The sequence below is a fragment of the Pantoea sp. ICBG 828 genome (assembly GCF_002928355.1).
GTDB lineage: Bacteria > Pseudomonadota > Gammaproteobacteria > Enterobacterales > Enterobacteriaceae > Pantoea > Pantoea dispersa.
Genome location: NZ_POWN01000002.1, coordinates 1 through 56376, shown reverse-complemented (window position 1 = coordinate 56376; position 56376 = coordinate 1). Strand labels below are relative to the sequence as shown.

At 56.3% G+C, this 56376-nt stretch carries 57 protein-coding genes and 1 pseudogene (1 of these 58 only partly in view); 33 read left to right on the top strand and 25 right to left on the bottom strand.

Annotated elements, in window-relative coordinates; all coding sequences use genetic code 11:
• Both C1Y43_RS04785 and C1Y43_RS04780 read left to right on the top strand, forming a co-directional pair.
• Positions 1 to 16, top strand: the end of a protein-coding gene (locus C1Y43_RS04785; RefSeq protein WP_021509546.1) for an SDR family oxidoreductase. 878 nt of this gene lie to the left of the window's left edge; the window shows 16 of its 894 coding nt (coding positions 879-894); its start codon lies beyond the left edge, outside the window; it ends in the stop codon at positions 14 to 16.
• A gap of 74 nt (positions 17 to 90) precedes the next feature.
• The gene (locus tag C1Y43_RS04780) at positions 91 to 1905 is read left to right on the top strand and encodes a glycoside hydrolase family 15 protein (RefSeq protein WP_104187196.1); all 1815 of its coding nucleotides are present in this window, start codon (positions 91 to 93) and stop codon (positions 1903 to 1905) included.
• A gap of 29 nt (positions 1906 to 1934) precedes the next feature.
• On the opposite strand, the gene C1Y43_RS04775 is transcribed toward C1Y43_RS04780, so the two are convergent.
• Both C1Y43_RS04775 and C1Y43_RS04770 read right to left on the bottom strand, forming a co-directional pair.
• Positions 1935 to 2798, bottom strand: coding sequence for a DMT family transporter (locus C1Y43_RS04775; protein WP_021509548.1), 864 nt, complete (start codon positions 2796 to 2798; stop codon positions 1935 to 1937).
• A gap of 213 nt (positions 2799 to 3011) precedes the next feature.
• Complete coding sequence (locus C1Y43_RS04770) at positions 3012 to 3917, bottom strand: LysR family transcriptional regulator (protein WP_104187195.1); 906 nt, start codon at positions 3915 to 3917, stop codon at positions 3012 to 3014.
• Between the two features lie 144 nt (positions 3918 to 4061).
• On the opposite strand from C1Y43_RS04770, the gene C1Y43_RS04765 reads away from it, so the two are divergent.
• A complete protein-coding gene (locus C1Y43_RS04765; protein ID WP_104187193.1) occupies positions 4062 to 4811 on the top strand; it encodes an SDR family oxidoreductase in 750 nt (249 codons plus the stop codon).
• A gap of 61 nt (positions 4812 to 4872) precedes the next feature.
• On the opposite strand, the gene C1Y43_RS04760 is transcribed toward C1Y43_RS04765, so the two are convergent.
• Together C1Y43_RS04760 and C1Y43_RS04755 are read right to left on the bottom strand one after the other, a co-directional pair.
• Positions 4873 to 6309, bottom strand: a complete 1437-nt coding sequence (locus C1Y43_RS04760) for a sugar porter family MFS transporter (RefSeq protein WP_104187192.1) — start codon at positions 6307 to 6309, stop codon at positions 4873 to 4875.
• A gap of 102 nt (positions 6310 to 6411) precedes the next feature.
• Positions 6412 to 7584, bottom strand: coding sequence for an ROK family protein (locus C1Y43_RS04755; RefSeq protein ID WP_104187756.1), 1173 nt, complete (start codon positions 7582 to 7584; stop codon positions 6412 to 6414).
• A gap of 207 nt (positions 7585 to 7791) precedes the next feature.
• On the opposite strand from C1Y43_RS04755, the gene C1Y43_RS04750 reads away from it, so the two are divergent.
• The 4 genes from C1Y43_RS04750 to C1Y43_RS04735 are packed head-to-tail and all read left to right on the top strand — an operon-like array spanning position 7792 to position 12627.
• Entirely contained in the window at positions 7792 to 9111 is a 1320-nt protein-coding gene (locus tag C1Y43_RS04750) for an MFS transporter (RefSeq protein WP_059011891.1), read from the top strand.
• Between the two features lie 10 nt (positions 9112 to 9121).
• A complete protein-coding gene (locus C1Y43_RS04745) occupies positions 9122 to 10765 on the top strand; it encodes a GMC family oxidoreductase (protein ID WP_104187190.1) in 1644 nt (547 codons plus the stop codon).
• Positions 10758 to 11837, top strand: a complete 1080-nt coding sequence (locus C1Y43_RS04740; RefSeq protein ID WP_104187189.1) for a Xaa-Pro peptidase family protein — start codon at positions 10758 to 10760, stop codon at positions 11835 to 11837. The genes C1Y43_RS04745 and C1Y43_RS04740 overlap by 8 nt, the downstream gene beginning before the upstream one ends.
• A gap of 10 nt (positions 11838 to 11847) precedes the next feature.
• Positions 11848 to 12627 carry an SDR family oxidoreductase gene (locus tag C1Y43_RS04735; RefSeq protein ID WP_104187187.1) on the top strand — a complete coding sequence of 260 codons (780 nt, stop codon included), beginning with the start codon at positions 11848 to 11850 and terminating at the stop codon, positions 12625 to 12627.
• A gap of 14 nt (positions 12628 to 12641) precedes the next feature.
• Here the strand turns inward: C1Y43_RS04735 and C1Y43_RS04730 are convergent, their stop codons facing one another.
• Complete coding sequence (locus tag C1Y43_RS04730) at positions 12642 to 13343, bottom strand: OBAP family protein (protein WP_104187186.1); 702 nt, start codon at positions 13341 to 13343, stop codon at positions 12642 to 12644.
• A gap of 272 nt (positions 13344 to 13615) precedes the next feature.
• Here C1Y43_RS04730 and gcvA point away from each other — a divergent pair, with 272 nt between their 5' ends.
• From gcvA to C1Y43_RS04710, 4 genes are all read left to right on the top strand, one after another.
• Positions 13616 to 14521, top strand: a complete 906-nt coding sequence (gene gcvA / locus C1Y43_RS04725; RefSeq protein ID WP_104187184.1) for a transcriptional regulator GcvA — start codon at positions 13616 to 13618, stop codon at positions 14519 to 14521.
• A gap of 75 nt (positions 14522 to 14596) precedes the next feature.
• Complete coding sequence (locus tag C1Y43_RS04720) at positions 14597 to 15424, top strand: DMT family transporter (protein WP_104093550.1); 828 nt, start codon at positions 14597 to 14599, stop codon at positions 15422 to 15424.
• Between the two features lie 19 nt (positions 15425 to 15443).
• Complete coding sequence (locus tag C1Y43_RS04715; protein WP_058758851.1) at positions 15444 to 16334, top strand: oxidoreductase; 891 nt, start codon at positions 15444 to 15446, stop codon at positions 16332 to 16334.
• Positions 16335 to 16494: 160 nt separating this feature from the next.
• Complete coding sequence (locus C1Y43_RS04710; protein WP_058775103.1) at positions 16495 to 16740, top strand: hypothetical protein; 246 nt, start codon at positions 16495 to 16497, stop codon at positions 16738 to 16740.
• Between the two features lie 2 nt (positions 16741 to 16742).
• Here the strand turns inward: C1Y43_RS04710 and bdcA are convergent, their stop codons facing one another.
• Complete coding sequence (gene bdcA / locus C1Y43_RS04705; protein WP_104187182.1) at positions 16743 to 17456, bottom strand: SDR family oxidoreductase; 714 nt, start codon at positions 17454 to 17456, stop codon at positions 16743 to 16745.
• Positions 17457 to 17544: 88 nt separating this feature from the next.
• Between bdcA and C1Y43_RS04700 the strand changes: the two genes are divergently transcribed.
• Positions 17545 to 18120: a TetR/AcrR family transcriptional regulator gene (locus tag C1Y43_RS04700; protein ID WP_104187180.1), complete on the top strand. Its 576-nt coding sequence runs from the start codon at positions 17545 to 17547 to the stop codon at positions 18118 to 18120.
• Between the two features lie 39 nt (positions 18121 to 18159).
• Here the strand turns inward: C1Y43_RS04700 and C1Y43_RS04695 are convergent, their stop codons facing one another.
• The 4 genes from C1Y43_RS04695 to C1Y43_RS04680 form a co-directional block, all read right to left on the bottom strand.
• Positions 18160 to 18858 carry a GntR family transcriptional regulator gene (locus tag C1Y43_RS04695; protein ID WP_104187178.1) on the bottom strand — a complete coding sequence of 233 codons (699 nt, stop codon included), beginning with the start codon at positions 18856 to 18858 and terminating at the stop codon, positions 18160 to 18162.
• 126 nt (positions 18859 to 18984) lie between these two features.
• Positions 18985 to 20178 (bottom strand): enolase C-terminal domain-like protein, encoded by a 1194-nt coding sequence (locus C1Y43_RS04690; protein WP_158252658.1) that lies wholly within the window; start codon positions 20176 to 20178, stop codon positions 18985 to 18987.
• Position 20179: 1 nt separating this feature from the next.
• On the bottom strand, positions 20180 to 21499 hold the full coding sequence (locus C1Y43_RS04685; protein WP_058775106.1) for an MFS transporter: 1320 nt from the start codon (positions 21497 to 21499) through the stop codon (positions 20180 to 20182).
• A gap of 230 nt (positions 21500 to 21729) precedes the next feature.
• Positions 21730 to 22623, bottom strand: coding sequence for a LysR family transcriptional regulator (locus tag C1Y43_RS04680; RefSeq protein WP_104187175.1), 894 nt, complete (start codon positions 22621 to 22623; stop codon positions 21730 to 21732).
• Positions 22624 to 22743: 120 nt separating this feature from the next.
• Between C1Y43_RS04680 and C1Y43_RS04675 the strand changes: the two genes are divergently transcribed.
• The 4 genes from C1Y43_RS04675 (at position 22744) to C1Y43_RS04660 (ending at position 27713) form a co-directional block, all read left to right on the top strand.
• On the top strand, positions 22744 to 23283 hold the full coding sequence (locus tag C1Y43_RS04675; RefSeq protein WP_104187173.1) for a nuclear transport factor 2 family protein: 540 nt from the start codon (positions 22744 to 22746) through the stop codon (positions 23281 to 23283).
• Between the two features lie 484 nt (positions 23284 to 23767).
• Positions 23768 to 25201: a glycine betaine/L-proline transporter ProP gene (proP, locus tag C1Y43_RS04670; protein WP_031280122.1), complete on the top strand. Its 1434-nt coding sequence runs from the start codon at positions 23768 to 23770 to the stop codon at positions 25199 to 25201.
• 138 nt (positions 25202 to 25339) lie between these two features.
• Positions 25340 to 26620 carry an MFS transporter gene (locus C1Y43_RS04665; RefSeq protein ID WP_369974300.1) on the top strand — a complete coding sequence of 427 codons (1281 nt, stop codon included), beginning with the start codon at positions 25340 to 25342 and terminating at the stop codon, positions 26618 to 26620.
• A 154-nt stretch (positions 26621 to 26774) separates the two neighbouring features.
• Positions 26775 to 27713: a bifunctional helix-turn-helix transcriptional regulator/GNAT family N-acetyltransferase gene (locus C1Y43_RS04660; protein WP_104187170.1), complete on the top strand. Its 939-nt coding sequence runs from the start codon at positions 26775 to 26777 to the stop codon at positions 27711 to 27713.
• Between the two features lie 227 nt (positions 27714 to 27940).
• On the opposite strand, the gene C1Y43_RS04655 is transcribed toward C1Y43_RS04660, so the two are convergent.
• On the bottom strand, positions 27941 to 28150 hold the full coding sequence (locus C1Y43_RS04655; RefSeq protein ID WP_021509571.1) for a CsbD family protein: 210 nt from the start codon (positions 28148 to 28150) through the stop codon (positions 27941 to 27943).
• A 328-nt stretch (positions 28151 to 28478) separates the two neighbouring features.
• On the opposite strand from C1Y43_RS04655, the gene treZ reads away from it, so the two are divergent.
• The 5 genes from treZ (at position 28479) to C1Y43_RS04630 (ending at position 38273) form a co-directional block, all read left to right on the top strand.
• Positions 28479 to 30263, top strand: a complete 1785-nt coding sequence (gene treZ / locus C1Y43_RS04650) for a malto-oligosyltrehalose trehalohydrolase (protein ID WP_104187169.1) — start codon at positions 28479 to 28481, stop codon at positions 30261 to 30263.
• A complete protein-coding gene (gene treY / locus C1Y43_RS04645) occupies positions 30260 to 32755 on the top strand; it encodes a malto-oligosyltrehalose synthase (protein ID WP_104187167.1) in 2496 nt (831 codons plus the stop codon). Before treZ ends, treY begins: the two co-directional genes overlap by 4 nt.
• A gap of 59 nt (positions 32756 to 32814) precedes the next feature.
• Positions 32815 to 34890, top strand: a complete 2076-nt coding sequence (gene glgX, locus C1Y43_RS04640; RefSeq protein ID WP_058770500.1) for a glycogen debranching protein GlgX — start codon at positions 32815 to 32817, stop codon at positions 34888 to 34890.
• A 354-nt stretch (positions 34891 to 35244) separates the two neighbouring features.
• Entirely contained in the window at positions 35245 to 36888 is a 1644-nt protein-coding gene (locus tag C1Y43_RS04635; protein ID WP_059012786.1) for a methyl-accepting chemotaxis protein, read from the top strand.
• A 188-nt stretch (positions 36889 to 37076) separates the two neighbouring features.
• Complete coding sequence (locus tag C1Y43_RS04630) at positions 37077 to 38273, top strand: MFS transporter (protein ID WP_104187165.1); 1197 nt, start codon at positions 37077 to 37079, stop codon at positions 38271 to 38273.
• Between the two features lie 3 nt (positions 38274 to 38276).
• On the opposite strand, the gene C1Y43_RS04625 is transcribed toward C1Y43_RS04630, so the two are convergent.
• Positions 38277 to 38849 (bottom strand): pyridoxamine 5'-phosphate oxidase family protein, encoded by a 573-nt coding sequence (locus tag C1Y43_RS04625; RefSeq protein ID WP_104187163.1) that lies wholly within the window; start codon positions 38847 to 38849, stop codon positions 38277 to 38279.
• Positions 38850 to 38860: 11 nt separating this feature from the next.
• Entirely contained in the window at positions 38861 to 39589 is a 729-nt protein-coding gene (locus C1Y43_RS04620; protein WP_104187161.1) for a YoaK family protein, read from the bottom strand.
• 188 nt (positions 39590 to 39777) lie between these two features.
• Here C1Y43_RS04620 and C1Y43_RS04615 point away from each other — a divergent pair, with 188 nt between their 5' ends.
• The 5 genes from C1Y43_RS04615 to C1Y43_RS04595 all read left to right on the top strand — a co-directional run bounded on the left by C1Y43_RS04615 (position 39778) and on the right by C1Y43_RS04595 (position 41680).
• Positions 39778 to 40395, top strand: coding sequence for a TetR/AcrR family transcriptional regulator (locus tag C1Y43_RS04615; RefSeq protein WP_058758865.1), 618 nt, complete (start codon positions 39778 to 39780; stop codon positions 40393 to 40395).
• A gap of 143 nt (positions 40396 to 40538) precedes the next feature.
• Positions 40539 to 40742: a hypothetical protein gene (locus C1Y43_RS04610; RefSeq protein WP_021508701.1), complete on the top strand. Its 204-nt coding sequence runs from the start codon at positions 40539 to 40541 to the stop codon at positions 40740 to 40742.
• An 18-nt stretch (positions 40743 to 40760) separates the two neighbouring features.
• Complete coding sequence (locus C1Y43_RS04605) at positions 40761 to 41015, top strand: biofilm development regulator YmgB/AriR family protein (RefSeq protein WP_132463585.1); 255 nt, start codon at positions 40761 to 40763, stop codon at positions 41013 to 41015.
• A gap of 187 nt (positions 41016 to 41202) precedes the next feature.
• Complete coding sequence (locus C1Y43_RS04600; RefSeq protein ID WP_021508703.1) at positions 41203 to 41430, top strand: YgdI/YgdR family lipoprotein; 228 nt, start codon at positions 41203 to 41205, stop codon at positions 41428 to 41430.
• A 22-nt stretch (positions 41431 to 41452) separates the two neighbouring features.
• A complete protein-coding gene (locus C1Y43_RS04595) occupies positions 41453 to 41680 on the top strand; it encodes a YgdI/YgdR family lipoprotein (RefSeq protein ID WP_021508704.1) in 228 nt (75 codons plus the stop codon).
• 111 nt (positions 41681 to 41791) lie between these two features.
• On the opposite strand, the gene C1Y43_RS04590 is transcribed toward C1Y43_RS04595, so the two are convergent.
• Positions 41792 to 42871, bottom strand: coding sequence for a zinc-binding dehydrogenase (locus C1Y43_RS04590; RefSeq protein ID WP_104187755.1), 1080 nt, complete (start codon positions 42869 to 42871; stop codon positions 41792 to 41794).
• Positions 42872 to 42982: 111 nt separating this feature from the next.
• Between C1Y43_RS04590 and C1Y43_RS24050 the strand changes: the two genes are divergently transcribed.
• On the top strand, positions 42983 to 43318 hold the full coding sequence (locus C1Y43_RS24050; protein WP_233209795.1) for a helix-turn-helix transcriptional regulator: 336 nt from the start codon (positions 42983 to 42985) through the stop codon (positions 43316 to 43318).
• Positions 43225 to 43776, top strand: a complete 552-nt coding sequence (locus tag C1Y43_RS24045) for a hypothetical protein (protein ID WP_369974299.1) — start codon at positions 43225 to 43227, stop codon at positions 43774 to 43776. Before C1Y43_RS24050 ends, C1Y43_RS24045 begins: the two co-directional genes overlap by 94 nt.
• A 249-nt stretch (positions 43777 to 44025) precedes the next feature.
• Here C1Y43_RS24045 and C1Y43_RS04580 read toward each other — a convergent pair whose 3' ends face one another.
• Positions 44026 to 44928, bottom strand: coding sequence for a LysR family transcriptional regulator (locus C1Y43_RS04580; protein ID WP_104187158.1), 903 nt, complete (start codon positions 44926 to 44928; stop codon positions 44026 to 44028).
• A 94-nt stretch (positions 44929 to 45022) separates the two neighbouring features.
• Between C1Y43_RS04580 and C1Y43_RS04575 the strand changes: the two genes are divergently transcribed.
• Both C1Y43_RS04575 and C1Y43_RS04570 read left to right on the top strand, forming a co-directional pair.
• The gene (locus C1Y43_RS04575) at positions 45023 to 46030 is read left to right on the top strand and encodes an NAD(P)-dependent alcohol dehydrogenase (protein ID WP_104187753.1); all 1008 of its coding nucleotides are present in this window, start codon (positions 45023 to 45025) and stop codon (positions 46028 to 46030) included.
• A gap of 229 nt (positions 46031 to 46259) precedes the next feature.
• Positions 46260 to 46727 carry a GNAT family N-acetyltransferase gene (locus C1Y43_RS04570; RefSeq protein WP_104187156.1) on the top strand — a complete coding sequence of 156 codons (468 nt, stop codon included), beginning with the start codon at positions 46260 to 46262 and terminating at the stop codon, positions 46725 to 46727.
• A 151-nt stretch (positions 46728 to 46878) separates the two neighbouring features.
• On the opposite strand, the gene C1Y43_RS04565 is transcribed toward C1Y43_RS04570, so the two are convergent.
• The 4 genes and pseudogenes from C1Y43_RS04565 to C1Y43_RS04550 form a co-directional block, all read right to left on the bottom strand.
• Positions 46879 to 47412, bottom strand: a complete 534-nt coding sequence (locus C1Y43_RS04565) for a GNAT family N-acetyltransferase (RefSeq protein ID WP_104187154.1) — start codon at positions 47410 to 47412, stop codon at positions 46879 to 46881.
• A 127-nt stretch (positions 47413 to 47539) separates the two neighbouring features.
• Positions 47540 to 47710: pseudogene (locus C1Y43_RS04560) on the bottom strand (integrase); the annotation flags it as partial.
• 72 nt (positions 47711 to 47782) lie between these two features.
• Positions 47783 to 48955, bottom strand: coding sequence for a DUF2235 domain-containing protein (locus tag C1Y43_RS04555; protein WP_104187153.1), 1173 nt, complete (start codon positions 48953 to 48955; stop codon positions 47783 to 47785).
• A 562-nt stretch (positions 48956 to 49517) separates the two neighbouring features.
• Complete coding sequence (locus C1Y43_RS04550) at positions 49518 to 50021, bottom strand: MarR family winged helix-turn-helix transcriptional regulator (protein ID WP_058775134.1); 504 nt, start codon at positions 50019 to 50021, stop codon at positions 49518 to 49520.
• A gap of 70 nt (positions 50022 to 50091) precedes the next feature.
• Between C1Y43_RS04550 and C1Y43_RS04545 the strand changes: the two genes are divergently transcribed.
• Positions 50092 to 50382, top strand: a complete 291-nt coding sequence (locus tag C1Y43_RS04545; protein ID WP_104187151.1) for a DUF1330 domain-containing protein — start codon at positions 50092 to 50094, stop codon at positions 50380 to 50382.
• 371 nt (positions 50383 to 50753) lie between these two features.
• Here the strand turns inward: C1Y43_RS04545 and C1Y43_RS24040 are convergent, their stop codons facing one another.
• The 5 genes from C1Y43_RS24040 to C1Y43_RS04525 form a co-directional block, all read right to left on the bottom strand.
• Positions 50754 to 50999: a transposase gene (locus C1Y43_RS24040; protein ID WP_233209794.1), complete on the bottom strand. Its 246-nt coding sequence runs from the start codon at positions 50997 to 50999 to the stop codon at positions 50754 to 50756.
• Between the two features lie 329 nt (positions 51000 to 51328).
• Positions 51329 to 51520 (bottom strand): hypothetical protein, encoded by a 192-nt coding sequence (locus tag C1Y43_RS24285; RefSeq protein WP_369974298.1) that lies wholly within the window; start codon positions 51518 to 51520, stop codon positions 51329 to 51331.
• A 22-nt stretch (positions 51521 to 51542) separates the two neighbouring features.
• Entirely contained in the window at positions 51543 to 52466 is a 924-nt protein-coding gene (locus C1Y43_RS04535) for an alkene reductase (RefSeq protein WP_199189137.1), read from the bottom strand.
• Between the two features lie 96 nt (positions 52467 to 52562).
• On the bottom strand, positions 52563 to 53372 hold the full coding sequence (locus C1Y43_RS04530; RefSeq protein ID WP_233209793.1) for an enoyl-CoA hydratase/isomerase family protein: 810 nt from the start codon (positions 53370 to 53372) through the stop codon (positions 52563 to 52565).
• Positions 53373 to 53446: 74 nt separating this feature from the next.
• Positions 53447 to 54334, bottom strand: coding sequence for a LysR family transcriptional regulator (locus C1Y43_RS04525; RefSeq protein WP_104187149.1), 888 nt, complete (start codon positions 54332 to 54334; stop codon positions 53447 to 53449).
• A gap of 122 nt (positions 54335 to 54456) precedes the next feature.
• Between C1Y43_RS04525 and C1Y43_RS04520 the strand changes: the two genes are divergently transcribed.
• Complete coding sequence (locus C1Y43_RS04520; protein ID WP_104187752.1) at positions 54457 to 55089, top strand: glutathione S-transferase family protein; 633 nt, start codon at positions 54457 to 54459, stop codon at positions 55087 to 55089.
• Positions 55090 to 55445: 356 nt separating this feature from the next.
• Positions 55446 to 55706 carry a hypothetical protein gene (locus tag C1Y43_RS04510; protein WP_058775123.1) on the top strand — a complete coding sequence of 87 codons (261 nt, stop codon included), beginning with the start codon at positions 55446 to 55448 and terminating at the stop codon, positions 55704 to 55706.
• Between the two features lie 561 nt (positions 55707 to 56267).
• Here C1Y43_RS04510 and C1Y43_RS23575 read toward each other — a convergent pair.
• The coding region (locus tag C1Y43_RS23575; protein WP_146068640.1) for an IS3 family transposase at positions 56268 to 56376 on the bottom strand (109 nt) is incomplete at its 5' end.

Genomic DNA, 56376 nt, shown 5'->3' with positions numbered 1-56376 from the left:
TACCGGTACCGTCTGACCGGGGAATTCCACCCGCATTACGTGGCTGCCAGCAGGCGGCCACGCTGCCGTTTCTGCTGACAGGGAAGATCCATGAATAATCAAACGTTCCAGTCGCCGGTGCGCGAACGGGGCTTCGCGCGTCTCGGTGACTACGCGGCCATCGGCGAGGGCCGGTCAGTGGCGCTGATCGCGCCCGACGGCGCGATTGACTGGTGGTGCGCGCCCAACCTTGACTCCGCCCCGCTGTTTGATCGCCTGCTCGATCCCGAGATCGGCGGTTTTTTCCAGATCGAACCTGATGCCCCTTATCGTACCGAACGCGCCTACCGTGCTGACAGCAACGTACTGGAAACCCGCTTTTTTACCGATAACGGCAGCGTGCTGCTGACCGAATCGCTAAACAGCACGCTGGCTGGTCGTCTGCCGTGGAGTGAGCTGGCGCGGCGCGTGGAAGGCGTTGACGGCGAAGTGACGCTGCGCCTGACGCTGCGCTTTGGCACCGTTGCCGAAACCCGCTCGCCGTGGCAGGACAGCACCGAACAGGGCGACGTCTACCACGTTGGCGATCTGCTGGCGATGCTGCGCACCAGCGAGGACTGGCAGATCGAACAGCGTGACGATGAGCAAATCTGCGCCACGCTACGCTCCGCAGAGGGCAGTCGATCGCTGGTGGCGTTGCTGGTCACCGAGCGCGAACCGCTGGCGGTGCCGCCGCTGGAGGCGATCGATACCCGGATTGAAACCAGCCATACCGCCTGGTGCGACTGGACCCGCAGCCTGAGCTATCAGGGGCGCTTTGCTGAGCACGTGCGCCGCTCGGCGCTGTCGCTGAAATTTTTATGGTATTCCCCCACCGGCGCGCTGGCGGCGGCAGCCACTACCTCGCTGCCGGAAGGCATTGGCGGGGAAAAGAATTATGACTACCGCTATGCATGGGTACGCGATGCCTGTCTGATCATCAAAGCCTTTGTTTTTCTCGGTGCGCTGGAAGATTGTAAAGCGGCGTTCTCCTGGCTGTCGAAAACCATTATCCGCCACGGTACCGCGCTGCGCACCTGCTACACGCTGGAGGGTAACGAAGTGCCTGCCGAACGCTTTGTGCCGCTGCGTGGCTATCATCATTCCCAGCCGGTACGCGTGGGCAACAACGCCCGCGACCAGCTGCAGCTGAGCATGTACGGCGATATGCTGGCGACCGCCGAGTTGTTTATACGCGCCGGGCACGTACTGGATTTAGCCACCTCGCGCATGCTGGGTGCGCTGGCCAATCACTGTGCCGATCGGTGGCGGCTGAAAGACAGCGGTATCTGGGAACTGCCGGAGCAGCAGCACTATACGCATTCAAAGATGGCCTGCTGGCTGGCGCTGGATCGTGCCGTGGCGCTGGCCGAAGCGCGCCACATTGAACCGACCTGGCTGAAACGCTGGCAGCGCGAGCGCGACCGCATCAGCAGCTGGATTGAAGCGCACTGCTGGAACGAAGAGAAACAGGCGTATGTGTTTTATCCCGATAGCAACGGCAGGCTGGACGCTGCGCTGGCGCTGGTGCATCCCTATGGCAGCCGCGTCAACCCGGCACGTATGCAGGCCACCTACCGTGCCATTGAGCAGGAACTGGGCCACGGCAGCGCCATGCTGTATCGCTACAGCGGCACGGAACAGGAAGAGAGCACTTTTATCGCCTGCTCGTTCTGGCTGGTGGAAGCCTGGGCGGCGCTGGGCGAGACAACGCGTGCCGAAAGCGCCATGCAGCAGATCCTCGACAAGCTGTGCCAGCGCGGCAACGTGGAAACCTTCAATGAAATGTTCGACGTGCGCAGCGATGAGTGGCGCGGCAATATGCCGCAGGGCCTCAGTCATCTGGCGTTGATTTGCGCCGCACAGGCGTTGACCGATCATGGCTGAAATGCCCCGCCGGCTGGCGGGGCATGATGTTAACGCGAAGGCTGTGGCGCACGAAACACCAGCAGGATACCCGCCAGAATCGCCGCCATGCCCAGCAGGCTCAGCCACGGCAGTCGGTTACCCAGCAGCAGATAGTCGAGCAGCGCGGTAATCACCGGCACCAGATAAAACAGGCTGGTGACGTTAACGATACTGCCCGCGCTCAGTAAGCGATACAGCAGCAGCTGGGCCACCACGGAGATCATCACGCCGAGGAACAGCGCGGCCAGCCAGAAATGTAGCGTGAAGCTGACATGAAAAGGTTTAACCGGCAGCAACAGCAGGCACAGCAGTAAACTCACGCCGTACTGCAGCGGCAGCACCTGCGCCGGATGCTGCGTCACCCGCTGCTGCATGATGGCACCGAAGGTCATGCACAGCAGCGCGGCCAGCGCAAACAGCACGCCGCTGAGCGGCAGCTGCGACGCCGCCAGACTGCGCCACACCAGTAGTATCAGCCCCGCCAGCGCGACCGTTAAGCCCAGCAACCGCCTGCCCGGCAGACGCCGCTCCACCAGGCACAGCGTCAGAATTGGCTGGATGCCCATGATGGTGGCGATCAGCCCTGGCGTCACGCCCTCCGCCATCGCCTGGAAATAACACAGCGAATAAGCGCCGATCAACACCAGGCCGGTCAGCATTACGCGCGGGCGCGTACCGGGCTGCGGCAGCCAGCGGCGGCGAAACAGTCCCACCAGCAACAGCGCAACCAGCGCGATGCTAAAACGCACCACCAGCAGTGCCAGCGGTGAGGCATTATCCAGCCCGAGACGCGAGAAAATGGCTGCGCTGCCCCACAGCAGCACAAAGCCTGACGTCGCTGCCTGCGAAGTCAGCGAAGAAGAAGAACGCATAGCATTGCTCCTGAAACAAACGTTGTTAGCGCGCTCGCTTAGCGAGGCGCAGGAAGTTCGATACTTAGCGAATCACAACGCGTGCCGGAGGTGGCGGGCAGCAAGGCGCATACAGGCGAAAGTCAGATGACGATGCGGAATCAGCAGAGAGTGTCATAAACGCGCCTGTATCATGGGGTTGAGGCCAAACGTTAACAGATTGTTTACACCCTGTCATCCATTCAGCCGTTGCGGAAACACCTCACGCAGCCAGTCGATCAGCACCCGCAGGCGCTGGGTGAGATGGCGGCTCTGCGGATAAACCACGTGGAACGGATAGTCTGACGGACGCCAGTCGGCGAGGATCTCCACCAGCCGTCCGGCCTGCAAATCCGCGGCCGCAGCGTAACGGAACGTCTGAATGATGCCCAGCCCCGCCACCGCCGCGGCAAGGTGCGCGTTGCTCTCATTGACGCCAACGCGGTGCGCGGTCTTTACCTCGATTCGCTCTTCGCCGTGGCGGAAGCGCAGCGGAAAGGCGCGCCCGCTCTGCGGCGACAGATAGCTGATGATGCGATGGCCGTTGTCCAGCTCCTGCGGATACGCCGGAATGCCGTAGGTCCGCAGATAGCCGGGCGTGGCACAGGTGATCATTTGCGCATTGCCTAAGTGCCGTGCCACCAGTGACGAATCGCTCAGCGGACCGCCGCGCACTACGCAGTCCACGTTATCACTGATGAGATCCACGGTGCGATCGGACACGCCAAGGTCCAGGGTGATGTCGGGAAACCTGGCGACAAAATCGGGCAGCGCCGGCAGCAGCACATCGCGCGCCGTTGAGCCGCCGATATCGATACGCAGCTGACCGTGCGGTTTCGTCGTGACGCTATTGAACGCACAATCGATATCTTCCAGATCGCGCACGATGCGCAGCGCCCGCTCGTAGTAATCGCGCCCTTCTGCCGTCACCGTGACCCGGCGCGTGGTGCGCTGCAACAGACGCACGCCGAGATGCGCTTCCAGCTCCTGCACCAGCTTACTCAGGGTGGCGTTAGGCATATCCAGTGAATTGGCGGCACGGGTAAAGTTGCCTGCCTCGACCACGCGGGAGAACGCCCGGATTGCCAGCAATTGATCCATTGTCGCCCCTTACCTGATTATCCACCCAGAGAAATAGTCCTTTCGATTTTACACCATTTATCCGTAAAAGCGGCAGCGCTACAGTGCACTTCAGCGACGGCAAGGCCGTCACCACTTAACCTAATCAACTGTGGAGTACATACTATGAACCTGATTCTGCAAGACAAAATCGCTTTAGTGACCGGCGGCACCTCCGGTATTGGCCTCGCCACCGCCCAGGAACTGGCGGCACAAGGCGCACGCGTGTTTATCACCGGTCGTCGTCAGGCTGAGCTGGATGCGGCCGTCGCCAGCATCGGCGCCACCGCCACCGGCATTCGCGCCGATGCGGCACAGTTAAGCGATCTGGATGCCGTCTATGCGCAGATTGCGCGCCAGGCCGGCCGGCTGGATATTCTGTTTGCCAACGCCGGTGGCGGCGACATGCTGCCGCTGGGGGCCATCACAGAAGAACATTTTGATCGTATCTTTAGCACCAACGTCCGCGGCGTGATGTTCACCGTGCAGAAAGCGCTGCCGCTGCTGAGCGATAAGGCATCGGTGATTCTCACCGGCTCCACCGCCGCAATTCAGGGTACGGCGGGCTTCAGCGTTTACAGCGCCAGTAAAGCGGCGGTGCGTAACTTTGCCCGCTCGTGGGCGCTGGACGTGAAAGATCGCGGCATCCGCATTAACGTGGTGAGCCCTGGCCCGGTACAGACGCCAGGCTTAGGCGGCCTGGTGCCGGAAGATCAGCGCCAGGGGCTGTTCGATGCGCTGGCCGCGCAGGTACCGCTCGGTCGTCTGGGTGAGCCGGGAGAGATTGGCAAGGTGGTGGCGTTTCTCGCCTCCGAGGCCGCCAGCTTTATTAATGCAGCCGAACTGTTTGTCGATGGCGGTATGGCGCAGGTGTAAGCGGGTATTGTACCGGTGCGCCGCCCGGCGCACCGGCTTTCTGCCTGAAGCATGGCTGCGGTTACCGCAGCGAATGCTCACCTGCTACCGCAGCCGGCTCGCCAGCGGTGAGCTGCTGCTCCAGCTGCTCCAGCGAAATGCCTTTGGTCTCCGGCACGCGACGCAGCACAAAGACAAAGCCCGCCGCACAAATCACGCCATACAGCATAAAGCTGCCCGCTGCACCAAGTCCGGCATTGAGGATGGGAAAGGTATAAGTCAACACAAAACAGGCAATCCACAGCGCCAGCGTGGCGACCGACATCGCCAGACCGCGAATCCGGTTGGGGAAAATTTCCGCCAGCAGCACCCAGGTGACCGGCGCCAGCGTCAGCGCGTAAACCGCAATCGCCGCCAGTACCAGAATCAGCACCGGCCAACCGGTGATGCCCAGCGTGTAGGCACCGGCAATCAGTGCATAACACAGCGTCAGTCCACCGGCACCGATCAGCATCAGTTTGCGGCGACCGAGCCGGTCCACCAGCGGCAGCGCCAGCACCGTTGCCAGCAAATTGATCAGGCCGGTGGCCACGATCGACTTCAGCGTACCGTTGATATCGAAACCAGCCGAAGCAAAAATCTCCTGCGCAAAGTTGAAAATCACGTTGATACCGCACCACTGCTGGAAAATCGCCAGCACGATGCCGGTGATGACAATCGGCAGCGTGCGCGGCGCCAGCAACGAGCCGGCGCGGGCGCGCGTTTGCTGGCGATCCTGTTCCAGCGCGCGGGCAATCTCGCGCTGCGTCTGCTGCGCATAAGCAGGCGAACCAATTTTATTCAGCATCGCCAGCGCGCGCTGCGGCTGGCCCGCCAGCATCAGCCAGCGCGGTGATTCCGGCACCCACATCATCAGCAGCAGAAACGCCAGCGACGGCACGGCGGCCGAGGCGAACATCCAGCGCCAGCCAACCTGACCGTTCCAGGTTTCACGCAGCGCCGCATGGGTTGATGCGCCGACGACCGGATCGGCAATCATCAGGTTGATCAGCTGCGCCGCCAGCACGCCAATAACGATTGTCAGCTGGTTAACCGCGACAAACTTGCCGCGCTTGTCTGCCGGGCTGATCTCCGCGATGTACATCGGGCTGAGCGCCGAGGCGATACCAATGCCGACGCCGCCGATAATGCGCCACCAGACAAACAGCGTAAAGCTGCTGGCCAGCGCGGTGCCGATCGCCGACACCACAAACAGTAGTGCGGCGACGATCAACGGCAGCCGCCGCCCCAGCTTGTCCGCTGACCAGCCGGACACCAGCGCGCCAAATACGCAGCCCACCAGCGCCGAGCTCATCGCCCAGCCGGATGCCGCCGGATCGGTGACGTTGAACCAGGCCTCATAGAAGGGTTTGGCCCCGCCAATCACCACCCAGTCATAGCCAAACAGCAAACCGCCGCAGGCTGCCACCAGACAGATGCTCCACACGTAACGCATATTCAGATGTTGATGATTGTTCACGGCCACTCTCCGCACCAGGGTCAAAGTGCGGCTATCTCACCACCGATACCGCAGGGTGAAAGTTCAGGCCCTCACAGATTTTAGTAACAGGAGTTTAGTAAACTACGCCGTACCGGGATCGGCCTCGACATAGAGATAACCGATGCCGAGGACCTGACGGGCGCGATCCAGCTGACCAAAATGCACGTTGGTGGCTTTGCTTTTTAGCGCATCGCGCGGATCAAAAGGATTGAAATCAATCTGGTGCACGATGGTCTGCAACCAGCTCTCACCAAAAGTACAGCTGCGACCGTACAGCCAGATTTGATTGATATTCAGCGTATTAAGGAAATTGTACAGACTCATGCCGATGGCTTCCGCGCTGCGCTGCGCCCACTCGATGATCCACGGCTCGCCGGCCTGCCAGGCAGCCAGCAGCTGACGGCTGGTGGGCTGCACCGCCTGCGGCGCGCGCTGATGCGCCAGCCGCTTAAGCGTGCTGAGCGAGGCGACCGTCTCCAGACAGCCCTGCCGTCCGCAGTTACAGCGCTCCCCGTGCGGATCAATAATGGTGTGGCCAATCTGCCCGCTGCCGTACAGGTTGCCGCGAAAGATCTCACCGTTGATGACAAATGATGAGCCGATGCCGTAATCGACATTGATGACGCAGAATTCGGCCAGCGCATTGCGGTTCAGCCACTTTTCCGCCAGCGCCAGCATCACGCAGTCGTTATCGACACGGACGTCAACTGCCAGCTTCTCCTCAAGCAGAAACTTCAGCTGCAGCGGGCTGCGCCACGCCGCCTGCGGCATATGCTGCGAGACGCCGGTTACCGGATCGACCTGCCCGTGCACCGCCAGCGCCAGATTAATCTGCCGCTTCGGCCAGCGTTTACAGGTCGCGCGCCACACCGTTTCAATCTCCGCCAGCAGCTGCTCTGGCGTCTGCGCGTTGATGCTGATTTGCTGATAGTCGCCCTGCGCCACCAGCTGCGCATCAGCCAGCTGCAGTTCAATGCTGGTCGGCTTGACGCACAGGCACAGCGTCCACGCGCCTTGCGCTGGCAGCTGAAAACTGCCGTTACTGTTGCCGCGCGTGCTCAGCGTGGCGCTGGAGTGCTGCACGTGGCCCTGCTCCAGCAGCTCCTGCAAAATCTTGCTGGCCGCCGGAATGGTCAGGCCGCTGAGCTGTGCCAGCTGCGATTTGCTCAGACGTTTATGACGCCACATCAGCTGCATAAACAGCGCTTTGTTGTGCTTACGCACCTGGAAATTATTCAGTCCGACGGTTTTCACGCGGCCTCCTTTCGCTTCATCCGCGCTCATCTTACTAAACAGTGTTTACTGACTTCTGTGATGGTTGCGCCATCCTGCGCGCCTGCCGTGCTTTAGAGTCCCTGCTCATAACAACCTGTTCGGGCTATCCCGGTAAAAAACGTTCTGATAATGCCGGGCGAACGCTTTATCTGGCTGTGCTGACACCAACCCTACAGAGAAAACATAATGACAACATCACCTGCAACCCATCCGTGGCTGATCCGCCTCGGCATTCCGCCCGCGCTGGCCTGGGGCTATCTGGCGGTCCTGCTGTTTATGATTGGCGACGGCGTCGAGTCCAACTATCTCGCGCCCTATCTGCACGAAAACGGCTTCTCCCTGAATATCGCTGCCTGGGTAATCGCCTTTTACGGCGTCACCGTCACGCTGGGCTCATGGCTGGCCGGTTCGCTGTCAACGCTGATCGGCCCGCGTAAAGTGATGCTGGCGGGCGGCCTGATCTGGATTGTGTTTGAAGTGCTGTTCCTGGCCGTGGCGCTGCCGTCGCACAGCGTGCTGCTGCTGGCGCTAACTTATGGCCTGCGCGGCGTGGCTTATCCGATGTTTGCCTACGCCTTTCTGGTGTGGATTCAGTCGGCGGCCCCGGCGGAGATGCGCGGCTCCGCCACCGGCTGGTTCTGGCTGGCGTTTACCGGCGGGCTGCCGACGCTCGGTTCACTGGTAGCGATCTTCTCTATCCGCCTGGTGGGCGAATACGCCACCTTCTGGCTGTCGCTGGGTCTGGTGGCGATCGGTCTGCTGGTGATGCTGCTGGCGCTGAAAGAGCGCAGCGGTTATCAGTCGCTGCTGGATGCCGAACATCGTCAGCAGGGCACGCTGCGCACGCTAATGGGCGGCATCGATATTCTGTGGCGTGAGCCGCGCATCGCTGCCGCGGCAGTGGTGCGCATCATCAACACCACGCCCTATTTCGGCTTCTTTATTTTTCTGCCGGGCTTTTTCACCGAACAGATTGGCTTTTCCCAGACCGAATACCTCAGCCTGATCACCATCATGGGACTGGTGGGCATGAGCTTTAATCCGATCGTCGGCAAGCTGAGCGACCGCATCGGCTGGCGCAAAGTGCTGACGGTGTTCGGCGGCCTCGGTTCCGGCGTCTCGATGCTGCTGATGTACTTTGTGCCGCAGTGGAGCCACGGCAGCTTTGTGCTCAGCGTGATCTGCGCCTGCCTGTACGGCATCACGCTGTGCGGCTACGTGCCCGCCGCCGCGCTGTTCTCATCGCTGTGCCAGCCGAAGGACAAAGGTAACGCCATGGCGATTTACTGCTTCGCCGCCGGTTTGTCCACCTTCTTCGGTCCGGCGCTGTACGGCGCAATCAATGCACTGCTCGGCACGCTTGGGGTGATTTGGGGCTACGCCTTCCTGTATCTGGTGAGTGCGTTTATCTCGTGGCGTTATCTGCTCAGTCCGCTCGATCCGGGCGAGCAGCACAACCCGGCGGCGCAGCGCCTGCGCCGGTTAGATTCCATCGCATCGGAGTAAACAGAGCGTTATGAAAGAGTACGATTACATTGTGGTGGGCGGCGGGAGCGCGGGCTGTATCGTTGCCGCGCGCCTGGTCAGCGAAGGAAATGCGCGCGTGCTGCTGCTGGAGGCCGGGCGCGACGAATACCATCCGGTGCTGAAAATGCCCGCCGGCTATATGAAGTTTCTCGTCAGCGACCGGTTTCTGACGATGCATCAAACCGAAGCGCAGCCGCAGCTCAACGGACGCGGCGTGATCGTGCCGCAGGCCAAAGTGCTGGGCGGCGGTTCGACTGTCAACGCCATGGTCTACATGCGCGGTCATAAACAGGATTACGCCGACTGGAACCAGGCGCTGGGCCATCAGGGCATCGACTGGTCGTGGGAGGCGCTGCTGCCGCACTTTACCGCCATCGAAGATAACGATCACCTCGGCGCACCCAATCACGGCGTTGGCGGTCCGATGAAGGTGTCGCATCTCGGCCACTTCAGCCCGTTGAGCCGCGCCTATGTCAAAACCCTGCAGGGGCTGGGTATTCCCTACACGCCGGATTTTAACAGCGGCAATCCGTCTGGCGTCGGCTTCATGCAGCACACCATCGACGGTCAGACGCGGCAGCGCTGCAGCGTGGTCGATGCGTTTATCAACCCGCTGCGCCATGACGCACGGCTGACGCTGGTCACCGGTGCACAGGTGGAAGAGGTGCTGTTTGACGGCACCTGCGCCAGCGGCGTGCGCTATCGTCAGGATGGCCAGCCGCAACAGGCGCGCGCCAGCCGCGAAGTGATTCTGGCCGCCGGTGCCTACCAGACGCCAAAACTGCTGATGCTCTCCGGCATCGGTCCGCAGGAGCAGCTGAAACAGCATGGCATAGCCGTGCGCCATGCCTTGCCGGGCGTGGGTAAAAACCTGCAGGACCATTACGAAGTACCGGTGGTTGCCAGCACGCGCGGTGCGTTTGGCTACTACGGCCAGGATCGCGGCTGGCCGATGGTCAAAGCCGGACTGCAATATCTGCTGTTCAAAAGCGGCCCGGTGACTACCACCGGCGTGGAAACCTGCGCCTTTTTCGATCCGCTCGATTTCACGGCGACGCCCACCATTCAGATGTTCTGCGTGCCAACGGTATATCTCGATCGCGATGTAATGGGTGCCGATCCCGGTGACGGTGTCACGGTGAATTCCCTGCTGCTGCGCCCGAAAGCCACCGGTGAAGTCACGCTGCGCGATAACAACGCCAGCAGCCTGCCGGTGATCGATACGCAGATTTTCGGCCATCCGGACGATTTAGCGCGCACCCTCGCCGGCTTTCGCTTTGCGCGTCAGGTGCTGGCCGCCGCGCCCATCCGCGAGATGGTCGATGAAGAGATTTTCCCTGGTGCGGAAGTCACCAGTGATGACGCGATTGGCGCCCACTGCCGACGCATGGTGAAAACCGGCTATCACCCGGTCGGCACCTGCCGCATGGGCCACGATGACGATCCGCTGGCGGTGTTGCACGACGACCTGCGCGTGCGCGGCGTACAGCGGTTGCGCGTGGTGGATGCCTCGATGATGCCGAATATTATCAGCGGCAACACCAATGCGGTGGTGATGGCCGTGGCGCATCGCGCTGCGGAGCTGGTTCTGCAGTCGCAGATCGTTGAGCACAAGGAGGTCGTGTATGAGTGACAAACTGGCGCGCCTGCAACAGGCGCTGGCGCACTGGCAGCTGGATGCGGTATTGCTGACGCGCCGCGATAACATCGCCTGGCTGACCGACGGGGCCAGCTATTATGTGGTAGAGCGTGCCGAGACCGGCGTTGCCAGCCTGCTGATCGGCCGCGACAGCGTGCTGCTGCTGGCACCGGACAATGAGCTACCGCGCATTCTGGCCGAAGAGCCGCTGCCGTTCAGCTGTGCGACCCGGCACTATCCGTGGTACCAGTCGCTGAGCAGCGTGCTGCCGGCGGGCCATATCGGCAGCGATACGCCCATGGCAGGATTGAGCGATATCCAGCCGCAGATGATCACGCTGCGCCAGGGGCTGAGCGCACCGGAACAGCAGCGCTTTCGCACGCTGGGACAGGAGACGGCGCAGATTGTCGAAACGGTGGCGCGCCAGCTGCGCGCGGGCGTCAGCGAATGGCAGGTCGAAGCCGACATTGCCGCCGGCTGTCTGGCGCGCGGCATTCGCCCGATGTGCACGCTGGTGGCCGCCGATGAGCGCATCGCCGCATTTAAACATCCGGTGCCGACGCACAAAACGCTGCAGCGCATGATGCTGATCACCCTCGGTGCCGAACGGCACGGTTTGCATGTCAGCCTGACGCGCCTGGTGCATCTCGGTGAACCCGACCCGGCGCTGCGCCAGCGCATTCTGACGCTGGCGGAGATCCACGCCGATATGCTGTATGCCACCCAGGCGCAGCGCAGCTGGTCAGCGGTTTTTGCGGACATCACTCAGGCTTATCAACGCCACGGCCACGCTGAGGCATGGCGCGATCATCATCAGGGCGGTCCGGCCGGATACGGCTGCCGCGACTGGATTATCACCCCGGAGAGTCGCGGCGAGGTACAGCCCGACACCGCCGTGGCGTGGAACCCGACGCTGAGCGGCGTGAAAAGCGAAGACACTTTTTTGCTCAGCCGCAGCGGGCTGGTGCCGCTCACGCGCAGCGACAGCTGGCCGCTGATTCGCCTGCAGCGCGGTGATAATACCTTAGAGCTGGCCGACTGGCTGATTCTCCCGACATCCTCATAAGGAAGCGACTATGTCCCCACGTTTAGCCAATAAAACCGCCATCATTACCGGTGCCGGCAGCGGCATCGGCAGCGCCATCGCCACCCTGTTTGCGCGCGAAGGCGCCCGCCTGGCGCTGTTTGATCGCGACGCACACAGCAGCGAAGCGCTGGCGGCGCAGCTACAGCAGCAGTCCGGCCAGCGCTGTCTGGCCTGCGCAGCCGATGTCACGCAGCCGCAGCAGGTTAGCCGCGCGGTACAGCAGGCGCAGCAGGCGCTGGGAGATATTGATATCCTGATCAACTGCGCTGGCGTAAACGTTTTTCGCGATCCGCTGACGCTGGACGAGGATGACTGGCAGCGCTGCATGAACACCAATCTGAAAGGGCCGTACAACCTGATACGCAGCGTCCTGCCGGCGATGCTGGCCCGTCAGTATGGCAACATCGTTAACGTTGCCTCGGTGCACGGGCACAAAATCATTCCCGGCGCCTTCCCTTATCCGGTGGCTAAACACGGGCTGATCGGCCTGACGCGTTCGCTGGGCGTGGAGTACGCCGCGCAGGGCATCCGCGTAAACAGTATTTCGCCCGGTTTGATCATGACGCCAGCCGCTGAAGCCTGGCTGGCGAGCTGTCCGGATCCGCAGGCCGAGCGCGCGCGTCAGGCGGCGCTGCTGCCGTGTAAACGCATCGGCGAGCCGGATGAAGTGGCTTACACAGCGCTGTTTCTCGCCAGCGACGAGGCGCGCTTCATCAATGCCACCGATATCCTGATCGACGGTGGGCGCAGCCAGATGTATCACGAGTAAAGCGGAATCGCCGGTTACGGATGCACGCGCCGGCAACGATCGGCCCCCTCTGCCACCGGATGGGCGGCGATATCAGCGCGGTCAGTGCGGATTGTCGCAGTATCGACGTCAAAGCGCTTGTCGCGGTCAGCCAGCAGCGCCGGATTGAGCTGACCGTCGGCGGTAAAGCCCATCATCAGCGTCGGCGCGCCCAGCGGCAGCGTTTTATCGCGGTCGGTATGCCAGGTGTGCCAGGTTTTTCCGTAGGTGTTGACGATTTTGCTCATCAGCGCGTGCTCCGCGGCCGGCGGCAGGCCGGGCGCAATCAGCGTACCGGATTTCACTTCATAGCGATGGCTGTGCCAGTACTGCTTTTCCTGCGCCGGCAGTTGCTTAAATAAACGTTCGCTGATGATATATTCCACGCCCATTAATTTGGCGTCTTTTTTGTTACCGTCATAAATAACCGCCTGCATCACATCGTCATTAAGAATGGTTACGTAGTGATGGGCCTCCATCTGCCCCTGCTGATTCCCGCAGTAATAATGAAAACCATCCAGATACGTATTGATCGCCTCAATCGGCGGCCGCGACTGCAACGCCGCCGCCCCGCTCTCCAGCAGCGCGGTTTTCCCCGCTTCCGGCGCACCAGGTGCCGTAACCGGCGAGGCGCTGTTATTCGCGCCACAGCCGGATAATAACAATAACGCCAGCGCGCTAAATACACGGTTTCGCATTTCATCACCCCATTCTTATATTGAGTGATAAACATAGTTAATCAGCGTCAGGACGCGAGCGCAGCGGGAACCCTATCCGGCGGCGGATTAAAACCGCCACGCGGTAAATAACCAACCATTCAGCTGGCCGCCGATTCAGTGATGAATGTGTCGGCCACTGTCAGCAAAGTGACAGGCTGTGAGGCTAAACTGGAGGGTGGGTGAATAAGTTTCGTGAGCGAACAGACGATTCCGCTATCATGAGTGAACGCTCATAAAACAAGGCTGCACCGATGAGAGAGTTACCGCCTACCGCCATGCTGCGCGCGTTTGAAGTGGCAACGCGCCATCCGACCTTTACCGCCGCCGCGGAAGAGCTGTTTATCACCCAAAGCGCCGTCAGCCATCAGCTCAAAAACCTGGAAGAGATCTGGGGCGTACAGCTGTTTCAGCGCGGCAAAACGCTGAGTCTGACGCCGGCCGGTGCGGCGCTGGCACCGATCGTGCGCGAGTTTTTCAGTAATCTGGAAACCACCTTAGCCGACTTACGCGAGCAGAAAGGCCGCGTGCGGCTGCGCGTGAATACCACCTACTCGTTTGCGCTGAAGTGGCTGTTGCCGCGCCTGCCGGGCCTGACGCGCCAGCACCCGGAAATTCTGGTAACGCTGGAAAGCACCGATGATGCGATTACCTTCTCGCGCCAGGATTCTGACGTGGCGATCCGCTTTGGCCATGGCAATTATCCGGCGCTGCACAGCGAATTTATGTTTCGTGAACAGTTGTTTCCGGTCGCCAGCCCGGCGCTGCTGCAGCGCTTCGGCACACCGCAGGAACCGGCAGAGCTGCTGCGTTACCCGCTGCTGATGCGTGATGGCGCCGATCTGGTGCCAAAGTGGGAGATCTGGTTTAAACAGGTCGGCCTGACGCTGGATGCCTTACAGGAGAGCGTACGTTTTGCCGACACCAATATGACGCTGGAAGCCGCGCTGCTGGGGCAAGGCGTGGCGCTGGCGCGCAGCGGTCATGTTGAAAAAGAGCTGCGCGACGGCAGCCTGGTACGGCTGTTCAACGTCGCGTTTTCCTCGCCCGCCGCCTACTATTTCGTCTGTCCGCAGGGCATTGAAAGCCAGCCGCACATCGTTAATTTTCGACGCTGGCTGCTCGCAGAATCACGTCAGGCGCAGCAGGATTATCAGTGAAGTATGAGTATTTACTCATAGCGCAATGATAAATCTTCGCTTTTCAATCCATTTGCGGCTGCATAGCATCAGCCTATGCCTGATTACATTATTGTCTTAACGCTGTGCGCCGCACTGCTGCACGCCAGCTGGAACACCTTACTGCGCGGCGGATCCGATCGCCTGTGGTCAATGACCATTATGTGCGTGGCGATCGCGCTGGTGTGTGCGCTCAGTACGCTGTTTCTGCCGCTGCCGGCGCGCGCCAGCTGGAAATATGCGCTGCTGTCGGCGCTGCTGCACGTCGGCTATAACCTGTGCCTGGTGCGCAGCTACCAGAGCGGCGATCTCGGCCAGACCTATCCGATTGCGCGCGGATCGTCGCCGCTGCTGGTGACCTGCGCCGCCGCGCTGTTTGCCGGCGAGCACATCGCCTTTACTACGCTGTGCGGCATCGTGCTGGTGTCCGCTGGCATTGTGTCGCTGGCGCTGCGCGGCGGCAAACTGGCGCTGCCGGGCCTGCGCTACACGCTGGCGACCGGTGCCTTTATCGCCGCGTACAGCGTGGTGGACGGCATGGGCGTGCGCGTTGCCGGCAATGCATTTGCGTATACCGCGTGGATGTGCAGCTTGTGGGGCATATTAATGCCGGCGGTCTACATCGCGCTGCGCGACAGCAAAAGCCTGCTGCAGTGGCGACCGGGCGTGCTGAGCGCCGCGGCGGGTGGCCTGGTTTCGCTGCTGGCCTACGGCATCATCATTTACGCCATGACGGCAGCGCCGATGGGCGCGGTGTCGGCGCTGCGTGAAACCAGCGTGCTGTTTGCCGCAGTGCTGGGCGCGCTGTTTCTCGGTGAAGCATTAACGGTAAGAAAAATGCTGGCGTGTGCGGTGATTGCACTCGGCACGCTGATGATCGGTTAAGCGATGAGGAGATGGCAGCATGTCTGAACGTTGTAAAATCGCCCTGCTGGGCCCCGGTGCAATTGGCACCACCGTCGCGGCGGTGCTGCATGAAGCCGGGCGCACCCCGCTGCTGTGCGGCCGCACGGCCCATGCACAGTTAACGCTGCGCCACGATGCGGGCGAAATCAGCGTGCCCGGTCCGGTATTGCATGATGCCTCGCACGTGACACAACGCTGCGATTTGCTGTTCGTGGCGGTTAAAACCACCCAGGTCGCGGACAGCGCCGCGTGGCTGGCCACTCTGTGCGATGAAAAAACCGTGGTGTGCGCGCTGCAAAATGGCGTCGAGCAGCAGAGCCAGCTGGCGCCTTATGTCAACGGCGCCACAGTATTACCTTCGGTGGTGTGGTTCCCGGCGCAGCGCGAGCCGGATGCGTCAGTCTGGCTGCGCGCCCAGCCTCGCCTGACCCTGCCGGATGTGCCGCAGGCCGCGCGCGTAGTGGATGCGCTGCGCGATACGCGCTGCGAGGTGGCACTGGCCGCGGACTTCCTCTCCATCGCCTGGCGCAAACTGTTACAAAATGCCGCCGCCGGTTTGATGGTGCTGGCCAACCGTCGCGCCGGCATGTTTAGCCGCGGCGATATCACGCAGCTGGGATTAGCCTATTTACAGGAGTGCCTGACGGTGGCGCGCGCGGCCGGTGCGGTGCTGGACGACAGCGTGCCGCAGGAAATTATTGATGGCTTTCACCGCGCGCCGCCCGATCTGAGCACCTCGATCCTCGCCGATCGCCAGGCCAACCGCCCGCTGGAGTGGGATACCCGCAATGGTGTGGTACAGCGCTATGGGCGTCAGCATGCTATTGCTACGCCGATTAGCGATGTCGTGGTGCCGCTGCTGGCAGCGGGCAGCGAAGGGCCGGGCTGATAAATAGGTTGCCGGACGCGCGGGGAGAAACAGCTATGCTGCGAATTGTTTATACAACGGCCAGGTTTTGATTGCGCCGCTACCAAGAGGGTGCGATGTTCAGCTGATTTAAACCATCGCCTCCGCGGCATAATCATGATAACGGCAACAGGACGCACATATGACAGATTACGTTTTTTATCGCAAACAACAGGTTATCGCCACGCTGGAACGATCGGATTCGGAACGTGCCCGGCTGCTGATGGCGGACGGTTACAGCAAGATGGACGAAGAAATTAATGCAGCCAGCGCGCAGGCGGCGCTGCGGCGGCTGGCTGATATTCGCCATGAAGAGCACATGACCGAACACGCTTTTGCCACCGGTTCGGTATTCAGCGCGGTGGTCAGCGCCCTGTTCAGACACTGACGTTATGCGCCAAACGCTCCATCAATAGTGTGCATGGCGCCGGTGACGAAACCGGCTTCGGGTCCTGCCAGCCACGCCACCATGCCTGCCACCTCTTCAGAACGGCCATGGCGTTTGATGGCCATGAAGCTGTGCATCAGATCTTTCATCGGACCATTTTCCGGATTGGCATCGGTATCAATCGGGCCCGGTTGCACCACGTTAATGGTGATGCCGCGCGGGCCGAAATCCCGCGCCAGGCCGCGCGCCAGACCCTGTAAAGCGGATTTACTTAGCGCATAAGACGCCATACCGGGAATCGGCATACGGTCGCCATTGACCGAACCGATAATGATGATGCGGCCGCCGGCTGGCATCTGTCGGGCGGCTTCAACCGCAGCATGATACGGCGCGTGAATGTTAATGCGGAACAGGCGATCGACCGCGTCCGGATCCTGTTCCAGCGCATCGCCGAACAGGGCGATACCAGCATTAACCACCAGCACATCCAGCGGTCCACTGTCGCGCACGGTAGCAATCACCGCATCGCGCTCTGAGCTGTCGGTATGAACAGCAGCCGAACCGGTTTCGTGCGCCAGTTTTTCGGCGGCCTCAGGCGAACCTGAGAAGGTGAAGGTCACGCTGGCACCCTCATCAGCAAAGCGACGCACGATAGCCGCACCAATACCGCGACTGCCGCCCAGAACCAGAACCTGCTTATCTTTAAATATGCTCATTTGCATCTCCACGTGTGATTTCTTAGTATGCATTACAAAATGAGCCCGATTTAATGTCAATGCAATTTTGTAGCGAGCACTATAAAACATGAAATCACCTGGTCGTCCCCGCAACTTTGACCCCGAACACGCCGTAGCAGTCGCGCAGGGGTTATTCCATGCCAAAGGTTATGACGCCGTCAGCGTCGCCGATGTCACTGACGCGCTGGGCATCAACCCGCCGAGCTTTTACAGCGCGTTCGGTAATAAGGCCGGATTGTATGCCCGCGTTCTCGATCGCTACGCCACTACCGGCTCGATTCCCCTGGCTGAGATACTGCGCGACGACCGCCCGGTGGCCGAAGCCCTCGATGCATTACTGAAAGCGGCGGCGCTGCATTATGCCCGGGATGAGGTGTGTGCGGGTTGTCTGGTGCTGGAAGGAATTCGCTGTCAGGATCAGCAGGCACGCGAGGCGGCCAGAGTGTTTCATCGCGCCGCTGAGGACACCATCCGGTGCTATATTGCGGCCCGCTACCCACAGGACGCGCAGCGCCTGACCGACTTTGTCAGCACCGTGATGTCCGGACTTTCTGCCAGAGCGCGTCAGGGCCACAGCGTTGAGCAACTGCTGGCCAGCGCGCAGCTGGCGGGTCTGGCGGTGGCTGCTGCGCTTGAGGCGTGATCGCTTTTCAGCGATGTTCTGACTGCGAAGTGATGCCGATCAACTGGCTGAGTCGGTGTCCGCCACCGACCGCTGGAACATGCGCATAATGCCGCCAAGATGCCAGTGCAGAAGTTCCAGCGCCTGTTCATCCTCGTAATTAGTTAACCGCGCCACGATCGCCTCATGATCGTTTTGCGAACCCTGGAACTCATCCGGCGTGCGCGTCAGGTGATTGAGAAAGGCGCGAATGCGGTTGATGCTGGTTTTGTAAAAACCGACCAGCTCGCTGTTCTGGCTGCTTTCAATCAGTGCCATATGAAACGCCGCATCGGTTTCGCGGTAGGTCTCCGGCGCGTTTTGTAATGCATCGCGTCCACGCGCCAGCTGTTCGTTCAGGCGCGCGATCAGCGCCTGACGATCGTGTTGCAGTGCCAGCTTTAATGCGCCTGATTCCAGAATCTGCCGCATCTCACAGGTTTCGCGCATCTCCCGCTCATTGAACGAAAACACAAAAGTGCCGCGCTGCGGGATAATTTGCACCAGACGCTCCATCTCCAGCTTTTGCAGCGCCGCTCTTACCGGCGTCCGGCTCACGTTAAGCTGGGTGGCAATATCGTTCTCGGAAATTAATGCACCGGGTGCAATCTGGCAGTTCACGATCAGGTCACGAATATGATCGGCCAGAATGCTGCTCAGTGACTGCGGGCGGAGGATGTTTTTCGATGACCAGTCAATGATGAGTTTATCGGCGGGCATAGCGTGGCGAGCGTCCTTTAAACAGCGAGCATTTAGGGGGTCAGAATGACGGTGGGCACTGTGTTTTGTAGTATACAAGAGACAGATCCCCCAAACAATAACGGGCCTGTTTGAGGGAGCGTTGGGTTATGAGGTGAACAAGTATGTCTGCTGCTGAATATGCGCTGGATTAAGTGCCATGCCCATGCCGGGTCCCTGCGGTACCGGGATTAACCCGTTTTGCGGCACCAGCGGATCGCGCAGGAAGTACTGATGAATATCGTTCCATTTCACCAGATACTCCTGATAAGGCGTGTGGATTGGCGATTGCGTGGTGCTGAAATGGGCCGTTGCGATGCTGGAATGACCGTGCGGGATTACCTGCAAATCGTACAGGGTGGCGATAGCAGCAATTTTTAACGTTTCTGAAAGCCCACCGCACCAGTAGATATCGGGCTGAATCACATCCAGCGCCCCGGATTCAAAGAAGCGTTTGAAACCCCAGCGCGTGTACTCATGTTCGCCTCCCGCCATCGGGATGGACAGTTTGTCTTTGAGTCGTTGCATACTGCCGATTCTGTCGGCCATCACGCACTCTTCCAGCCAGCGCGGGCGATACGGCTCAATGCCCTTTGCCAGTTCAAGCAGATACGTCACATCCATCGACTGCCAGCAATCAAACATCAGATCGTAATCATCCCCTACGGCTTCGCGCAGCGTTTTTGCCAGTTCGATGTTTTTCTTCAGCCCTTCCCTGCCGCTCATCGGGCCGTGGCGGAAAAACCATTTTTGTCCGCGATATCCCAGCGCCTTATACTCCAGCGCCCGCTCGTGCACCTGCGCCATATCCTGCACCGCAAAGCCCAGCATCGATGCGTATGCCGGTATTTCTTCCTGTAACGAACCGCCCAGCAGGCGAAACACCGGTTGCTGCATCCATTTGGCACGCAAATCCCACAAGGCACAATCCACCGCGCTGATCGCCAGCATGCCATCGCCCTGACGCCCATGAATCTGCGCCCGGTACATCTGATCCCACAAACGCTCGGTGTCGCGCGAATCCTGACCCAGCAACAACGGCCGCAGCTGGCCATGAATGATTGATGCAACGGCATGCGGCACCGGCCCTGCCAGCCCGTCCACGCCCTCATCAGAAACGATCTCAAGAAACACGGTGGTAATGGCAAAACCATCTTCCAGCTGAACGCCACCGTCATGATTATTCACAGTACGAAACTGCGCATAGACATCGGTGGGACGCGCGAGACGCTCCTCCCAGAAATCGCCCTCTCCCGGCATCACGCCTTTCACCTGAAGTAACCGGACATCAATAATCTTCATACTACTGCCCCTCACGTTGTTCATTGCTGGCCTGATAAGCCGGTAAACGCTGGCGACGAAAGATGATGCTCAGAGTAATGATCGAGAGCATCGCCATCGCCGCCAGCCAGTAAAATCCGCCGTTATAACTGCCGCTGCGGTCGCGTATCACGCCGATGACCCACGGATTCACCACACTGGCAATACTGCCCAGCGCATTGATCAGGGCGAGGCCACCCGCCACCACGGACGCCGGGATAAACTGCGCGGGCAATCCCCAAAACACCGGCATCGCGCCGAAAAAGCCAAATGCCGAACAGCACAAAAACATCATTTTCACCAGCGAGTTATCGAACCACGCGACGCATAACAGCCCGACAAAGGAGAAGATCAGCGCCAGATAGTTGGCCAGCAGCCGTGACCCGGGACGATCGGCTATACGTCCCAGCACCAGCATGCCGGCCAGACCAAATACGTAAGGGATGATGGTGATGAACCCGGTCTGAACATGACTTAAGCCGGTTTCGCTGATGATCAGCGGCAGGAAGGTGCTCACTGCGCCGTTGAGGTTCGCCAGTCCGTAATAGGTGAGGCTGAACAACAACACCAGCGGGCTGAAAAGCGCTTTCAGCAGACCGCCGTGGCCGCGCGAAGGCAGTTTTTGCCGCTCAGCAGCCAGTGTTGTCACCAGCCAGTGCTGCTCATCTGCGCTGAGGAAGCGGGCATCTTTCGGCCGATCGGGCAACGCAAAGGGGACGATCAATCCCAGCACAATCGCCGGAATGGCCTCCAGCAGAAACATCAGCTGCCAGCCGCGCAGCCCCAGCCATCCGTGCAGTTCTAACAACAGGCTGGAAACCGGTGTGCCGATAATCAGCGCAATCGGAATGCCGGTCATAAACGAGGCGATAATGCGTCCGCGCCACGCCACCGGAAACCACAGGGTGAGATAAAACACGATGCCGGGGAAGAAACCGGCTTCAGCGGCACCCAGCAGCGCGCGCATCACATAGAGGCTGTTTTCACTCCACACAAACATATGCGCACCGGAGATGATGCCCCAGGTCACCATAATGCGGGCGATCCACCAGCGCGCGCCCACCCTTTCCATCAGCAGATTGGAGGGCAGTTCGAGGATGGCGTAAGGCAGGAAAAACAGACCGGCGGCGAGGCCAAAACTGGCGGCGCTGATGCCGAGATCGGCATTCATGGTGAGGGCGGCCACGCCGATATTGGCGCGATCGATCACCGCAATCACGTAGCAGCCAATCAGGAGCGGAATCAGTCGCCACGACAGTTTACGGATCACCCGCTTTTCAATTTCAGTATCTGTACTTTGCATGGTCTTTCCCGGTGTTGGTGACATGGATAAAAAATGCACTTGTATACAAGTTCTGTTGTATACATCCGCTGAACACTCTTCAATGGGCTGAGTACGGAAATGAGATATGAAACGTTTCAGCGTGAAGCCGCTGGTAAACGTTTATAAGAGGGGCGAGCCGGGCGAAGATGAGCTAAAAACGTGGTGATTAATCGAAGTGAACAGAGTGCGCTGGCACACTCCGGGCAGGGTTATTTTATGCGAAGCCATTGTATAAACGCGCGCATGGCAGGTGACATGGCTTTACCCGCTATCCAGCAAAGTGAATAACCCGGGAATTCCATCTCCCAGGGTTGCAGAAGGCGACAAAGCTTGCCGGAGGCCAGCAATGCACTGACCCGTTCCGCCGTTAACTGGGCAATACCTGCGCCAGCAATAGCGGCCTGCCGCTGCCTTTCGCGATCGTCTACCACCAGATTTCCGTGCACGGGAATATCAAAAATTTTCCCCTCATTTAAGAACTGCCAGGGCTCTACCCTGCTACTTCCCGGCCAGCGCCAGCCGATGCAATTGTGATTGATCAGATCTTCCGGGACTTCAACCGCACCATGCTTTGCCAGATATGCTGGCGCAGCGACCACAATCTGATGGAGCGGCTTGCCTAATGGAATAGCAACAAATCCCGGTTCCAGCACCTCGCCTAAGCGCAGTGATAAATCATAGCCGCCGCGGCTCAGATCGACCGACGCATCGCTGGTTGTGATATCCAGCTGCACGTTGGGATAATCAGTAAGAAACCCGGCAATATTGTGATCAAGAAACATTTCAGCACCCGATCGAAAAGCATGAACGCGAATCAGCCCCTTAATATCCTGGCTTCTGGCGTGTGCCTGCTGCAGGGTCTCATGCAGATTAGTCATAATGGGTGCAGTCTGAAGAAACAAGGACTTGCCATCATCGGTAAGATATACCGCCCGGGTGGTCCGGTTCAGCAAACGTTGCCCGAGTTGTGCTTCCAGCGCGGTGATTTGCTGACTGACGGCTGACGCAGATACCCCTAATATTTCCGCAGCGGCTCTGAAATTCAGTTGCTGAGCAACCACGACGAAAGCCCGTAAAGCCAGATACTCCGCGCTGTTAATCATTATTGATGTCCTTTATTAATTGCCACTTAACACACCATTAAGATACAGGAACTTCACGCCTGTAAGTATCTCGTTATAATCACTCAAATCATAATTAATAAATAATATCAGGAGCACTTTATGCTGCAGGAAAACCTTGAATTAGCGCAGAGATTACAAATTATCGAAGACAAACTGGCGATTTATGAATTGATTGCGTCACATCCTCCCAGCGCAGATACTGCAATGGCGGAATATACATTATCGGTTTATCTGGAAAAGAGTGAATTCAATCGCGGTCCTCATCTTGATGGCGCGGAGGGTGCAGAGGCGATAGCCGCCTTTATTTTGCGGCCTGAGCATGAGGAAGCACTGGCTAACGGATTAGCGCATTTTACCGGATTACCCTTGATTGATCTGCGCGGAGACAGCGCGGTAGTCACCTCTTATTTACAGTTAATTTATCTGGATGATAAAGGCGAATCACGCATGCTGGCCAATCACGGCAGCTCTCCTGGGTATCGCATACACCGCGTTGTAGTGAATCGCTGGGAGTTAAAACGCATTGCGGGCCAATGGAAAATTCATCGCAGGACGTTGATTCCGGTGGACGGTAGCGGTTTATCACGCGCATTGCTTTCCCAGGGGCTGAAAGATGTATTCAGCCGACAATCACGATAATTAACGCGACAAGACAGTCATTGAGCCAGACCACGATATGCAGCGACGTCATCAATGACAATCCGCTACGAGACTGGCTGCGCAGGTTGGTGTCCAGCATGGCAACAGTCTGGCTATTCCTTTCAGCCAAATCCTTTGGTGATGTACTTGCCAGTAACGTATGAAATTTATCAAAGTCGACATTCTTATCCTGTAGCAATGCAGCATATTTCCCTATAAATCATCGCCTCACCAAAGAATATCATGTGCAGAATGCTATCAGCTTTAAGCATCAGCATAATGGGTTATTTCAGCCGCTGCGCCTTTTGACAGTCTCATACTCTAACGCTACGCTTAATTGCAAGGATATATGTCGCAAACTTGCGTAAAGATAAAATATTTCCTAAGGTGACCGCCTTTCAGCCTCTTATAGCTTTCATTTCCCTTTGTGAAGTGCCGGCTGCGAAAGCTATAAGATCGCTCCAATTTTACTCATGGGGAGTTTATGAGCACCGGAACGATGACCAATAAACCTGATTTGACCGTTGACGATATTACCGTCATTGACAACAAATTATTGAAACGCGCCGTCAGCGCCGCAGCGCTGGGTAATACCATGGAGTGGTTTGATTTCGGCGTTTATAGTTACCTTGCCGTGATTATCGGCCAGGTATTTTTCCCGGACGCCAGTAATACCGCGCAGCTTATTGCGTCGTTTGGTACTTTTGCGGCCGCGTTTTTAGTGCGCCCGATTGGCGGCATGGTATTTGGTCCACTCGGCGATCGCTTTGGCCGGCAGAAAGTGCTGGCCTTTACAATGATTATGATGTCGATTGGTACCTTCTGTATTGGCCTTATTCCCAGCTATGCCAGTATCGGTATTGCCGCGCCGATCCTGCTGTTGCTGGCGCGTCTGGTGCAGGGCTTTTCCACCGGCGGTGAATATGGCGGTGCCGCCACCTTTATTGCGGAATACTCCACCGACAAACGCCGCGGCTTTATGGGCAGCTTCCTGGAGTTTGGTACGCTGGCCGGTTATCTGCTGGGCGCCAGCCTGGTGACCGGTATGATTGCGCTGCTGCCGCATCAGGCGATGATGGACTGGGGCTGGCGCATACCGTTCTTCCTGGCCGCGCCGCTGGGGCTGTTTGGCCTGTATATCCGCCTGAAGCTGGAAGAGACACCCGCGTTTAAAGAGCACATGGATAAGCGTGAAGAGGCCGAACATAACAAGCCGCAGCTCACGCTGTGGCAAATGCTGCGCACGCAGAGTAAGCCGCTATTGAAGTGTATTGGTCTGGTGCTGCTGTTTAACGTGTCTAATTATATGCTGACCGCCTATATGCCGAGTTATTTAACCGGCATTCTGGGGCTGAGCGAAATATCCGGTCTGCTGCTGGTGATGGTGGTGATGTTTATCATGATGCCGCTGACCTTAATGTGGGGCCATTTCACCGACCGCATCGGCCGTAAACCGGTGATTGGTTTCGGCGCGCTGGGATTATTAGTGCTGGCGATCCCGGCGTTTATGCTGATTGGTTCTGGCAACATGCTATGGGTATTTGCCGGTCTGGCCGTGCTGGGCTTACTGCATACCTGCTTTAGCGGCACCATGCCAGCGACATTACCGGCACTGTTTGTCACCGATATTCGTTACAGCGCGCTGGCTATCGGCTTTAATTTGTCAGTCTCGCTGTTCGGTGGCACCACACCGTTAATTACCGCATGGCTGGTCGACACTACGCACAATACCATGATGCCGGCGTATTACATGATGGGTGCCGGCGTGATTGGTTTGTTAACGGTATTGACACTGAGTGAGACAGCACGTAAGCCACTGAAAGGTTCATCCCCTGCGGTGGCGACTAAAGCCGAGGCGCATAAACTGATTGATAAACTGCGTAAACAGCGCAGCCGTAAAAAACAGCAGCCAGCATAATCCCCGCTGATATTCACATCAGGTGCGCTCAATGCGCACCTTTTTTGTGCCCTGCGTCAGACTTATAGCTCAGATAATCGCCCCGGGCTGCGGTAGAATGACATTCTCTGACTGTTTTTTACTCATTAAGGGTTAATGATGTCATCTGCCGTGTCTCCCGCCGTTAATCAAAAGCGCGTACTGATTGCCGGATCCGTCGGCAATTTTATCGAGTGGTATGAATTCGCCGTGTACGGTTTCATGGCCACGCTGATCGCTAAACATTTCTTTCAGCTGGAAGGAGAAAGCGCCCTCACCAGCCTGATCCTCACCTATGCGGCCTTCGCGGTGGCGTTCTTTTTTCGCCCGTTAGGGGCAGTACTGTTTGGCCGCCTGGGCGATCGCTATGGCCGTAAACCGGTGCTGATCGCGGTGCTGGTATTGATGACGCTGGCCACCGTCGCCATCGGTCTGGTCCCGGTTTATGCCAGCATTGGCGTGGCTGCGCCGCTGCTGATTACACTGCTACGCATTTTGCAGGGACTGTTTGCCGGCGGAGAATACGGTGGTGCGGTCTCGCTGATGACCGAATCGGCGCCGCCCGGCAAGCGCGGATTTTATGGCGCGTGGCAGTCGCTGACGGTGGCGCTCGGACTGCTGGCGGGCGCGGGCGTGGTGGCAGTACTGCCGCTGCTGCTGGGAGACGCCGCCATGAACGCCTGGGGCTGGCGTATTCCCTTCCTGCTGGCGCTGCCGCTCGGCGCAGTGGCGCTGTGGCTGCGTAGCGGACTCGACGAATCACCGCAGTTCAGCCAGACACCGGCGGCACCACAACAGCAGGCGTTGCTGGGTGTCACGCTGCGCGCTATCGGGCTGGGCATTGGCCGGTTAATGGTGTGGTCGGCCGCCGGTTATACCTACCTGGTGATCATGCCTACCTATCTGCAGGCCGCGCTGCATACCGGCTTTAACCAGGCGCTGCTGATTGCGGTGATCTCTAACCTCGGCTTTGCCGCCACCATCCTGCCGGCCGGCATACTCAGCGATCGCTATGGCCGCCGCACATTAATGCTGCTGGCGACGTTTTTGCTGCTGGTGCTGGCTTTCCCGCTGCTGAAAGTGTTGCAGCATCCGGAGAGCGGTATGGCGATCAAAGCGCTGGTGGTGTTTATCGCCGGTGCGCTGGTGGGCATGCTGGCCGGACCGGGACCGGCGATGCTGGCCGAGATGTTCCCGACCCGCGTGCGTTACACCGGGCTGGGGCTGGCCTATTCGCTCTCCAACGCGCTGTTTTCCGGCTGCGCAGGTCTGATCATTACCGGCCTGATGAAGCAAACCGGCAACGCCGACATTCCCGCCTGGTATGTGATGGCCACCGCTGTAGTGAGTTTTGTCGCGCTGCTTTCGCTCAATAAGGACGATCACCGCAGGCCCCTTTAACATCATGCTGCTTCATTCCTGCCCCTCATGCGATGCAGCCTTGCCAGGGTGAGCGCTCGCCCTCACCCGTATTGGCGCCGCCGGTTAGTCTGTTGACAATCAGCCCGATTAATAGTTGTATTATACAACCTTATAACCACTGGGCGTTTGTACCATGACCACTGAATCGTTAGTTAATCAGATACGTTCCGCCTCCCGACTGATGGTACGTGAACTCGGGTTTATGCGCCCGACGCTGGCGGCAACGGACTATTCGCCTTCTGCTGTCCACACGCTGCTGGAGATGGAAACCCAGGGCACAGTGACGGCTGCACAGTTAGTGGACTTGCTCGGTCTGGAAAAATCGAGCGTCAGCCGCATGCTGGCCAGACTGGTGGCGGCTGGTGAAGTGCAGGAAATCGCTGACGGCAGTGATGCCAGGATTAAAAGGCTGAAACTGACTGCGCAGGGGATGGCTACCGTTGCCAGAGTCAATCAGTACGCGGCACAACGGGTGCTGGCCGCGCTGGCCGGGCTTGAACCGGCACAGCAGCGCACGGTAGCGCAGGGACTGAGCGCTTATGCTGACTCCCTGCGCCGCTGTCGGACCGGCACGCAGCCCCTTCCCTCAGGTGCCATCGACATCGTCAGCGGTTACCGGCCCGGGATGATCGGCCGCATCGCCGAAATGCACGGCCGTTACTATGCCCGGCATCATCAGTTTGGTCACTATTTTGAAGGCAAAGTCGCCAGCGGGCTGGCAGAGTTTGCCGGACGGCTGGGAAGTGAGCGCAATCAAATCTGGCTGGCAGTGCATAACGATAATATTGTCGGTTCAGTGGCGATTGACGGAGAGGATCTTGGCAATAATCAGGCCCATCTGCGCTGGTTTATTCTTGACGAGACGTGTCGCGGTAGCGGCATCGGGCGACGCTTGCTTCATGAGGCTGTGGCGTTCTGCGATCGTCAGCGCTTTAGCGCAACGCAACTGTGGACCTTCAGTGGGCTGGATGCGGCCAGACGACTCTACGAGCAGGCAGGCTTCACCCTGACGCGCGAGTGGCAGGGCGATCAGTGGGGCAAAATCATGACTGAACAGCACTTCACGCGATGATGGCCGGGAAAGATTATCAACGGCTGATGCACTGCCGTTTCACCACCGCGTCAGGCCAGAGAAATAGCCGGATTAATGCGGAAAAACAGGTTTGAATATGAATTTCGGGTTAAGTAATAAATGGCATTAAATAAACGCAAGCTGGATTTTAAAATTATCCGGCAAAAAACCTCAGCAGTCTGCAATAACAAAACCCCGGCACATCAGTGTACCGGGGATAACCAACACTACCAGTTAAATTTATTACTATCTTCCCACTCTTTGACTTCTTTCTCTGCTTGATCTTTACCGTAGCCGTAGCGCTCCTGAATGCGGCCGACTAATTGATCGCGTTTCCCTTCGGCTACGTCTAAATCGTCATCTGTAAGCTGGCCCCATTTCTCTTTCACTTTTCCTTTGAACTGCTTCCAGTTTCCGCTGATACGATCTTCGTTCATCAGTGTTCTCCTCATTTAGGTGACAGTGCCGCCTGGCATTATTTCGCGCATCGGTTAACTGCGCAGAGATAAGCGTAGCCTATGACTGAGATTAAAAGGTGCTTAAGCGAACAAAACGGAAAATTTACGTAACGGTACTGTTTAAAGCGCAGCGGGAATTAAATCTGAAAATATAGGCTATGATTTTTCAGGGTACTCAGTGATTTATCTGCGTACCCGTTTGCTACCAGGGCATTTAGTCTTTTGTATTCAGAGAGTAAATGGTTTTAAGGAACGCGAATCGCTTGATGTCGTCCATTCCCCGTGCGGGGCTTAACGAGGCAATAGAATGGAATCCACAACGTTGGAAAAATCCTGGGGTGCTGAAATCCTTGCTGACGGCAGCGTGCGGTTTCGCCTTTGGGCACCCGGTCAGCAGCAAATTACCCTTCACGCCGATGGTCAGCAGCATGCCATGCAGCCGCAGCAGGATGGCTGGTTCAGCCTGACGCTGCGCGGACCTGGTCACGGCAGCGCATATCACTACGAGCTGGCCGATGGCAGCACGGTACCCGATCCGGCCGCGCGGGCACAACGCGCCGATGTCAACGGCCCTTCTCTGGTTATCGACCCACAGCATTACGCCTGGCAGCAGCGTGACTGGCAGGGACGGCCCTGGCACGAAACGGTGGTCTACGAGCTGCACATCGGCACCTTTACCGCCGAAGGCACCTTCCGCGCGGCTATCGCAAAACTCCCCGCGCTGGCCGACCTCGGTATCACCATGATCGAAGTGCTGCCGGTATCGCAGTTTGGCGGCACGCGCGGCTGGGGCTATGACGGCGTTCTGCTGTATGCGCCGCACTCGGCGTATGGCTCACCGGATGATTTCAAAGCCTTTGTCGATGCCGCGCACGCATTGGGACTGTCGGTGGTGCTGGATATTGTGCTCAACCACTTTGGTCCGGAAGGCAATTACCTGCCGCTACTGGCACCGGCCTTTTTCCACGAAGAGCGCATGACGCCGTGGGGCGCCGGGATTGCGTACGATGTCGACGCCGCGCGGCGTTATATCGTCGAAGCGCCGCTCTACTGGCTGAAGGAGTTTAACCTCGACGGCCTGCGCTTCGATGCCATCGACCAGATTGAGGATACGTCCAGCAAGCATGTGCTGATTGAGATTGCCGAACGCATTCGCAGCGAAATCCACTCCCGCCCGATCCATCTCACCACTGAAGACAGCCGCAACGTGATCTTCCTGCATCCGCGCGATGCGGACGGTAACGCGCCACTGTTCAGCGGTGAATGGAACGACGATTTTCATAATGCCATTCATGTCTTTGCCACCGGCGAGACGCATGCGTATTACCAGGATTTCGCCGACGTACCGGAGAAATTAATCGCGCGCATTCTCACGGAGGGCTTTGCTTATCAGGGCGAGCTGTCGCCACAGAGTGGCCAGCGGCGCGGCGTACCCAGCGCAGGCCAGCCGCCGGTCGCGTTTGTCGATTTCATCCAGAACCACGATCAGGTGGGCAATCGCGCCCAGGGCGAACGCCTGATTAGCCTGGCCGGTGTCGATCGCACCAAAGTGCTGCTCGCCACCCTGCTACTGTCACCGCATATTCCGCTGCTGTTTATGGGCGAAGAGTACGGTGAAACCAACCCGTTCCTGTTCTTTACCGATTTCCACGGCGATCTGGCGAAAGCGGTGCGTGAAGGACGGGCGCGCGAATTTACCGGTCACGCCGGTCATGACGATACGGTACCGGATCCCAATGCTGAAGAGACCTTCACGCGTTCGAAACTGGACTGGAGCAAAGTGGAAAATCCCGCAGGCCAGGCGTGGCTGACGCTCACGCGCCAGCTACTGGCGTTGCGCCAGCAGCACATCGTGCCGCTGCTGCCGGATGCACGCCAGCACAACGGCCAGATGCTGCGCACCGCACCGGGCTTTGTCGCCGTTAGCTGGCAGTTCCCGCAGGGACAGCTGTCACTGGCGCTGAATATTGGACAGCAGAGCCAGCCGCTGCCCGCTATGCCCGGCGAGACGCTCTTTGCGTGGCCACAGGAAAGCGGCGAACTGCCGCAGCACTCTCTCATCGTGCGTCTGGCAAAAGGAGCAGCGCAATGAGCATTCCAACCGCGACTTACCGCATCCAGTTCCGTAACGGCATGACCTTTGACCGCGCAGCGCAGCTGGTGCCCTATCTGCAGCAGCTGGGCATCAGCCATCTCTATGCCTCGCCGATCTTTACCGCCACGCGAGACTCGACGCACGGCTATGACGTCACCGATGCCAATGAGATTGACCCGGCGATTGGCGGACGCGCCGGTTTTGACCGCCTCAGCGCGGCGCTGCAGCAGGCCGGGATTGGCCTGATCCTCGATATTGTGCCTAACCACATGGCAGCGTCGCTGGAAAATGCCTGGTGGCGCGATGTGATTGAACACGGGGAAGCCAGCCGCTACGCGCGCTACTTTGATATCGACTGGTCGCGCAGGCTGACGCTGCCGTTCCTTGGCGATGATTTTGACCGCGTGCTGGCCAATGATGAACTCAGCATCAAGGCCGATCCGCACAGCGGCAATCCGGCGCTGGTCTATTACGACAGTTACTACCCGCTGACGCCCGCCAGCTGGCAGCAGCGTAAAGACGAGGTGCTGGCGTTGCGCGATCGCGCGGCCATCGCGGAACTGCATGCGCAACAGCCGTGGCAGCTAATGAACTGGCGTGAGGCGCGCAGCGCGCTCTCCTACCGCCGCTTCTTTGAAATTACCGGGCTGGTCGGCATGCGCGTCGAAGATGAAGAGGTGTTCGCGGCTTCGCATCGCCTGATTCTTGAACTGGTACACAGCGGTGTGGTGAGCGGGCTGCGCGTCGATCACGTTGACGGGCTGGCTGATCCGCTCGGCTATCTGCAACAGCTGCGTCAGGCCGCGGGCGACGCGTGCTATATCACGGTGGAGAAGATTCTCGCAGACGGTGAGCAACTGCCCGCCGACTGGCCAGTGTCCGGCACCACCGGTTACGAGTTTATCGCCGCGCTATCGCATGCGCTGATTGATGATAATCAGATCGATATGCTGCATCTGGCCTATGAAGCGGTATCCGCCGAACGTAACGACGTGGCGGCTGGCCTGCGTGCGGCACGTGAACTTATGGTTGATCGCAACTTTGCCGGGGAATTCAGCCGCCTGCTGGCGCTGGCTACCGAGGCAGCCGATCTGGTGCATCGCAATTTCAGCGAGGCTGAGCTGCACGTGGCGCTGCGCGAACTGCTGATCGCCTTCCCGGTGTATCGCACCTACGGCCGCAAAGCCGGTATGCCGCTGGAAGGCGAAGCGTTGCTATTACAGGTGCTGGAGCAGGTTAAACACAGCGCCTCGCCTGCGGCGCTGAGCTTTTTGCAGGCATTACTGCTGGGGGCGATCACTGAACAGGGCGAGCAGGATGCGGCAGAGTTCCGCGCCCGCTTCCAGCAGCTGACCGGCCCGCTGATGGCGAAATCGGTCGAAGACACGCTGTTTTTCCGCAATCACGTAGCGCTGGCGATCAACGAAGTGGGTGCCGAACCACTGCCACACGCGTTTTCGCTCGAACGCTTCCACAGCGAAATGCAAACCCGACTGCAGCATCAGCCGGATGGGCTGTCCGGCACCTCCACGCACGACACCAAGCGCGGCGAAGATGCGCGCGCGCGGCTGTATACCCTGAGCGAAGCGCCGGCGCTGTGGGCGGAGAACGTGACGCGCTGGCGCCAGATGAATCAGCCGCACGTGGTTGCGCTGGCGGACGGCCCGGCGCCCGAACCGCCGGTCGAGTGGATGCTGTATCAGGCGCTGGCCGGCGTCTGGCCCACCACGCTGCAGCCGGAGGACACGGCGGCACTGGACGCGCTGCGCGAGCGCTTTTTGCCGTTTGTGGAAAAAGCCCTGCGCGAAGCGAAGTTACGCACCGACTGGGCGGACAGCAACGAAGCTTATGAAAATGCCGTGCTGGAGTACGCCCGCCAGCTGCTGTCACCCACCAATCCGGCGTTTCTGCAGGACTTCAGCCACGCACTGCAGCCGTTCATCCGGGCCGGACTGGTTAACAGCCTGAGCCAGACGGTGATCAAACTGACCGCGCCGGGCGTGCCAGATATCTATCAGGGCTGCGAAGCGCTGGATTTCAGCCTGGTCGATCCGGATAACCGACGCGAGCCGGATTTCGCTCAGCTGACGGCGCAGCTGGATGTCCACGCCGCGCCGGACTTCGCCAGCCAGCAGGACTGGCTGAGCGGCCGCCTGAAGCAGCAGATGATAGCGCGCCTGCTGCATCTGCGCCGCGACCATGCGCAGTTGTTCCGCTTTGGTGATTATCAACCGCTCAGTGCATCGGGCGAACATGCGGAAAAAGTGATCGCCTTTGCCCGTCAGGACAGCGACTACGCGCTGCTGGTGATTACGCCACGGCTGATTTTCAATGGTGCACAGTGGAGTCATACCCGACTGGCACTGCCGGAATCGCTGGCGCATCGCCACTATCGCAATGTGCTGACCGGCGAGACCGTAGTGATTAATGACGATGTTACGCTGGACAATGTGAGCTATAGCGCGCCGCTGGTGCTGATTAGCCAGTAGTGTCCCCGATAAACCTGTTGTTTTATATGACTATCTATTCACTGGATGGAGAGGATTGAATGTCTAACGGTAAACCTTTAGAAATCACCGCTGGATCGGGGCACCAGCTCGGCGCCAACTTTGATGGGGACGGCGTAAATTTTGCGCTGTTTTCAGCACACGCGGAACGGGTCGAACTCTGTCTGTACGATGAGAGCGGTCAGCATGAAATTGCCCGCTTCGATCTGCCGGAATATACCCACGAAATCTGGCACGGCTACGTGCCCGGGCTGAAACCCGGCGCGCTGTATGGTTATCGCGTTCACGGACCGTTCGATCCGGAAAACGGTCACCGTTTTAACCCGAGCAAATTACTGATTGATCCCTACGCCCGCGAGTTGCAGGGCAACATCGACTGGAATGAAGCGCACTTCGCTTACGATTTACTGCACGAAGATAAAGATCTGACGCTGGATACCCGTGACAGCGCGCCGTTTACCCCCAAGTGTCGGGTAATTGATACCAATGAGTTTGACTGGCAGGACCATAACCGCCCCAGCATTCCGTGGTCCAACACGGTGATTTATGAAACCCACGTCAAAGGTTTCACCCAGCTTAATCCGGCCATTCCGGCAGAGATGCGCGGCACCTATGACGGCATGAGCCACAAATCTACCGTCGATTACATCAAAAGCCTTGGCGTGACCTCAGTGGAATTGCTGCCGGTGCACTGGTTCCCGGACGATCAGCATCTGCTGGATCGCGGACTGAAAAACTTCTGGGGCTATAACTCGCTGGCCTTTTTCGCGCCTGCCAGCCGCTATTTTGGCCCGCGCGGTATTCAGGGCTTTCGCGATATGGTGCGTGCTTTCCACGATGCCGGCATCGAAGTGATTCTCGACGTGGTGTATAACCACACCGCAGAAGGCAACGAACTGGGGCCGACGCTGTCGTTTAAAGGGATTGATAACTTCTCTTATTACCGCACGCTGCCAGATCAGCACCGTTATTACATCAACGATACCGGCACTGGCAACACGGTGAATACCTCCCATCCGCGCGTGCTGCAGCTGGTGACGGATTCGCTGCGCTACTGGGCAGAATCGATGCATATCGACGGTTTTCGCTTCGACCTCGGCACTATTCTCGGCCGCGAGCCGGAAGGGTTCGATCAGCGCGGCGGCTTCTTTGATGCCATGACGCAGGATCCGGTGTTGTCAAAGCTGAAGCTGATCGGCGAACCCTGGGACATCGGCCCTGGTGGCTATCAGGTGGGTGGTTTCCCGCCCGGCTGGGCTGAGTGGAACGACAAATATCGCGACACGGTGCGTGAGTACTGGAAAGGCGACAACGTCTCAACCGACTTTGCCGCGCGCCTGCTTGGTTCCGGCGATCTGTACGATCAACGCGGCCGCCGCCCGTGGGCCAGCGTCAATTTTATCACCGCGCACGATGGCTTTACGCTGAACGATCTGGTCTCGTACAACGACAAGCACAACGATGCCAACGGGGAAGATAACAACGACGGCCATAACGATAACCGTTCATACAACTACGGTGCCGAAGGCCCCACCGACGACGAAGGCATCAACGCGGTGCGCGAGCGGCAGAAGCGTAACTTCCTCGCCACGCTGTTTTTCTCTCACGGCACACCGATGCTGCTGGCGGGCGATGAGTTTGGCCGCAGCCAGATGGGCAACAACAACGGCTATTGTCAGGACAGCGAGATTTCCTGGCTGCACTGGGAAGATCTGCCGGCTTCCGCTGATGCGTTACGCGATTTCACCCGTCAAATCATCGCACTGCGCGCGCAGCAGCCGCTGCTGCGACGTGAAAGCTGGCGCGACGGCATGGAGATCAAATGGTTTAACGCCGGCGGCGGTTTTCAGCAGGCGGAACAGTGGGACGAGGGCTCGACGCTCGGCGTGTACATTGGGCGTCCGGATCTGCAAACCGAAGAGGGTATCTGGCACGATGTGCTGATGCTGTTCAATCCGTTTGAAGGCAATGTGCCGTTCCGCATCCCGCAGTTTGGTGAAGGCGGCTGGGTGCTGGAGCTGACCACCTCCGACAGCGCCAGTAAGGGATTGGTGATTACCAAAGAGAAGGATTTTGAGCTGGAGGGCCGCAGCCTGGCGCTGTTCCGCCGGCCGTGAATTAAGCGCGGGGTGCCGGTTTCCAGGTGCGCATGAATGCGCACCCTGCGGAAACAACGGGACATGCACTCCCGGTTTCCAGGTGCGCATGAATGCGCACCCTACTACGGAAACAACGGGACATGCGCTCCCCGTTTCCAGGTGTGCATGAATGCGCACCCTACGGAAATAACGGGACATGCACTGTAGGGTCGCCGTTCACGGCGACCGGCTCCACTGTTAACCCGCCAGCCTCTGCCGCTACCCGCCGCTAAAATTTCATTAACTAAAAACCACAATCTGCCGATGTTCTTTAATCTGCCCTTGTACCCGCCGCGTCATGCGCCGGGACGCGTTTAGATTAAGGATAATAAGATGAACATCTCCCAACGATTGCTACTGACCTTTTCCATGCTGTTTGGCGCCATTATCCTGCAGGCGGTGCTCGCCATCTCACTGCTGTCCGGCTTTCAGGAGCGCTTTGAGTACGTGCAGACCAACGCCATTCCGTCGATTAAAGACCTCAATACGCTGATTGATCGCAGCAATCAGCTGGCGCTGACGCTCTACAAACATCAGACTCAGCTGCAGGACAGCAACATGCCTGCGGTTGAAGCGGACATTGATAAACAGATCGGCGGCCTGAAATCGCTCACCGATTACTACCTGACTCACAACATTTCCAGCGAGGAAGATAAACGCCTGACCGAGCTGGCTTTTGCCAATATACAGCGCGTTAGCGAGCGGCTGCCGGCGTTTCTCACTGCGTCGCGCGCGCATCAGAACGCCATCAGCCTTGATCTGATCGAGGGGCAGAACGGCATTGGTGCCGCCATTCGCCAGCTGGTCACCAATTACCAGCAGCAGCTGATGCTAAATATTTCTATCGGCGATGAGTTACGCGCCACCAACCTCAGCACCTTCCATGAAGTGCTGTGGACCACCATTACCGGCGTGATAGCCACAGTGATTATTTTTGGCCTGTTCGCCCTGTTCACCGTGCTGCGCATTCGTCGCAGTCTGTCCGATGTCGGCAAAGTGATGATGCGCGCCAGTGAAAATCTCGACCTGACGCTCAGCGCAGACGAAAGCCGTCGCGATGAGGTGGGCAATATGGCGCGCTCCTTTAATCAGCTGATGCGCAGCGTGGCCGGTTCGCTTAGTGCCGTGCGCAGCGCGTCGCATTCGGTGAGCAGCGCATCGGTGCAAATCGCCGCCGGCAATGAAGATCTTTCTGCGCGTACCGAACAGCAGGCCGCCTCGCTGGAGCAGACCGCGGCCAGCATGACTGAACTGAGTGAAACCGTACGTCAGACCGCCGATAACACGCGTCAGGCCAGCCAGCTGGCGGCTAACGCCAGTGCGCTGTCGGAAAAAAGTGGTACCTCGCTCAGCACCATGCTTTCGACCATGGATGACATTCGTGGCAGCTCGCGCAAGGTCACGGACATTGTTTCGATGATCGAAGGCATCGCTTTCCAGACCAATATCCTGGCGCTCAACGCGGCAGTCGAAGCGGCACGCGCCGGTGAGCACGGCAAGGGCTTTGCGGTGGTGGCGGGTGAAGTACGCAGCCTGTCGCAGCGCTCAACCTCGGCCGCACGCGAAATTAAAGGACTGATTGAAGAGTCGCATCGACTGACCGAAGCCGGGGCCGCCCAGGCCAGCGACGTCAGCAGCAACATGCAGGTGATGAATGACGCTATCCATCAGGTCAGCGAACTGATGAGCGAAATCGCCGCGGCCGCGGTTGAGCAGAGTCAGGGCATCAGCCAGGTGCAGCAGGCGGTGAATCAGATGGATGATGTGACGCAGCAGAACGCCGCGCTGGTAGAGCAGGCCTCAGCCGCGTCGCAATCGCTGCAGGAGCAGGCCCAAACGCTCAACCAGCTGGTGACCCGCTTCGTGCTGACGGAATCTGGCGCAACGCCGGTCATCAAGCCTGCGCCGGCGAGCCATAACGCGCCACAGCCGGGACGCCTGGCACTGGCCAGCGATGCCGACTGGCAGAGTTTCTAATCCCGTTGCCCTCCGCGTCGTCGCGCGGAGGGGCTTTCTCCCACTGACGAATTCTTCCCGGCGCGCTGGCGCGAGCGACATTGCCTCAACGAGCGCCAGCAAAACTGCTATTCTGTGAACCATGCTAACGGTCATCAGCAACGAAAGTGTTTCACCTCCGCATGCCCGCCGCTCCCTAAAGGAACCTTATGCACCCTCAGCAACAGACACGCGGTAAATGGGCCATCTTTGGCCTGATGTTTATTCCAGGCTTTACCTGGGCTTCCTGGGTTAGCCGCACCCCCTTTATGCGCGATGTGCTGCACGCCTCGACGGAAATGATGGGCCTGATTCTGTTTGGCTTCTCCTGTGGCTCCATGCTGGGCGTGCTGCTGGCCGGTAAGCTGGTCGCGCACTTTGGCACCAGCCGGGTGATGCGCACGGGTTACCTGATCCTGCTCGGTGGCCTGGTGCTGATGACCGTTGCGTTAACGCTCGCCAGTAGCGGGCTGGTGTTTACCAGTCTGGTGTTGCTGGGCGGCGGAACCGCGCTGATGGATGTGGTGGTTAATGTCGAAGGGGCGGCGTTTGAGCGGCGCATCGGCAAGTCAATCATGACGATCATTCACGGCTTCTTCAGTTTCGGCACGCTGATCGGCGCACTGGCGGGGCTGGCCATGACCGCAGCCGATATCAGCACCTACTGGCACTTAAGCGTGGTGCTGCTGGTTAACCTGCTGATTGCCGCCCTGGCGCTGCGCCATCTGCCCGCCACCAGCGACAGCGAACGCAGCGAACAGCCGCATCACGGCGGCTTTCTGGCCCAGGTCGGACGTGAACTGCGTGACCGCCAGCTGCTGGTGCTCGGCGTGGTGATTCTGGCGATGGCACTGGCGGAAGGCTCGGCTAACGACTGGCTGCCGTTACTAATGATCGACGGCCATAATCTCAATCATACCCAAAGCACGCTGGTCTACGCGGGCTTCACCGCCGGCATGACGCTGGGCCGCTTTCTCGGTGGGCTGGTGGTTGATCGTCTGGGCCGTGTCTGGGTACTGCGCGCCAGCGCTTTCTCCGCCGCGCTGGGGCTGACGCTGGTGATTTTCTCCGATAACCCATGGCTGGCGGCGGCGGCCGTACTGTTCTGGGGCGTCGGCGCGTCGCTCGGCTTCCCGCTAACGGTCTCGGCTGCGGGCGATGGCCATAACAGCGCGGTGCGCGTCACGATTGCCGCCACGCTGGGTTATCTGGCGTTTCTGGTCGGCCCGCCCGGACTGGGCTTTATCGGCGAACATGCCGGATTGCGCATGGCGATGCTGCCGGTACTGATCATGGTACTGCTGGCGCTGGTGTGCGCCGGTGCGGCTGGCCGCCCGCGTCAGGCAAAAACACCGGCGAAACAATAAATCTCAGGGCACGCGCCAGCTGCCCTGCCAGCCATCCGCAGTGGCCTCAAATCGCGCGCGCTGATGGGGCTCGCAGCTGACATCCAGCCACTCCACGCTGCGCAAGGTGATCTGCACCAGCGCGAAGTGCTCGTCGGGTCCGGTGCCCGCTTTTTGCGCGCTGGCAGGCAGTGCGTCATCAGGATGAGCAATCACGCTGCCCGGCCTGACCGGTGACTGAAACAACGCGTGTGAGTGCGGGCGCAATGCATGCCAGGCTGCGGCACGCTGTTGTGCATCGTCAACGCGCTGAGCCGTGCCCGCCAGCCTGAGCTGAACGCGCCTGGCGGCATCATAAGCCAGTAACGCCACCTGCGGCTGGGCTGCAATATCCTGCATTTTGGCGCTGCGCCTATCGGCGGTAAAACGCAGGGCCGGCAGCGTGGGCAAAAACTGTCGTATCACCACGGTGCGCAGGCTGGGCTGGCCGTCGGCACTCACCGTTGCCAGCTGCATCAGGGTGAAAGCTGAACGTGATGTGGTGGCAGTGCTAAGTAGCTGCCAGATAGCTTGCAGGCGGTCGTCAAGCGAGATCATGATTCCCTTCCTTAGCGGGCGTGAAGCGGGTTGCTGCCCGCACGTTTCAGCGCCGACAGCGCCAGCGCGCTGAGCAGTAACCCAATGACGATCAGCAGCGCGTAGCTTAGCCACTGCAGCAGCAGAATGCCCAGCACCCCGCCAGCGAGAAATGCCAGCACGGTGTAGCAATGCAGTTTTAGCCGCTCAATGTACAGCGGCGCGTCTTTCGGTGACTCTTTGCGACGCAGCACGTCGAACAGCATCGCCAGCTCAATGCCGATATCGGTTGACGTGCCGGAAACGTGCGTCGTGCGCACGCGGGCATTGGAGATGCGCGTTACCACCGCATTTTGCAGGCCCATCAGAAAGCTCAGGCTGAGAATCAGTAATACGCCGCCCTCGCTGAAATGAAAGCCGCTTTCGACAATCCCCAGCACCAGCAACGCAATGCCCTCGAGCAGAATATTGATGGCGTAGATGCCGCGTATCTGCCGCCTGCGGCCGGAATTGATGATCAGCGTGGAAACCGACGAACCGGCGATGAATAACAGCACAATCAGCAGGAAGAACTGCCCGATATGCAGATTGGCTTTCGCCAGATGATCGGACAGGGATGAGACGTTACCGGTCATGTTGGCGGAGAAGAAACCAACCGTTTCGAACGCCGCAGTGTTCAGTGCGCCCGCCACGGCGGCCAGCGTCGCCGCCAGGCGGATGTCGGTGTTGAAAGTGCGCGTATCCTCAGTGGAGATCAGCATGAAAAGGTCCCGGCCCGGCAAAAGGTTTATCATCCTCCGGCAGTCAAAAATTCTCAACTGGCAGGGCTGAACATTAACGCGGTTCGCTGTCGATCAGCGCACGCCGGGCCAGGCGTTTGGGCAGGATTTGACCCTGTTACCGATAAGCCGGATAATTTGGAAACGATTCATTCTAAATAGCCCGCATTATGACCAGTAAACCCAATCCGGCGCCGGCTGCCAGAGAGCGCGGCAGACCGCGCAATTTTGATATCGACGAAGCGCTCGACAGCGCCATGATCGTGTTCCGCCAGAAGGGTTTTCATGCGGCCTCGATTGCCGATTTAGGTGAAGCGATGAACCTGACGGCGGGCAGTATTTATAAAGCGTTTCAGGATAAACGTTCCCTGTTTCTGCGGGTGTTTGAGCGCTACATCCTGCTGCGCAATGGGGACCTGCGCGCCCGTTTGCAACAGTACCCGACCGGTCGGGCGCGCATTGCTGAGCTGCTGCAGTTTTATCTCGACTCAGCCAGCGAGATCGAGGGCAGACGCGGCTGCCTGGTGGTTGGCAGTACCGTGGAACTGCAAACGCTGGATGAAGAGTTATCCCAGCTGGTGCGTGAAGCGGTATTACGCAACCGCAACTTCCTGACTTCGCTGGTTGAACAGGGACAAGAGGACGGATCGATTTCGCCACGACTGGATGCCGACACCGCTGCCGGATTACTGCTTTGCGTGGCATTTGGTATGCGCGTGGTAGGCAAAATTCAGGATGTGACTAATGGCAAAGAAACCATTAATATGGTGCTCAGCATTCTGGACTGATTCGTCTGGCCTATTAGGAAATAGGCGTTTCCTAATTAATATTCGCCGCGATAACGTTTTAAACCCTGGAATCGCGCGCTTAATAATATTTATCAGTCAGTAACATATTACTTAGATTTATGTTTATTTGTTCCGGGGGTTGAGTGAAGCACGATGAATTAGAAGATGCCGATGAGATCTATCTTTTATTGGGCAAAGTCGTCACACAGATTGTACAACCGGGTGAAACCTTATCTGTTCAGCAAATAATTGGCGCGCTGTATCGCACGGGCTTGCGCTCGGAGAATCCGGCCATCCAGCAGGCCTGCGATAATGCGATCAGGCTGCTGGCCAAAAAGCTGAATTAACGCACTGCTATCAGGGTAATGATGATGCGATACGATCCTTTTCATAATAATTCTGAAGATGCATTACCATGGACTGGTGGATCGCTGCAGGCAAAGCAGCATGAGTTACTTGGCACGCTGGTGCAGGAAATTTTGTGTAGCGGCAAGTTGCTGAACCGAAAAACCCTGTTTGTCGCGCTAATAGCACGTCTCGACCAGTGCGACGATGTGATATTGAAAACGCATTACGAGGCTATTTTTTCTCTGCTGCTTGGTCGCGTGGCCGCTGAGTAATATCGCAACGCTATCCTGTCTTCCCAATATACGCGGCGAAACACATTAGCCGCGCCTGGTAATTTCCTCCTCATCAATTGCCCGCTAAACCGCATTAATTGTGCAAAGAAAGCGAGTCAGGTCAGACCAGAATCCGGATTTTGTTCTACGCTTATAGCTGGACTTCAGACCAATCAGGGAAATTACTATGAAGAAACTGACTGTAGCGGCTGTGTTATTGACATCGATTTTTGCCATCGCCGGCTGTTCATCGAATCAGGCGATTAAAACCACCGACGGACGCACTATCGTCACCGATGGTAAGCCACAGGTGGATAGTGATACTGGCCTGGTCTCTTATAAAGATGCGCAAACCGGTAAAACAGAACAGATTAACCGTGACCAGATCACCAATATGAGTGAACTGAACAACTGATCTACTCGATAGGGAGAGCGACATGAAAAAAGTGATTTTGTTACCACTGGCAGCCATTGTGGCACTGAGCGCCCTGACCGGCTGTACCCGTACCAGCTACGCCATTCATACCAATGATGGCCGTACCATTGTCAGCGATGGTAAACCGCAGGAAGCGGAAAGCGGACTGCTCGGCTACGTTGATGCCAATGGTGTCAAACAGCAGATCAACAAAGCGGATGTCAAAGAGGTTTCTGAGATTCCGCATTAATCGGTTCTTATCAAGCCCGCGCAGCGGGCTTTTTTGTGCCAGAACGTTGTGATTGAACCCATACGCAGGGCCGTCGCAAGAGAGCCATCCGGTCCATCGCGGCGCCTTTGGTCAGGGACGCACGACGGTGAGTTTAAACGGCCCGCTGTTTTTCGCAGCATGCGCGACTGAATCATTCACTCTCTCAAGCGGAAACTCGGTTACGTCATAGTGGCTCAGATCAAGCAATCCCGCGCGTATAAGGCCGCAGAGCGTAGGGACTGCCGAAGGTTCATACATCCACTGCCCTTTTACGGTAATGAGGTTACGCATTATCCAGGGATAAGGTAGCGAAAGATCGTCCCCTCCCAGCATGCCAACACCGCCCATAAGGACTGCACGACCATAAGGTCTGACTGACATAATCGCATTCCGGGCGACAGTGGTCTGCGCAGACGGCGGAAGGAAATCAAGGACCGCATCAATAGGTCCCCCGGCCATGTGTTTCATGGCAGAAATATCGATCTCTGCTGTACCTGTGAGCTTTACTGTTTCCACACGCGATCCAAAACGTTTTTTCAAATCGTTCAGTACCCGTTCACTACGGCCCGGTGCGATGACTTTATGGGCTCCCATGGCCAGGGCAGCAAGCACAGCGGAGCTGCCGAAATTACCGGTTGCACCACTGACCAGCAGGCGCTCTCCCGCTTTCAAATCCATAGATAACAATCCGCCATAGGCTATAAGCAGCGTATTGATGGCACACCACCGCCCCGCTTCTGCAGGCGATATGTCGCCAATGGGCACTGCGTTTTCAGTCGGAATGCGTATTTGTTCAGCAAGACTGCCATTCAGGTGATATTGCTGGATTTTTTGTCCTCCTTCACCACGGGCACTCCATCCCTGAAGGACAATTTCTGGCGACAGCGCGTTGTCACGGGAACGCACCGTCGGATCGCAGAATACCCAGTCTCCTGGTTTCAGCCAGGCTGAGTCAGGGCCGGTCTGGCGAACCTTTCCGATGGCACCACAGCCCGGGATGACCGGCACAGGTAAAAGATATTTTCTTTCCCCACTCAGTACTTCATTCGTGTAGGAGAGAACGGGCGCCGCAACCACATCGACAATGACTTCCCCGGTTCCCATCACCGGTGCAGGCACATTCTTAACGTCTAGCGGACGGCCAAAGGCAGTAAGCACAGCAGCTTTCATGGTCATATTCTCCTGAGGGCATAGAACAATATGAAACCATCATAGAGCGACCCAAAACGGCGTAAAATACACTAGTTTTATACAGGTATAATTTACTACCAGGTTCAAAAAATGGTTAAGAATACTGAGCTCAGTCAGTTTTTACGTTCACGACGTGCCAGGGTGAAGCCTGAGCGTCCCCCCTCTGCCGGGCCAGAAAGACGGCGAACGCCCGGACTAAGGCGTGAGGAAGTTGCAGCGATGCTGGGAATAAGTACGGAATGGTATACCAAAATCGAGCAGGGACGGGTCAGCACGCTTTCCATACGGATAGTTAACGCCCTGGGTAAAGCTCTGCAGCTGAACAAGGCAGAATTTTTGCACCTGAAAACACTGAGGGCCGGAAAAAAAGTGCAGATATCGAACATGAAGTCCCGGCTAGCTTATCGCATCTGGTCAGGGCGCTGAGTGAGCCTGCCTACATCACCAATGACAGATGGGATGTATTAGTGTGGAATTTTGCAGCAGAACAGGTCATCACGGACTTCAGCCTGTTAGCTGCGAATGAGCGAAATATCATGGTTTTCATGTTCACTACAGAGGAGGCCAGATACCTTTTTGGCGACACCTGGCCTGCAGAGGCACAGAGAATGCTCGGCCTGTTTCATTCCAGTTATTCACGAAATGCAGACGATGAGACCTTCACTGCGCTGGTAGAACGCTTAAGCCGTGAATGCCCGGAGTTTGATACATGGTGGAGCGAGCATGTGATAACGGCGCCGGTGTCCGGAGAGAAAAAACTCACTGGGAAAGACGGGATAACGCGGACATACTGCTATTCAACGTTTACGTCAAATGACTCCCCTGCACTCAAACTGGCAATTTATGTCCCGTTGTTATCTGCATCGGGCAGCAAGGTTATATGACATCATGATTCCGCCGGAGCAGTGTTAACGGGGTTTAGCTGAGTCTGCCGTAGCCTATTAAGAGCGATCTAACCTGCCGGTGATCCATGACGAAGTGGAGCGGCAGCAGCGTGAAGAAATATGTTATTACCTCCAGGAGCGCCGACATTATCTGGGGTATGTCGACTGCTGGACTGCACACGTTTTACATACATAACCCATCTGCTATTCAGTACAGGTGACAGGCTGTTTCATATTGCGTCCCGCAGGCTACCAGCGTGGTGTAGAAAACCATGAAGTCAGCCAGTCTGTTAATGCACTGATTTTTGCCGACTGCAACTGGCTTGAAGGTTTCATTAACCAGACACCATCCTCGCCTGTTGCCTGCCAGTCCGACAGCACTGGCACCAGTGAACCCTCAGCCAGTTCTTTCTGTACCAGCCAGTTGGCCGCGAGTAATATCCCCATACCCGATTGAGCGGCCAGTATAAGCCCATCCATTTCGTCACTCTCGTAACGCGTCTTAACAGGTACCCCTATCTGTTGACCGTCTTTCTCGAGTCGCCATTCGGGCCAGCTGTGCATGGGTGTGAAACCCAGGCAATCATGCTTACGAAGGTCCTGAGGGTGTGTTACAGGGGAATGGCGCTCCAGGTAATCCGGCGCGACACATAAAATGCGACTTGTATTTGCCAGCTTTCGGGCAATTAATCTGCTGTCCTTCAGAACACCAATACGTATTGCCATATCAAAATTATCACCCAGTAAATCTACGTAGCGATCGCTGCAGTGCAACACAATACGGATGTCAGGATAGGCTTTCAAAAAGAATGGTAAGGCCTGCACGACCCACTTTCGTCCGAAAGAGGCTGGAACGGTAAGGCGAATCGTCCCGGCCGGACGCGCTGCCAAATCACGGGCTTCCTCTTCCGCTTCCCGTAGCAGCTCATCTGCCAATTCAATTTTTTGCCGATAGCGTAAGCCTTCTTCTGTGGGACGTATGCGTCGGGTGGTGCGTTCCAGCAGGCGAATTCCCAGACGTTTTTCTAATGCAGCTACACGCCGGGAAACGACAGAGACATCTCTTCCCAAATCGCGCGCACCAGCACTAAAGCTGCCAGCGCGCACTACCGCAAGAAAAGCTTCCCGCTGACGATAATCGTCATCATGCATTATTGCACCTCATGCAACAGTTATTTGTTTTTCAGGCTCATTATAGCGTCAGTTCTGCCTCAAAATGGTCGTATTAATTGAACCGGGGGACACCATGAAAGCTATCCACTTATCCGCTGCAGGAATAGACGGCTTAAAAATATGTGATATTTCACCACCACAACCAGGGTATGGCGAAGTGCTGATTCGTCAGCATGCTGTGAGTCTGAATTACCTTGATTTGGCGCTGGCCACTGGTAAATTTGGCGCTGTTTCGCAGCCGGTTATTCCTGGTGCAGACAGCGCGGGAGAAATTGTTGAGTCTGGAGAGGGAGTTGTAGGCTGGCAAATCGGCGAACGTGTGGTGCCGGGTATGATGTCTCACTGGCATGCTGGAGCAATACGATCTCAACATCATCAAACATTACGCGGAGTTACGACCAACGGCGGGCTGGCAGAATACGCTGTGGTGCCTGCTGAATCACTGGTGCGTATACCCGACTTTCTCAACTGGCAGCAGGCAGCGACGTTACCCATTGCCGCAACGACCGCATGGAACGCTATAGTGCGCGGTAAAATACAGCCCGGCAGCACTGTTTTACTGCTTGGCACGGGAGGTGTGAGTCTGTTTGCATTGCAATATGCGAAGGCAGCAGGTGCGCGGGTAATCATCATTTCCTCTTCTTATGAAAAACTGGACAGAGTGAAAGCCCTGGGAGCGGATGAAGGAATTAACTATCACGAGGTGCCCGAATGGGATCAACGGGTGCTTAAGCTTACTGAGGGGCATGGCGCTGATCTCGTACTGGAATCAGTGGGCGGCTCAACATTTGCGAAATCGATTAACGCAGCAGCTCATAACGGAACTATTTTCGTTATTGGCTTTGTTGGTGGTGCTGAAGTCAGCATGCCTGTTCTGCCCGTAATGCAAAAGATGTTGAATATTGTGGGTAACAATACGGGTTCGACTTCAGATTTGCGCGCGGCGGTCAGGGCGATTGAAACCTCCACGATTTATCCCGTAATTGATCGTATTTTCACTTTTGCCGATACACGGAAAGCTTATCGCTACCTTGAGGCTGCCGGACATATCGGGAAAGTGGTTATTAGTCTGGATGCATAACGCTGAATCAGCCGGGGAGTTCATCATGGGGCCTGATACCGGCTGATTACTCCTGTCCAGTAATGATGGACACTATTTTCCAGGAAAGGAAGCCCGCTGCGCAAAAGCGCTGAATGAAACGCTGGCATAAGAGTGCAGGATTCATTTTTTTCCTGAGAAGTATTGATAGTCCGATTTTCCATCAGGTGATAAGGTCAGGTTTCCCGGGAATTCTTAAACAGGATTGAGCGTGACTATTTCAGAGAACTATGAGTGGCATAAAGATAACTACCTGATAAGTACAGACAGAAAAAAACTGGATGTGCAAGCTATCCATCTCTATCTCACGAGATCAACCTGGGCTAAAGGGATTGATCTGGCTCTTGTCCGTGCATCCGTTGAAAACAGCCTTAATTTCGGTGTTTATCACGATGACGCCCAGATTGGTTTCGCGCGCTTAATAACAGATTACGCTACGTTTGCTTACCTTTGTGATGTTTATATCCTGGAGGAATATCAGGGAGAAGGGTTGGGTAGATGGGTGATGCAATGCATACATGATCATCCGGTTTTTGAGCGGCTTCGCAGGATCATGTTGTTTACAACCACAGCGCCCTGGCTCTATGAAAAGTTTGGCTACGAGCCTGTTAATCGGGAAAACTATGCATGGAGTATCACACGTCCTGATATTTACACTCATGCAAAAAAGACTGGCTGACCTGCGCTCCTGTTTGTCTCCAGTCTGGCGTATACACTCCAGATCTGCAATCTCCGCTTCTGGCACTGAGCGGACGAGTTTATTGAGCTAAGGGCCGCTGTGAGCGAGTAGCTGACTTTGATAATTGATGTATATCTCAGGTAAAGCATGCTTAATGACTGAATTCGTCTTTTAACAATCCAAAAACCCAGTCATCCTGCCAGCGATCCTGAAGAAAATAGTTTTGCCTTAATGTGCCCTCATGTTGAAATCCTACCTTAAGCAATGTCCTGCGTGAGGCTTCATTACCCGAGGTAACTGTCGCTGTTAGCTTGTGATATCCATGTGTGTTAAATGCAAAACGAGCAATATCTTTTAGAGACTCGCTGCCAAAACCTTTGCCATGAAATTCCGAAGCAAGTATGAATCCTACTTCCGCAATGCCCTCACTACGCTCAATAAAGCCAGTTACTCCAATGGGTAAATGTGTATTCTTTTGACTGATAACGAGACACAGCCAGTGTTCACTGCCTTTTTGCCACGGTTGCAAGCGCTTCTCAAAGGAGTGGGTTCTGATCTCCTCTTCCGTTCGTGAATCGCTAATGAAATTCATAACATGGCGGTCCTGATTTAATGCCAGATAAAATGGCCAGTCAGTGTGGCTGAGACAGCGATAATTAAGTCCGGCAGAGGGAACATAATGCATTGGCATTCTCCATATTTTTCTTTAAGTTCCGTTAGATTTGAAGATTTCATGAGCCGGATTTCAACAACCTTACCAACGTTCGTAACGTCCACTTTTGGCACAGGAATGCTGTTGCAGCCCTCACAAATTAAACTTCAATAGACTCAGCTATCTCCAGAGCATCATCCACTTCAATACCGAGATAACGGACTGTGCTTTCCAGTTTCTTATGACCCAAAAGAAGTTGGATCACCCGGAGATTCTTAGTTTTCTTGCAGAACAGGGAAGTTTTTGCTCTTCTCATTGAATGTATATTGTAAAAATAAGTGCATCTGGCTGAGTTAGTTGATGCAGAATCCTCTCCGCTAACAGCGTTATGCCACGATTCAAGTCAGTCACCCTCTAGAGGCCAGTCAGCAGCGCTGTTCAGACGCTTTTTGATATAATCGATGGTCACTGGATTGCCTCCCTGTAGGATAGCTCTTGGCTTGTACCAACCCATTTTCATCCATTCAAATACCGAAGGATGGAATGTTTGTCGTTCAGTGATTTTACGCACTGTCATCCCCCCTTTTAGGGAAGCAAGAACAATTTTAAGGCCACTGTAAAATTCTGAATAGGAGTCACGCATTTCATGTGCTGGCTCAGCAGCCTCGGCAGGGTATTCTGGAGCTTTTTCCAGGCGCCCTGGAAACCCTGAGGCTTCGGCAAGCTCACGGAGCATCCATATATAGGAGATATTTGACAGCCCCGCAACCTGATATCCTCCACCAATATTACTGTGGACCCCACAGAACCAGACTTCCTTAACAATCTGTTCGTACTCATTTAAGTTGTTCCAGTACATCGGCGAAAAATGTGGGCGAACTTCATCGAGGGCGAGGGCATGTCGAACATGTTTTATTCCTTTAGGCGAAATCTGGTGAAATTTGTTAAATGTGTCCTGAAATACCAATGAACCTACTGTATCCCAAAGTCCCAGAAACTCGATCTCCACCGAGTCATTCCCAGTTAAAGATGACGACAGTCCACCGCTGTAGGGAAGGTTATTGCGGTATGATGCCCACAATGCCGGCAATTCCTTCTCGGGAATAATCCTTCTAGCCAATGGCATTCCCAAATGACGTATAAAACTGGCTAGGCTCCTCGCGGAAAAAGCCCCGCGGCTGAACCCAAAGAGATAAATTTTGTCACCAGACGTATAACGTTCTGCTAAAAACCGGTATGCATCGAGAATCCGTGCGTTTGTCCCAGAGCCCGTTGCACCCTCATACTTCATTTTTTCTTGATCACCCTGAGACCCCACTCCATTTATATATAAAGCTTCTCCCAAATATTCATCACCAATTTTCAGAGAAGAAATCAGTCCATAATATTTATATTCCTCACTATCAATAAGGTCAGTTGGTTTGTATTTTTCTTTATTTCCGGTTAGAGCGCACCATATTTTTAGCACGTTACTTTCGACACTACTGAGCGGGGATTTATTTCTGACAATGTACTCTATATCGGTTTGCCCTGGGCTATTTCCCGTACCATCGAGACATACAAATAAATGGCGCATATCACAACCTCGCAATTTGAAAGGTGGGAATGGTAGTACAGATAACTAATTTTAATCCATATTAAGCGAATTAGCCATAGTCATGGCTGTCTTATGTAACAGAGAGCATTTTAGATTATAGAAAACTGGGAGAGTGTTTGATCTGATCCCTGCCAATTAATGCATTGCAGACTTAACATCGACTGCTTTTGGCACAGAACGGAGATTCAGCATGCATTTTTACAAAGTACCAACATCCCAATGGTCAGTATGTGAAAGCATGTAACTCTTCACTCGTCCCGTGTTATAAGCCCCATACTCCACACCTGTTTTTTGAGAATACCTGCTTAGCCCAGTGCTGACGCGGATATGAGCATGCCCGCACTTTCTGGGCATATACAGGGAAAGGTAGGGTATGGCACGATTTATACGGCTGTAAGCGGCTACGCCGGGCGTACGGCGCCATCCAACTTCACACCTGAACGCTCTGCATGCCCAAAAAAATGAGGTAAAAAATTGTTCATATTGAGGAAACCTATTTTTTTCAAGATGCTCAATCAGGAGTGCTGATACGGGGGAATTGTCATTCAGCTACCGTATTTTTATTGTGGGAGTTGCGATCTGCTTCAGGGCTCTGGTCGATATTTATTGCCCTGGCTAACTCCTCCATTGCCCGTGTTGCTGACCGGAGTCGGTCATCACCCATCATAATGGATAACTTATCTTTAGCTGATTTCCATACAGGCAAGGCTTCTGCCATGAGCTGGTATCCGGAATGCGTCAGATTTAGCCGCTTTCCTGCGCGGCCGCGTCCACCTTCGGAACGGACTAAACCTCTCAATTCCATGTTCTGAACATTTCGGCTCAGGGTTGTCGCATCAACACCCGCGCTGGCCGCAAGATCAACTATTGTGGCGCCCTCGAAAGCTCCAATTCCAACCAACAGGCTGAATTGCTCAGCGGTCAGACCGAGCGATTTGAAATAGACATTGTAGTAGCGCGTGACTGCGCGCGCCGTGGCACGTGCCTGAAATCCCGGACATTCAGCTGCTACATCCCTGAAATATTTTGGATCAAAACCGCTCATGAGGTACCTCTTGAAATCCCGATCAACGAATAATACTGTATATGCATTATTTAACAACAGGAGAAGCATTATGCCAGCGTACGTGCACATCAATCTGCGTGTTATCGACCCTGACAGGCAGTCTAAACTCGCTCCCCGGTTTCAGGCAGCTCTGAAAGAAGCCGGCGGGCGAATTCTGCATTTTGGCTCCGTGTCGGAAGTTCTTGAAGGCGATGAAGTGCCTCTGCCATTAGCTGGCGTATTTGAGTTTCCAACTCTCAACCAGGCGTTAGCCTTCTACAACTCTGAAAAATACGCACCTATCAAGGCCGAACGCCGGGAAGCTCAGGAAGCACGGATGTTCATCGTCGAAACCGACTGAGATCCTTTCCCGGAATACAGACAGATTCTTTCGAGTCCATCCTGCGCCTCATAAGGCTTTGCCAGGAAACCAAAAATATCCTGCGCAGAGCCTGTTTATTATGAAGACAAAGCCAACATCCCTGGGTAGAGTTTAAAATAAGATTCATATAAATCAGTCGTTAAGTGCAACTCTTGATTCCAGATCACAAAAAACTGTTGCCGTTTTCAGAACGCCATAGCACCGGTGAACCCGTTTTCGCATCAGTACATCGATGGCTACCATTTTAGGTTTGCCCCTGAGACATATTTCCTTGTAGATATTACGCATCCGTTAATTTTTCCGCACAGGGCAGACATGCAGAGCTTTGCTCTGAGCTGAGGCGGCCGATTTTAGACAAGCGTGGCCTTCCCCGAACGTTTTTCAAGAGGCACCACGCCCGGAAAAGCCGCAGCCTGATCTGCTGATTCAACGTTATGGCTGCGCAGCACAACCAGCATGTGCATCCCCAGTTGGGGCCAGACAGATTTAATCGACGTCAGCAGCGCACAATCCCGTTTCAGGAATGAGCTGGCCTGAATGTCCGCTTTAACCTGCCGTTCAATATTTCTCACTTCTTCATGGAGCAGCTGCGCCATTCTGATTCATGAACCGATGACGTCTGCAGGCGTGTCAGTAGACTGATATTTTTCGAGCCGGTTTTCCCCCCGCATAACGTCAGCCAGCAGCTCGTCCCAGCAATACCGACTGGAAACATGATTTCACTCCTCTCACATAGTTTCTGAGCTGCAGAACCTGATGGCTTCATTTGTTGCCCCCCTGGTGAAAGACGTTCTGATTTCCGCAATGAGCGGAAAGCGGAGTGCTGCAGAGTCTGAAAAACTCATATTTGATTGAAGATCATTCATCTGAAATCCGGCATTCCATGGGAATACCGAATCTCAGTTAACTTTTGATGGTTGTATACTCAGACCGGGCGTTCTTTTGGTGTTAGCAGTGAATGAGCAGGAAAATCACTGTAGCCCCGCTCACCTCCGCCAAAGAAAGCGTCACGGTTGTACGCAGCGAGAGGAAAAGCGTTTCTTATACGCTCTGGCAGGTCCGGATTGGAGGTAAAGAGACGACCAAAAGCAATCAAGTCGGCCTCACCTTTTTGCAGCGTATTCCCGGCATCCTCTGGTTTAAAGCCGCCCGCCGCAATAATTTTTCCCCTGATAAAAAGCGCGCAAATCGCGGCTGGCTACCGGCTCCGCATAATAGCCCGCCTCCCTGTCTTCCGGCCCCACGATGCGGGGTTCGATAACATGCAGATAGGCCAGGTCAAACAGGTTCAGCTGCCCGACCAGATAACGGAAAGTGGCTATCGGATCGCTGTCATGCATATCACCGTATATCCCGCTGGGAGAAATGCGCACAGCAACGCGCCCCGGCCCCCAGACATCAGTCAGTACGCTAACGGACTCAAGCAGAAAGCGCGCACGGTTTTCAAGGGAGCCGCCACAACTGTCAGTGCGCTGATTGCTGCCATCCAGCAGAAACTGTTCAGGTAAGTAACCGTTGGCGGCATGGAGCTCAACGCCATCAAATCCTGCAGTTCTGGCCCGAATGGCTGCCTGCCGTAACTCCTCCATGAGCTCATGAATTTCATCCAGTTCCAGAGCGCGAGGAACAGGAAAAAGCTTGCCCTCATAGGATCCCCGTTCATTTTTCACCACGCCATAAGTATCTCTGGCGATGAGCGCTGAAGGCGCGACGGGCTGACGTCCCGCTGACAGTTCAGGCAGGGACTGACGACCCGGGTGCCACAACTGCAGTACAATCTGAGCGCCTCTGGCATGCACGGCTTCAACCAGGCGCTGCCATCCCGCCTGTTGCTCGTCAGTAAAGATTCCCGGTGCATCTTCATAGGCATTCGCATAGGGCGAAACCGCCGTGGCCTCAGCGATAAGGAGCCCTCCGAGACTCGCTCGCTGGCGGTAATATTCTTTCATCAACTTGCCGGGAACACCGCCCGGTTCGGTCCTCATGCGCGTGGTGGGCGCCATAACGACGCGATGGTTCAAATGCAGTTTTCCTGCAGTCACAGGTGAGAATAAAGGGTTCATTAAATCTACCTCACGTTGAGCCAGAGCACATGGGCCCTGGCGCAATATCAAATGAATTCAGTAATGCCAAATAATCTGAGTCAATATCCGACAGGCTTACTGCCGGGCCAGTGTGTGGGCAACCTGCGCGGCACTGATACCTTCCAGCGCCAGGCCATAACCCAGCCCCTCATCTACCAGACGCTTAAGACGCTGAGTCAGTGCAATCCGGGTGTAGTGCGAGGTCAGTGGCGGAAGTGCAGCAATCCCGTCGGCAATTTCGTGAGCGCGGGCCAGAAGCTTATCAGCGGGCACAATTTCGTTTACTACGCCCCAGTCTTTCGCCGTTTCCGCATCAAGCACCTGACGGGTCAGCAAAAAGTGGCGGCCCCGGAGCGATCCAATAACTTCTGGCCACAGAATGTGCACGCCGTCACCGGGGACGATCCCGAATTCGAAATGCGGTTTATCCTGAAAAACGGTTTCCGGGGTGGCCAGAATGGTATCGGTCAGCAGGGCATATTCACTGTGAAGCAGCACCGGGCCGTTTAGCGCGGTAATCATCGGAACTTCGATATCCAGAATGTTGTTCAGCACCTTTCTGCCTTCGCGCAGAATTTTGTCGAAACCTGCCGGGGTGAAGAAATCAAATCCTTCCGGACTGATCGCGTCCATAAAGGCATCACCCGAACCGGTCAGGATCACTGCGCGGTTTTCACGGTCTTCGCCGATGGCATGGAAGAGCTCGACGAACTGCTCGTGGGTATGGCCATTGAAAACCAGTTTTTCACCGGCAGTATGGAATTTAACCTCCAGTACGCCATTGGGTTTACGGGTCAGGCGGGCATTAGGAAAGGCATAACGATAAGTTTCAAACGTAGACATAGTGGCGATCCTTGTTGTTACCAGACCGGAGTGGCTGGACATGAAACAACACTATTCCATTCCAGTTACATTGGGATCACCTGGAAATCAGATAACAACTATTCCTGAATGGAATATCATGTTCTACTCTCCCCCATGATGGTTTCAACAAAACCAGCAAACTGCCGGGCTTTGGCACTCGCTAGTCGTCCGTTTGGGAATACGGCCCACAGGTCGATGGAAGGCAGTTGCCATGACGTCAGCACCTTCTGAACGGTTCCGTTTCTTAATTCCTCGGCAAACATCCAGTCGGAGGCAATACACAACCCCATATGGCTCAGCACGGCAGCTCGCTGTCCTTCAGCGGCGCTGACGCGGATGCGACCGCTCACGGCGGTGGACACAACGGCACCCTGCCGGGTAAATGACCAGAGGCTGGGCTGTGAGTTATAGAGAATTGCCTGATGTTCTGCGAGTTCAGCTGGCGTTTTCGGCTCCCCCCTTTCTGAGAGATATTCCGGCGTGGCAATCACTGAGCGGGGTCCTGTTGCCAGCTTTCTGGCGACGACACCTGAGTCGGGCAGATTTCCCATGCGCAGTGAGATATCAATACCTTCAGCAATCAGGTCGATCACTCTGTCATCCAGGATCACGTCCACATCCAGTTCCGGATGCTCATCAAGGAACGCCGGAAGGCGGGGAATGATATGCAGCCGTGCAAAAGTGGTTGCGGCTGAAATCCGCAGCTTTCCGGACAGGCCTTTTCCTGCTCCCCGGGCGGCCAGTTCAGCCTCTTCGGCTTCCTGCAGGGCGGCACGCGCACGCTCATAATAGCGCTGCCCGGCCTCGGTGGGCGTCAGGCCGTGGGTCGATCGGGTCAGCAAACGGGTCTGTAATCGCGACTCCAGCTGAGCAACAATTTTGGAGACCGCAGGCTGGCCCACGTTTAGCTGTCTGGCAGCTGCAGAGAAGGAGCCTGTATCCACAACACGAATGAAAGTGGCCATTGCCTGAAAGCGATCCATTTTATTCCTCTGAAGAATAGATGTTATCCGTTGAGCATATCTACCATTCCTGTATCATGCCAGCCATTATCATTTCCAGCTTGCCGGGGCTGGCCCGGCAAAACTCTCAGCAGGAAATGATCATGATTGATATTCATGCTTTCGCCACGCCTAACAGCATCAAGGTGCCTGTCGCGCTCGAAGAACTCGGTTTTGAATATGTTTTACACCCGGTGAACGTCCGTAAAGGGGAACAGAAGTCAGCTGAATTTCTGGCCTTAAACCCCAACGGCAAAGTCCCTGTGCTTGTTGATACTGATGCCTTATCTGAGCCGCTGGTACTGACGGAGTCGGCCGCCATCCTTATCTATCTTGCTGAAAAAACGGGGAAGCTTTTACCGGCTTCAAGCCCGGCCAGGTCACGGGTATTTGAGCAGCTGTTCTTTCATGCTTCAGGACTGGGACCGGCTTTCGGTCAGGCAGGTTTTTTCCAGCGTCAGGCATCCGAACCACAGCCGCTGGCAATTCAGCGTTTCACTACTGAAGCAGACCGCACCCTTAAGGTGCTGGATACCCTTCTGGCTGACCGCCAGTTTGTTGCCGGAAAGGAATACAGCATTGCTGATATTGCGCACTTCGGCTGGCTGTGGCGTCGGGAGTTTGCCGGGGTGAGTTTTGAAAACACACCAAATGTGGCTCGCTGGTTTGATGAAATGATTAACCGGCCCGCCGTACAGCGCGCCACAGAACGCATTAACGCGCTTGTCCCCCGGTAAGTGACTGTTGTAAAGCCGCCCGGAAATTAAGAGATCACCCTAAATAACTTTTCAGAGAAAACATCATTATGCTGCAGGCAAAGCTTGACGCTTTTAAGGCGGATTTTGAAGCAGGTAAGCCCCCCTTTAATATCCCTCAACCGGTGGCGGAAATTATGCGCCGCGCGACGGATGAACTGATTCAGTCCGGCGCCGCTACGCGGTAAGCCTGAACATCCATAGGAACCTCAATTTACGGGCATGAAAAACCCGCCGGAGCGGGTCTGTTTGCGGAGCTCAACATACAAAAGGGATACTGAACTTTAACGTTTAACTGTCGATAATTGGCCTGGACCCAATTATAGGAGCCTCAGGCTATGGATAAGCTCTCCCGGTTATTCGAAAAATCCCGAGATGTTCAGTCGCTTTATGAGCGAACAACTGACACTCAACTCAACTTTATCGCGACAAAATGCAATCGAGATGAAGTGGCGGCTATCCATATCAGGCTGAAGCTATTTCGCTCTGAACTAGCAGCTTGCCCCGAATGGGACGGTGACACTCAAGACCAGATATGGGATGCGATCGAGACACATAAGCGCCTACTTCTGCAGATTGATTTGCTAAAGAAGCCATAAACAGTGCTCATTCACACTGAATAATTAAGGTTAAGTGCCGATACTGAAGGCATGCAACTCAAGGAGAACGCTTAATGGAACAACCAAACCCTCTCGCAGTCCTGTCGTCAATCATCTGGTTTTTAATGTTTATCCCATGCTTCCGCATGGCTCAGAAAGCTGGTTTCGGATGGAAGATGGCCTTATTACTCTCGTGTCCCGGTCTTCACTTTTTCATGCTTTTCGTCTTCGCTTACAAGAAGTGGCCGAACGCTCCTTATAGATAAGCACTGATCATTTGTCAGGATGGGCGGAGCATCAAAGCTAGGTTAGGATTGTTCTCAATCGAATAGTCAGATTCTACCTATAAAGAAAAAACAGCATTAATGCTCTCATAGGTAATGAGAAAAGGTGCATGGATGGATAAAGTCTGTTTTCCCCCACTACTACCACCCGGTTTTCATGACTTGGATGACATTGGATTAAAAGATCTATGTGTAAATGCTTTCCCTACTTCAGTTAGGAGGAGTACGCTACACTGTAATTTTGTACAGCTAATAGGACTGAATCGCCACGGATAATCTAGACACTTTCGAGCCGTTGATAATATTTGTTTTCGTATTCAGTTGGTGGCATCTGATCGCTCGAGCCATGCCGACGCTTACTGTTATAAAACATTTCGATGTAATCA

Coding starts and splice junctions, on each gene's coding strand:
- C1Y43_RS04565 (WP_104187154.1), bottom strand. CDS start 47,412: ATGCATTATGTTCCCTCTGCCGGACTTAATTATCGCTGTCTCAGCCAC.
- C1Y43_RS04690 (WP_158252658.1), bottom strand. CDS start 20,178: ATGAAGATTATTGATGTCCGGTTACTTCAGGTGAAAGGCGTGATGCCG.
- C1Y43_RS04665 (WP_369974300.1), top strand. CDS start 25,340: ATGTCATCTGCCGTGTCTCCCGCCGTTAATCAAAAGCGCGTACTGATT.
- C1Y43_RS04730 (WP_104187186.1), bottom strand. CDS start 13,343: ATGCGAAACCGTGTATTTAGCGCGCTGGCGTTATTGTTATTATCCGGC.
- C1Y43_RS24050 (WP_233209795.1), top strand. CDS start 42,983: ATGGTTAAGAATACTGAGCTCAGTCAGTTTTTACGTTCACGACGTGCC.
- C1Y43_RS04620 (WP_104187161.1), bottom strand. CDS start 39,589: ATGCTGATCTCCACTGAGGATACGCGCACTTTCAACACCGACATCCGC.
- C1Y43_RS04660 (WP_104187170.1), top strand. CDS start 26,775: ATGACCACTGAATCGTTAGTTAATCAGATACGTTCCGCCTCCCGACTG.
- C1Y43_RS04695 (WP_104187178.1), bottom strand. CDS start 18,858: ATGCCCGCCGATAAACTCATCATTGACTGGTCATCGAAAAACATCCTC.
- C1Y43_RS04580 (WP_104187158.1), bottom strand. CDS start 44,928: ATGCATGATGACGATTATCGTCAGCGGGAAGCTTTTCTTGCGGTAGTG.
- C1Y43_RS04655 (WP_021509571.1), bottom strand. CDS start 28,150: ATGAACGAAGATCGTATCAGCGGAAACTGGAAGCAGTTCAAAGGAAAA.
- C1Y43_RS04510 (WP_058775123.1), top strand. CDS start 55,446: ATGGATAAGCTCTCCCGGTTATTCGAAAAATCCCGAGATGTTCAGTCG.
- C1Y43_RS04550 (WP_058775134.1), bottom strand. CDS start 50,021: ATGAGCGGTTTTGATCCAAAATATTTCAGGGATGTAGCAGCTGAATGT.
- C1Y43_RS04775 (WP_021509548.1), bottom strand. CDS start 2,798: ATGCGTTCTTCTTCTTCGCTGACTTCGCAGGCAGCGACGTCAGGCTTT.
- treY (WP_104187167.1), top strand. CDS start 30,260: ATGAGCATTCCAACCGCGACTTACCGCATCCAGTTCCGTAACGGCATG.
- C1Y43_RS04530 (WP_233209793.1), bottom strand. CDS start 53,372: ATGTCCAGCCACTCCGGTCTGGTAACAACAAGGATCGCCACTATGTCT.
- C1Y43_RS04605 (WP_132463585.1), top strand. CDS start 40,761: ATGATGATGCGATACGATCCTTTTCATAATAATTCTGAAGATGCATTA.
- C1Y43_RS04680 (WP_104187175.1), bottom strand. CDS start 22,623: ATGATTAACAGCGCGGAGTATCTGGCTTTACGGGCTTTCGTCGTGGTT.
- C1Y43_RS24040 (WP_233209794.1), bottom strand. CDS start 50,999: ATGGCGCAGCTGCTCCATGAAGAAGTGAGAAATATTGAACGGCAGGTT.
- C1Y43_RS04630 (WP_104187165.1), top strand. CDS start 37,077: ATGCACCCTCAGCAACAGACACGCGGTAAATGGGCCATCTTTGGCCTG.
- C1Y43_RS04685 (WP_058775106.1), bottom strand. CDS start 21,499: ATGCAAAGTACAGATACTGAAATTGAAAAGCGGGTGATCCGTAAACTG.
- proP (WP_031280122.1), top strand. CDS start 23,768: ATGAGCACCGGAACGATGACCAATAAACCTGATTTGACCGTTGACGAT.
- glgX (WP_058770500.1), top strand. CDS start 32,815: ATGTCTAACGGTAAACCTTTAGAAATCACCGCTGGATCGGGGCACCAG.
- C1Y43_RS04635 (WP_059012786.1), top strand. CDS start 35,245: ATGAACATCTCCCAACGATTGCTACTGACCTTTTCCATGCTGTTTGGC.
- C1Y43_RS04770 (WP_104187195.1), bottom strand. CDS start 3,917: ATGGATCAATTGCTGGCAATCCGGGCGTTCTCCCGCGTGGTCGAGGCA.
- C1Y43_RS04575 (WP_104187753.1), top strand. CDS start 45,023: ATGAAAGCTATCCACTTATCCGCTGCAGGAATAGACGGCTTAAAAATA.
- C1Y43_RS04525 (WP_104187149.1), bottom strand. CDS start 54,334: ATGGATCGCTTTCAGGCAATGGCCACTTTCATTCGTGTTGTGGATACA.
- C1Y43_RS04710 (WP_058775103.1), top strand. CDS start 16,495: ATGACAGATTACGTTTTTTATCGCAAACAACAGGTTATCGCCACGCTG.
- C1Y43_RS04700 (WP_104187180.1), top strand. CDS start 17,545: ATGAAATCACCTGGTCGTCCCCGCAACTTTGACCCCGAACACGCCGTA.
- C1Y43_RS04545 (WP_104187151.1), top strand. CDS start 50,092: ATGCCAGCGTACGTGCACATCAATCTGCGTGTTATCGACCCTGACAGG.
- bdcA (WP_104187182.1), bottom strand. CDS start 17,456: ATGAGCATATTTAAAGATAAGCAGGTTCTGGTTCTGGGCGGCAGTCGC.
- C1Y43_RS04555 (WP_104187153.1), bottom strand. CDS start 48,955: ATGCGCCATTTATTTGTATGTCTCGATGGTACGGGAAATAGCCCAGGG.
- treZ (WP_104187169.1), top strand. CDS start 28,479: ATGGAATCCACAACGTTGGAAAAATCCTGGGGTGCTGAAATCCTTGCT.
- C1Y43_RS04735 (WP_104187187.1), top strand. CDS start 11,848: ATGTCCCCACGTTTAGCCAATAAAACCGCCATCATTACCGGTGCCGGC.
- C1Y43_RS04715 (WP_058758851.1), top strand. CDS start 15,444: ATGTCTGAACGTTGTAAAATCGCCCTGCTGGGCCCCGGTGCAATTGGC.
- C1Y43_RS04765 (WP_104187193.1), top strand. CDS start 4,062: ATGAACCTGATTCTGCAAGACAAAATCGCTTTAGTGACCGGCGGCACC.
- gcvA (WP_104187184.1), top strand. CDS start 13,616: ATGAGAGAGTTACCGCCTACCGCCATGCTGCGCGCGTTTGAAGTGGCA.
- C1Y43_RS04675 (WP_104187173.1), top strand. CDS start 22,744: ATGCTGCAGGAAAACCTTGAATTAGCGCAGAGATTACAAATTATCGAA.
- C1Y43_RS04780 (WP_104187196.1), top strand. CDS start 91: ATGAATAATCAAACGTTCCAGTCGCCGGTGCGCGAACGGGGCTTCGCG.
- C1Y43_RS04595 (WP_021508704.1), top strand. CDS start 41,453: ATGAAAAAAGTGATTTTGTTACCACTGGCAGCCATTGTGGCACTGAGC.
- C1Y43_RS04600 (WP_021508703.1), top strand. CDS start 41,203: ATGAAGAAACTGACTGTAGCGGCTGTGTTATTGACATCGATTTTTGCC.
- C1Y43_RS04740 (WP_104187189.1), top strand. CDS start 10,758: ATGAGTGACAAACTGGCGCGCCTGCAACAGGCGCTGGCGCACTGGCAG.
- C1Y43_RS04535 (WP_199189137.1), bottom strand. CDS start 52,466: ATGAACCCTTTATTCTCACCTGTGACTGCAGGAAAACTGCATTTGAAC.
- C1Y43_RS04520 (WP_104187752.1), top strand. CDS start 54,457: ATGATTGATATTCATGCTTTCGCCACGCCTAACAGCATCAAGGTGCCT.
- C1Y43_RS04745 (WP_104187190.1), top strand. CDS start 9,122: ATGAAAGAGTACGATTACATTGTGGTGGGCGGCGGGAGCGCGGGCTGT.
- C1Y43_RS04720 (WP_104093550.1), top strand. CDS start 14,597: ATGCCTGATTACATTATTGTCTTAACGCTGTGCGCCGCACTGCTGCAC.
- C1Y43_RS04590 (WP_104187755.1), bottom strand. CDS start 42,871: ATGAAAGCTGCTGTGCTTACTGCCTTTGGCCGTCCGCTAGACGTTAAG.
- C1Y43_RS04625 (WP_104187163.1), bottom strand. CDS start 38,849: ATGATCTCGCTTGACGACCGCCTGCAAGCTATCTGGCAGCTACTTAGC.
- C1Y43_RS04750 (WP_059011891.1), top strand. CDS start 7,792: ATGACAACATCACCTGCAACCCATCCGTGGCTGATCCGCCTCGGCATT.
- C1Y43_RS04615 (WP_058758865.1), top strand. CDS start 39,778: ATGACCAGTAAACCCAATCCGGCGCCGGCTGCCAGAGAGCGCGGCAGA.